Source organism: Lentibacillus kapialis (genome assembly GCF_014646635.1).
Taxonomy (GTDB): Bacteria; Bacillota; Bacilli; order Bacillales; family Amphibacillaceae; genus Lentibacillus; species Lentibacillus kapialis.
In genome coordinates, this window is the sequence record NZ_BMNQ01000001.1 from 1 (window position 1) to 57,318 (window position 57,318).

A 57,318-nucleotide genomic window follows, 5' to 3' on the forward strand; every position below is an offset into this window, starting at 1 on the left:
TACCAAAGGTTGGGCTCTTTTTCATTTATTTCAATTTCACTTTTTGGGTGATCAGTATCAATGCTCAAAAGTGCCGTCATAACGGAATCACTGAAGGATATGACGTGAAGCTATGAATAATTCAGGATTTAATATATCGATTTCTGCCGGATTATTGCGGCATATATGGGTGATTAGTAAATAAATATTTTATTCTATAGATAATAATGATACACTGTAATAAGTATATTGGTTCAGAAAAGATGGGCGGTTGGATTGCGTCCTTTTTGGCAGTTAAGAAAATATAAATTCTTTCTTACTGCATAAGTGCAACTAAGGCTTTCGCCATTAAAGCTTGGCGATAAGCCAAGTTTTCTATATGTGACGCCGGAATTAGAGCGCATCCTTTCTGCAAATCTTAACGGGAAAAGGATGAAAAAAATGAGTAATAAACAGATGACCTCAGATGTTATCCTGATTGGCGCGGGCATTATGAGTGCGACATTGGCTTCACTCTTAAAGGAAGTGGCACCAGATTGGAACATCACCGTTTTTGAGAAGCTACAAAGCGCCGGTGCGGAAAGTTCAAATGTATGGAACAACGCAGGGACGGGGCACTCTGCGTTATGCGAGCTTAACTACACGCCCGAAAAATCGGACGGATCGATAGATATCAGTAAAGCCTTGAATATTAATGAAAAGTTTCAGGAATCAAGACAATTCTGGTCTCACCTGATTAATAGCGGCCATATTGATAACCCGGGGGAATTTATTAGACCGCTTCCGCATATGAGTCTGGTACATGGGAAAGACAATGTGGATTTTTTAAAAAAGAGGTTTGAAGCGCTGACTGAAAACCCGCTGTTTGAGGGGATGGAGTTTTCCGATGACCCGGAAAAACTAGAAGAATGGATTCCGCTTGTTATGAAGGATCGGGATGTTGATCAGCCAATCGCAGCTACGAAGATTGACACAGGTACTGATATCAATTTCGGTGTACTGACCAGTAAATTGCTGAAGCATTTAGAAGAACAAAATGTTAATATCCGATATAATCACGATGTAGAAGATATAAAACGGATTGATGACGGTTCATGGGAAGTGAAAGTGCGCAATTATGAAGAAGATACTCTCGAATATCATACAGCGAAATTCGTTTTTATCGGAGGTGGTGGCGGTGCTTTGCCATTACTGCAGAAAACGAATATTCCCGAAAGTAAGCATGTTGGCGGCTTCCCTGTAAGTGGTCTGTTTATGGTGTGCAATAATCCGGATGTCGTGGCACAGCATGATGCCAAAGTATACGGCAAGGCCGAAGTCGGTGCGCCGCCGATGTCACTTCCACATCTGGATACGCGCTATATCAACGGTGAAAGAACACTGTTGTTTGGTCCGTACGCCGGCTTTTCACCAAAATTCCTGAAAACCGGGTCAAACATGGATTTATTAGGTTCGGTTAAGCCGAATAATGCTTTTACTATGCTGGCTGCCGGTGCGAAAAACATGCAGCTTACCAGGTTCTTGGTCCGCCAACTGATGTTATCGAAAGAACAGCGCATGGACGAAGTGCGCAAGTTCATACCTGACGCCAGAAGTGAGGATTGGGATCTCGTAACTGCAGGACAGCGCGTGCAGGTGATAAAAGATACTGAGAAAGGCGGCAAAGGCACACTTCAATTCGGTACGGAAGTCGTTAATTCCGAAGACGGTTCGATTGCTGCATTACTTGGTGCGTCACCGGGGGCATCAACAGCGGCCTCAATCATGCTTGAAGTGATCGAAAAATGCTTCCCGGACCGTTTAAATGAGTGGGAGCCAATAATCAAAGAGATTATCCCGTCTTATGGTGTATCACTTAGGAATCATCCGGATCTTATCCGCGACTTGCATGCGACAACCGCAAAAGCGCTGGAATTAACAGATGAGAGTGAAGCAAAACCTGTATAACTTACAAAAAGGAAGCACCGTTTTAAGCAAATGGGTGCTTCCTTTTTGTATTCAAAAAACTATTGACCCTGCCATAAATGGATCAAATTCATGTTTTGTCCTCTGGCAAAAACATCGGTACGATTTGGTCCCCAGGAAACCGCTGCCGGCCCGGAAGATAATTGGCCGCCAAGATTTTGCCACCTATTCCAGCTTGTTCCGTTCCATTTCCGCTGATAAAGCTCGTTGCCTGTGCCGCGCACAAAAACTTCCAAGTGGTTTGATCTTCTTGACGAAACAGCCGGGGCACTTGTCAACGTACCGCCCAAACTTTCCCAATTACTCCACGAGCTGCCGTTGTACCACTTATGAATCAAATTGTTATTTTGTCCTCTGGCAAAGATGTCAATGCGGCTCGAGTTCCACGAGACAGCTGCGGGTTCCGAGTTAAGGTTGCCGCCGAGATCTTCCCAATTCTCCCAGTTCGATCCATTCCAAGTCCGCTTGTAAAGTCGGTTACTGTTTCCGCGGACAAATACATCTAGCTGATTCGTTCTGCGGGATGAAACAGCTGGACCGCTTGTAAGTGTACCACCAAGGTTTTCCCAATGGCTCCAGTTCGCTCCGTTCCACCATTTATGATACAGTGCATTATCGGACCCGCGACCAAACACATCAATCCGGTTTTGACCCCAGGAAACAGCTGCCGGCTCTGATGTTAACTGACCGCCAAGGTTTTCCCAGTTACTCCAACTCGAGCCATTCCACCAAATGTGGTACAGGGCATTGTCTGTACCGCGGGCGAAAACATCCAAGCGATTATTTCCCCACGATGAAACCGCCGGCGCCGATGTTAAAGTGCCGTCAAGGGTTTCCCAGCCGGACCACCCCTGACCGGGCTGTTGATCACTGTTAGTGCCCAGTATTTCCAGTACAATGTCGATTACCTGTGTCAACACGCGGTCCATCAAATTCTGTGATACGCCAAATTGCCTGACAAAATAGGGAAACCATGGAACCTGCTGCTTAAATTGCTGATAAATTGTATCAGCTGATTTGCTCGTGTCTGCCTGGTTCAGTGTATAATTGACCACAAAGAAAAAAACATATTCGGTAATTTGTCTGTTCATTCCTGCCTGCTCAAACTGTGAATACAAATCACTGTGTTCAGAACGGAGACGCTGCATAACGTCCTCCACGCTTGCCTGCTGTCGGACATTTGAATAAGCTCCGTCATGATTGTCATCAGACTTAGGGATCGGTGCCCAGAGATAATAGGAAGGGTTTGTATACATGTATTGATTTCTGTACATAGGGATACCTCCACTTTTTCATTAGCCTATGCAAGTGAATGATAATTGGGACTGAATACTAAGAAAGCGGAGCGAAAAAATTGAAAACTCAACTTAGAATATCAGTTAAGTTCAGAATCTTCCTTGCTCAGAGTGTTATAATCGACGAATGGGATGTTGAGATCTGTCAATCTATGAATTCTACCCAATTATATTTAGACACTAATGCAGCATGCTGATTACTGTTAGAAAAACTCGGCATTCGCCTCGTCTTATAGCGAATGCCGAAGCTTTTCTTATAAGGTCATCCATCATTTATACTTTCTGACGTTAGTACAAATACGCGATGTCCACTACCATAGAAGGTGAAAGATTTAAACGTCACTTTAAGGCAAAGGAGATTTCACATGGCACGAGACAATAACCAGATTATTTTAGCTGAACGGCCAGAAGGTATGCCCGACAAGAATACATTTCAATTTGTGAAAAAAGATCTTGAAAATGTGAAAGATGGTCAGGTTCTAATTAAAACACTGTATGTTTCCGTTGATCCGTACATGAGAGGGAGAATGGAAAACGTGGAATCATACGTCGAGCCGTTTAAACTTCATCAGGTTATTGAGGGCGGTTCGATAGGTGAAGTGCTTGAATCAAAATCAGATCAATACAAAGCAGGCGATGTCGTAATGGGCATGTTCGGCTGGCAGACGTACTATGTTGCCGGTGAAAATGAAGTGCGGCAAATCGACCTATCCATTGCGCCCATCACTACAAACCTGCACATATTGGGCATGACCGGCTTAACCGCCTATTTTGGTCTCTTGGATATCGGCAAGCCAAAAGCAGGTGAAACAGTTGTCATTTCAGGTGCAGCCGGTTCAGTTGGTTCGACTGTTGGACAAATTGCCAAAATCAAAGGGGCACGCGTCGTCGGCATTGCCGGATCCGATGAAAAAATCAACTTTTTGAAAGAGGAACTGAACTTTGATGAAGGCATTAATTACCGTACAACAGATGATATCAAAGCTGATTTGCAGCGCGCTTGTCCTGATGGCGTTGATGTGTATTTCGATAATGTTGGCGGGGAGATATCAGATGCTGTCATGACAGAATTAAATCGTAATGCACGCGTTCCGGTATGTGGTGCTATTTCGTCCTACAATAAGGAAGAACAGGATATTGGTTTGCGTGTCCAGCAAATTCTGATTAAGAAAAGTGCTCTGATGCAAGGCTTCACGATCGGGAATTATTCCGACCGTTTCAAAGAAGGTGCCAAACAGCTTGGTAAGTGGCTCCAGGAAGGGGAACTTACCTACCGCGAAACCATTCGCGAAGGCTTTGAAAATATTCCGGAAGCCTTCCTGGATTTGTTTAGGGGAAAGAATATCGGGAAGTTGCTGGTGAAGATTGGAGAGCAAGAGTACAGGAAATAATTCTTGTATGTTATCAGATACAATGTTATGACGAATCTTACAAGTATCCTCACCCTTTCGCTTAAGGATCATCCCTATAATCGAAATGAAATCCGAAAAAGAGGGAAGTTAAAACGGTAATATTTTCTTAACCGTACCCTATTTTCAGAACTTATTTCGATAATAGTATAAAGAGCCTATTTCTGTGCTAAAAGGTTGGTAATTTTTCCAGGAATGTTATGTCCTTCCGTTCAGCCGCTTCACCTTCAGCCAGAATAGCTGCTCTTGAGACAATATTACCACCAGCTTTCTGGACCAGTTCTTCAAGTGCTTGCATTGATTCACCGGTGCTGATGACATCGTCAAGTAGAGCGACACGCTTGCCTTTGATTAGCTCTGCATCGGGTGAATCCAGGCATAACACCTGTGATGTTTGTGTGGTGATGGAATTGACTTCATGGGCCAACGGGTGATCCATGTAGGCTTTAATATTTTTCCTGGCCACAACATAACGTGCCATGCCAAGAACTTTGGATAGTTCGTGAACAAATGGAATGCCCTTAGCTTCAGCTGTCACTAATATGTCCACGTCAGGAAGCTCTCGTGCCAGAGAAGGCGCAGCAGCTGTAACCAATTCTGTATCACCGAGGATGACAAAACTGGCGATGCTTAAATTGTCATTGATTGGGATTATAGGGAGTTCGCGCGTTACGCCAGCGACTCTCAGTTCATAGGTTTTCATGTGTATACCTCCGATAGATTTTTAGAGTCCAAAAATGTCTAATAGAAACGCCATAATGATGCCAGCAAGCATGCCCGCAAAAGGATCTGAAATGGCAGTCACCACCATGGTCATGCCGCCGATCAGACTGGATCCGGCCTCTTCTGCAGTAAGAGCGGCCTGTGCGTTATCGGGCAGGGTCACAATCGCTCCCAGTACAAATAAAAAACCGGCGATGGAGGAACTTGGGACAAATTTGCCGATTTTAGGCAAGAGCTTCAGAAATAATATAGTTGCCATCAGCACCATCATGATGACACCTGCTAAGACAGCATGCGGCGCATCGGCAGTCGCGGAAATAACAACCTCGACCGGTCCGCCGCCAAATAAAGAAGACGCCATATCAGCAAGGCTGCTGATGATTGTGATTGTATCAATATTGACGTCGGTTTGAGCAATTTCACCGTTGATTTTTCCGAAAGCAATATTGGCACCGATATTTAAACAGACCATGGCCAGTGCACCGCGTATGATCATAGGTGATACCATCAGCTTTTGCAGCTTGAATTTTTCCTTGGTTGTCTCCTCGGGAATACCGGTTTTATCTTTTTCAGCAAAGTAGTTAATAACGCTGGACAGAATCACGGATATGGTAATGGTGTAGACAAGATCTTTGGTGGCAATATAAATGAGCAGTGCACTGACAAACGATGATATGCCGACAACCCGGTCGTTTTTCGCCATATCCCAGGAAACTTTGGCAAGCATAATCCCGACACCTGCCATCATGCCATTGGTAATCACCGGCCCGATCCAGTCAATAATAGTCCCCATTAAACCGAACAGACCAATGAACAGCATAATGAACGCCCCGAAAAAAATCATCGACAGACGTTCCTGAATGTTTTTCCCCATGGTGCCTGCCACGGTAATGGTTTCCGCCTGAAATGAAATGACGGCAACGTTACTTGTTAGGGTGTTACCAAAGGCTCCAACGATAAATGCCAGAGCTGTTGGTACGGAGGCGAAACCGAATGACATGGCAAGCAAACCCTGCGGCAGCCCGTTAAGCACACCGCTGATCGCTGCCATTATGTCTTTTAATATTTCCATCCTGATGCTCCTTCCCCTCCCCCTATGAATGGTGGCCGAAAAACAAAAAAGACCGCGAACGGCGGTCTTTTGTATAGAAGAAGCACCGTCCATAGTAGAGTAATTTACGGTTACTCTGTAGAAACTCCCAATCCATATTACCGAGAATATATGGGGATATGATTTTATGATTTACGAACAAATGGTATCATTTATGTTTAAAATGTTCAACTTTTTATGTCAATTATAATGATTGTTACTATTTTACAGGCGTTTTTTTAAAAAACACGAACGATTGGGGAAAAGAGGCTTCGCGAAACAAGGTAGATTCACGTAATACCCTACGCTTTTGCACGTAATCCTTGCGCTAAACATCCAACCCCGATCCGCTTTATCCTTATAACAGCACGTCACTCTCTAAACCTGAAACTGTTGATCAGCTCGGCCATCTGTTTCGGAGACTTATCCATTTCGTTGGCCAGCCAGTGCTTGATAACGTAGATACTTCCGCTGATGAGAAAGGTTCCTGCATATTCAGATAACTCCGTGTCCAAGTCATTATTCTTCGTCCAGCTTTTGGTCAGAAATGTTCTGGCAACGTCCATTACACGGCGCTCAAAGGAATGATCCCCATTCCCGCTAAGAAGTGTCTGGCAAATATCACGCTTAGAGACAACGTATTCCAAAAGCTTTTCGGTCATTTTCAGTGCTTCGGCTTCCTGCTCAAAATTGTATTGATTTAAGTAAGCGTTTAAATCTGCAATCAGCTCTTCCTCTATTTGCTCCAGCAAATCAAACTGATCATGGTAATGACTGTAAAAAGTCGAACGGTTGATATCAGCTTCTGTGCATATTGCTTTGACGGTAATTGCAGAAATTGGTTTCACTTTCAATAATGTAATCAAACTGTCTTTTAAGACCATACGGGTATATTTCTTCCGTCGGTCGAGTTTTTCGTTCATAAAATCGTCACGCTTTCTTTTTATTATTTAACAACACATTTTTTTGGTCTGTTGTATTTTGTACGTAAGTAAAAAAACTGTTTGTTGTAAATCCAACACCGTGTCGCGTATAATGTTATCGTGTTCGAATGAATGATGCAAGAGAGGATGAACACTGATTAATATAATAGCACGCATGATAACATATAAAAAATCGATTGTGATCACATTCTTATTGCTGACGATTATCAGTGCAGTGGTGCAATTTGGCGTACCGGTCAATCACGATATGGTTGACTATTTGCCGGATGATACACCATCCATAGAAGCGACCGATATCATGGATGAGGAATTTGACGGGGCGGTTGCCAATACCCGGGTCATGATGAAGGATGTCAGCATATCGGAGGCATTGTCCTTCAAGGAAGACTTGGAGGCGGTTGACGGCGTTTCTGAAGTGATGTGGCTTGATGACGCGATTGATATTAAAAAGCCGATTGAAATGGCAGGTACGGATACTGTTGAGTCATACTACGAGAATGGCAATGCGCTATATTCCTTCCATATTGAAGAAGGGAGAGAAGTGGAAACGACAAATGCCATTTATGATCTAATCGGAGAAAAGAATGCGATGTCAGGGGATGCGCTTGATACGGCAATCTCGCAGAAAATGACAGGTCAGGAGTCGATGAATGCCGCGTTAATTCTTGTTCCCGTTGTCATTTTGATTCTGCTATTATCAACACGGTCATGGGCCGAACCTGTATTTTTCCTGACGGCGATTGGGGTATCTGTCCTGATCAACTTAGGAACGAACATCTTTATCGGTGAGATTTCGTTTGTTACTCAAGCAGTGGCACCGATTTTACAGCTGGCGGTGTCGCTTGATTATGCGATATTTTTGCTTCATAGTTTTGATGATTATCGGAAAGAGACTGACAATCCGACAGAAGCGATGAAATTGGCGATAAAGCGGTCATTTCCGGCGATTGCAGCGAGTGCTTCAACGACATTTTTCGGATTTACAGCCTTGACGTTTATGGCGTTTGGGCTTGGCGCTGACTTGGGCCTGAACCTGGTAAAAGGAATCTTGCTCAGTTTCATCAGTGTCATCATATTTCTCCCGGCACTCACGCTTCTGTTTTACAAGTGGATTGATAAAACACAGCACCGACCATTTATGCCGAGTGTTTACCGTATCGGAAAACATGTCATGAAATTGCGCATCCCTGTGCTTCTCATGGTGTTGCTTATGATGGTGCCGGCTTTTCTGGCACAGAGCCAAACTAATTTCCTTTATGGAACGGGCGGACATCCGGACCATACAAGGGCTGGCGTTGATGCGGCGGAAATTGAAGAATCATTCGGCAAATTTACGCCGGTGGTGCTGCTCGTACCTAAAGGTGATCTTGGCAGGGAAGAAGAACTTGTTCAGGAACTTGATGATCTTAATGCGGTAAAAAGCACGGTCTCATATGTCGATACCGTTGGGGCGGGCATACCACCGGAGTATCTTGATAAATCCCAAACAGAACAGTTCTTTTCGGAAAATTATAGCCGGATTACGCTAAATACGGCTACCGATAACGAAGGTAGTAAAGCCTTTGACTTGGTGCAAGATGTGCGTGATACTGCAGCGGATTATTACGGTGATGATTATCATGCGCTCGGGGAAAGTGTTACCTTGTATGATATGAAGAACATTGTGGAGCAGGATAATACGGTCGTGAACGTCTTGACGGTCGTGGCGATTGCCATTGTACTGCTCGTTACATTCCGCTCACTCTCTATTCCGGTTGTGTTGCTGCTTACAATTCAGTCTGCTGTCTGGATTAATTTATCGGTTCCGTACTTTACCAGCTCATCACTCGTGTATATCGGATATCTGATCATCAGTACGGTCCAGCTTGCTGCTACAGTCGATTACGCGATTTTACTAACGGAAAGTTATACGCAAAACCGTAAGAAAATGAGTGCGATGGCAGCAATCAAAACAACCATCAATGAAAAGATTTTCTCAATTGGTGTATCGGCATCAATTTTGTCCAGTGTCGGCTTTATCCTGTGGGCGACATCAAGCGATCCAATTGTTTCATCGATCGGGCTGTTACTGGGGCGCGGCGCGTTACTGGCGTTTCTGCTGGTTGTGCTTTTCCTGCCGGCCTTGTTGCTCGTATTGGATCGGATTATAGAAAAAACAACATGGAAACCAAATTTTTTTAAGGGGAAGTGATGCTATGCGGGCAAAAAAATTAGCGATTCTATTAATGTGTACGCTGCTGGTATTTGGCTCAGCGCCTTTAGCCGCTTTAGCTGAAGATAATAATGGCGGAGACAAGTCGGGTGCACAAGCCGGCAAGTATTCCGCCAAAGACGAGGCAATATATGGCAGCCTTGATGCTGGCGGTGCACTGCAGGACATGTATGTAGTCAATACATTTCACGTCACAGAGCCTGGTCAAATTGTTGATCACGGCGATTATACAAACGTGCGTAACCTGAGCAACTTAAATGACATCGAACAGGTTGATGATAGTGATAAAGTTCGGTTTCAAGCAAAAGATGGGGAATTTTATTATCAGGGTGACGTGAAAAACCGTGCGCTCCCATGGAATATTGATATCACGTATTTGCTGGACGGAGAAGAAGTTGCCCCCGATGAACTGGCAGGTAAAAGCGGTGCTTTGGAACTGCGGATTGCCACGTCTGCAAATGAATCGATGGATCAAGTGTTTTTCGAAAACTATATGATGCAAATTTCATTGACGATGAGTCCGGCAATCTTTGACGATATTCAGGCACCGGATGGTACGAAGGCCACTTCCGGAAAAGATACGCAAGTTACGTTCACCGTGATGCCGGAAAAAGAGGAAGAATTTATCGTGTCAGCCAATGTCACGGATTTTGAGATGGATCCGATTGATATTTCTGCCACACCAGCTTCTATGCCGATTGAAGATCCGGATTTGGACGGGGTAAAAAGTGATATGAGGTCACTATCTGATGCGATCAGTGACATCAACCGAGGTGTAGGCGACTTAAACGGCGGGATAAATGATTTGAGTGCCGGCGCTTCGGATTTGAGCAGCGGATCGAGTGATTACCGGAGCGGTATCAATGAACTTGATCAGTCTTCAGATAAGCTGGTTAATGGCTCTGCCAGTATTCGCGAAGCCTTAAACAAGATAAATAACTCAGTGCAGGGCGGTGTGCCTGAAGCACCGGACATAAGTGAGCTTAAAGCATTGCCACGCGGACTGCGTGATCTCGCTGGTCGTTTGCGTGAATCTGCCGATGGATTGGATACGTTGAAGGAAAGTTATAACAAGGCATTTAACAATTTGGATCAAGCGATGAATAATATTCCGGATTATCAAATTAGTGACAAGAAAATTAAGGCGCTCAAAGAACAGATAAAAGCGCAAAGTGAAGATGATGCGAACTATGAAGAAGTTGTAAGTCAACTGATTGAGACATACCGGAAAGCCCGTGAAGCGAAGGGGACATATGAAAGTGTCAGGGAAGCATTCGGTTCTGTGAAGGGAACCTTGAATGATGTTTCTGGTGGTATCAGAAAAATGGCTGATAAAGCCGAAACAACGGCTTCCAAAATTGAAACGGGTTTGCAAAGTATGGATCAGATAGAAGCTATAAAGGACCTGCAGAATGGACTGTCATCACTTGCCTCCGAATACCAAGGATTCCATAACGGTCTCGTGGAATATACGAATGGCGTCGGCAATCTGGCGGCTTCTTATAAGGATCTTGATGCCGGTATTCAGGATCTTGCAGGGGGAGCTTCATCGCTGAACAGTGGTGCAAGCGAGTTGAAAAATGGAACAGAGAAATTGCAGGAGAGAACAAGTGACTTGCCAGGTGAAATGCAATCAGAGGTTGATAAGATGATGGATGAATACGATGCTTCTGATTTTGAACCACAATCATTTGTATCGGATAAAAATAAAAAGATTGATGTCGTGCAATTCGTACTGAAGACCGAAGCAATTGAGATGGAAGAACTTGACACAAACGAAGATACGGAAGCAGAAAATCAAAAAGGGTTTTGGGGAAGGCTGAAGGATCTGTTCCAGTAACATTTTTAAAAACAAATGAGCAAATGAGCGTCGGGATTTTAGAAATATAAAATAATTTTGCTAAATGACATCCTGCCTTATTAGGATTGAAGCTCTCCAGCAGCATTGCTTCAAATAATTACCGCTTAACCATTTTTGAAAAATATAAGCTCTGTTTGGGCAGGAAACATAATGATATGACGATTGCTTGGGCACGAATCCAAATTCAACCATTCTTGAATGATGGGAACGTACGTTTGCAATTGCGTGTAAGATAAGTTAGAATAAAGACAACCCCTGATGAAGGGGGGTGGTAAGATATGGAGCCGTGGCTGTTTTTTCCGGCAGCGATAATTAACTTGGCTGTAGCCATTATTAACTTAATGGCTGTTTTATTGAATTATCGCAAAAAGAAAAAGAGCAACTCCTTGGGCAAAAAGGAGAAGCTCTAAGTCACCCATGGGAGAGGTTGATCCCTCTCTCATACCATATCTTAATTCAAGTTTACAATAAGTATGCCAATAAAACAAGACAGAAACTGATGTCATATAGTGAGTTTTAGCTATTGAGGCTGTATACAAACTACTTCTTGTTGAACAAACTATTAGGATAATGTTCAACATTGAAGGGGATTAAAATGCATCAATCACAGCAAAAAGAAGTTATGGACGGTTTTTTTGACCGGTTTCAGCAGCTGCATGATGAGTTTATGCAATTTTGGCTGGATCACATTTTTTTGCATACGGAATGGTGGATAGGTGCTTCATTAACAATCGCTCCGTGGATATTCTGGTTCCTTTATCGCAAAAAAGATAGCACTCACCGGCTTTTATATGCGGGATTATTTTCGATTATTATTGGAATGTGCTTGGATTACGTAGGTATTTCGCTTGATTTGTGGCATTATAACAGCAAGGTTACGCCAACATTTCCGGCATGGGCGCCTTATCACTTCTCCTTGCTGCCTGTGACCATTATGTTTTTGATTCAGACGAAACCGCACATTGCATCGTGGAAAAAGGGAATTTTCTACGGATTACTGACAGCATTTGTCGGAGAGCCAATTTTTGTATGGCTTGGTTATTATGTAATGACAGGGTGGACGTATGTTTATTCCATCCCGATTTATGCCGTTATTTACGCGTTTTGTGACTGGGCAACGAGGAGGAACGCGTTTGAGCGGATTTCGGAGCGCTAGCCTGAAAAAAGTAGCCGTCACTACGACAGCTGGCGGCTACTTATATGTCTTCCGGCTACATTACGTTTCTTAAAATCACAAAAGTCATATAGGATACATAAGCAATGGTTAGTACAATCCCCTCGGTTTTTCCTATTTGATAGCTGGTTCTTGAAAACAGAAGCAGAACTGCGGTCAAGGAAATCATCAGCAGAGCATCTGTGAATACCTGATCATCAACTTGGAGTGGCGAAATGACCGATGATGTCCCGAGTACGAGCAGTATATTGAAAATATTGCTTCCGACTATATTTCCGACGGCAATTTCGCTTTCCTTCTTGACGGCTGCCGTGACGGATGTTATCAGTTCGGGAAGGGAGGTGCCGACCGCAACGATGGTCAGACCGACCATGGTTTCACTCATGCCGAATGACATGGCTATTTCCTTTGCATTGCTGACAACAAGCTCCCCGCCAAAAATGATGGCTGCGAGACCACCGACAGTCAGGATAATGTTTTTTCCCCATGAATTTGCTTTATCATCGGTGCTTTGTTCGCTTAACTCTTCTTCCTTGGACGTCCGTGCAACCTCAAATAAATAGTATAAAAAAATCGCAAAGAAAAGCAGCAGGATTATACCGTCACTTCTTGTGATAAGGTTTTCACTCATTGACTGGAGCCCCACATCACTGATCAGGACCAGAAAGGCCACACTTGCCACCAGTGTAAAAGGGATCTGCTTGCGAATGGTTTCGCGTTTAACAATCAGCGGATTAAGAACGGCAGTCAGACCCACAACGAGTGTAATATTAAAAATGTTGCTCCCAATCACATTCCCGATCGAAACACCCGCGCTTTCCTCGAGCGAGGCAACGATACTTACGGTTCCCTCTGGCGAGCTTGTCCCAAACGCCACGATGGTCAATCCGATTAACAGTGGTGATATGTGAAGTGCCCGGGCAATGCTGGATGCACCATCCACAAAGTAATCGGCGCCTTTTATTAGAAGTAAAAATCCGCCAATCAATAAAATATATATCAAATTTCTCAGCCTTTCCGGAACATGCCGTTACCAACTACATGCCGATAGAGATACATTTACATTACTATAAATGAATGATTTACGCCAACCGGGAATAGTATGTCAGGAGTGGAGCATTTTGGTTACCCAAAGACATCTGGTCTGCTATAGTATAATTAAGCAATGCTCGAGGTGATTGGATGGATTTAGAAAGTATCACAAACAAAATTAAAGATCATACACCAGCAGTATTAGGACATAAACAGTTTATGAAATCAGCTGTTCTGTTACCTCTCATACAAAAGACGGACGAGCTGCATGTGCTTTTTGAAGTTCGTTCGGAAACAATGAGACGCCAGCCAGGTGAAATTTGCTTTCCGGGTGGACGGATTGATCCTCAGGATAAAGACCCACAGTCTGCTGCTATCAGGGAAACAACTGAAGAGCTCGGTATTAGTGAAACGAAGATATCGGATGTCTCCCCCCTCGATTATCTGGTCACACCATTTGGGATGATTGTCTATACGCATGCCGGGCTAATCAACACTGATGAGCAGTTTAATCCTAACTTGTCAGAGGTGGAGGAAATATTTACAGTACCGCTTTCTTTTTTCCTGGAAAGGGATCCAGAAATATACCATGTGAATTTACAGGTTAAACCGGATAAGACATTTCCGTTTGACCTTGTTCCCGGAGGCGAAAATTATAACTGGCGCACCAGTCACATTGATGAGTATTTTTATATTTACGGCGGAAAGGTCATATGGGGGCTGACGGCACGTATCCTGGCTCATTTCGTTGAGCTGATGCGCTGAATCAATGATCTCAGAAAAATGCACAATTAAACTCTCCCAAATTTGACAATTTGGGAATTTTTTTATATACTTTATTCAACAAAGTTGAACGGAAAGAAACTAAATTGAATAACATATCAATAAGAGAACTGGATTAATAAGCACAAAATAATTTTAACCAGATTATGAAAGCGAATTCATTTGCCGTTTCTTTGATCCTACAATAACCCAAGGGAGGGTTTATAATGGGACGTTGGTCGGAATTTGTGCAAATAAAAGAAGTCGGGCCGCGCGACGGTCTCCAAAATGAAAAACAGTGGTTATCAACATCTGATAAGGTCCACTGGATTAATACACTGTCCGAATCGGGTTTAACAGAGATCGAATATTCATCGTTCGTTCATCCGAAGTGGGTACCGGCACTGGCTGATGCGCATGAAGTGGGAAGACGTATTAAGCGATATCCGAATGTCCGTTACTCGGCATTGATTCCAAATATGAAAGGACTCGAACTTGCACTTGATGCTGGTATAGACGGCGCTTCAGTGTTCATGTCATCAAGTGAGACGCACAACCAGAAAAATATCAACAAATCAATAGATGAAACGTATCCGGTACTCGAAGAAGTGATTCATGAGGCCAAAGAGGCGGGCAAACATGTGACGGGTTATGTTTCGACAGTGTTTGACTGCCCGTATGAAGGCAAAGTTAATCCGGAGCAGGTACTGCGGGTTTGTGACCGGCTGCTTGATGCGGGTGTGGACGATCTATCCCTTGGCGATACAATTGGCACGGCGGTTCCGGCACAAGTGGATCAGTTGCTAGGGAAGATGTTGAAAAACTTCCCCGGCGAAAAACTTATCATGCATTTTCATGACACACGCGGCATGGCAATTGCCAATATCATGCGCTCGATGGAGCATGGCATAGCCCGGTTTGACAGCTCAATCGGCGGACTTGGCGGCTGTCCGTTTGCTCCCGGTGCGGCAGGTAATGTAGCGACAAATGATGTGCTATATCTGTTGAACGGTCTGGGCATTAAGACGGGAATAGATGAAAACAAACTTCAAGAGGCAGCGCTATATATTCAAAGCAAACTCGGCAAGTCGCTGCCGAGCAAATCTCTGGCGTATGTAGCAAGTCAGAGCTAAAAACAGAATAATGAAGAAGATAAGCCTCACCCTTTGTGATATTCTAACGGGATGAGGTTCTCTTTTGGTTTTAATTCGTGTTATCTACCAAAAGGACTGATATCAGAAGAAGGGAAAAACGTCGTCAGAAAAAAGGACCTCCTGAGGTGTCAGAGCATCAGAATGAAGTAGATCTCTGTTGTCATATTGGAGGAATTCGTCTATCCTATGATAAAGATGATTCTATAGGACAAGGCGAAAGGAGCGATTTATCATAGATCTCCAAAATATTGGTCAAAAACTAAAACAGGCTCGACTAAAAAATAAACATACTCAGCAGCAAATAGCAGATCAATGCGGTATCTCCAAAAGCTTGCTATCAAAGATCGAAAATGGCCAGACCTCATCTGCTGTTGCAACACTCTCGAAACTCTCTGAAGCATTGGATGTGCCGCTCTCCTGGGTACTGGATGGACATCCGGAGACCGATCTTGTTATGCTTCCGAAAATGGAGCGAACAATCAGCGCGGATGATGAAAATATGGGTTATTCGTTTGAACTGCTTGCCAATCGATCACGTTTTTCACGGATCGAACCAACAATTGTCCATGTGACACCGAAGGACTTTAATCAGCGGCACGAGCCGTACACGCACTCACAAGATGAATTCATTTATATTGTCAAAGGATCGATCGAACTGTATTATGATGGGCAAAACCATTATATGGAGAAAGGGGATACCGGCTATTTCAAAGGAGTAAAACCACATTTGTTTATTCCAGTTGATAACGATGGCGCCAAAGTTTTGACGGTGTTTATTGATGAATAAAAAATTGCCTTCCATGCTGAAGGCAATTTTTTATAGGTGCTAACTCACCTGTTCTGTTTTTCGTGTCTTTTCCGTTTTATTAATGACACAAGTTCCGGCAAGGTCGCCGGTCACATTTAATGATGTACAGCCCATGCCGACCAGCACGTCAATGGCCGTCAGTAAACCAACAGCCTGCATTGGCAGGCCGAGCTGAGCGAATACGGTAGCAATCATGATGATGCCCGCACCGGGAACTCCTGCTGTTCCTACCGATGCCAGTGTACCAATCAAGACAACTTGTAATATCTCGGTAAAGCTCAATGGATCACCAATAACATTAGCGGCAAATACAGCTGATACGGCAATGCGAATGGCGGCACCATCCATATTAGCGGTTGCACCAAGCGGCAGACTGAATCCGTAAAGGCTTTTTTGCAGGTTTAGCCCGTGTGCTGCATTGAGCGTCAGTGGAAGCGTACCGGAACTGCTCTGTGTCACAAATGCCGTAATCATCGGGGTACGTCCGTGCCTGAAAAATTCTTTTACATTCACTTTGAAAATAGCCATGAACAAGATGTAAAACATAACTTGAACAATCAGCGCAATGTAAAGGACGCCAACCATACTGCCTAATTCCACGAGCGTATCGGCTCCTTGATTACCGACCACTTCCGCGATAATGGCAAAAATACCGATGGGTACATACTGAATGACCGCCTTCATAATAGTTAGCGTCGCTTCATTCAAGCCGTTCACGACGTTATAGACAGTCTCACCAAGTTCTTTGTTTGCTTCGGATGACCGGAGCACTGATATGGCAATCCCGAACGCAAGGGCTGTGAAAATAATGCCGAGCAGGTTCGGTTCGCTGAATGCTGCTATAATATTGTCCGGGACAATACTTAGCAAAACACTGATGGTTCCCGGGTCTTCAGGAACCTCAAATTCTTCACTTGTATTAAGTGTCATGCCTGTGCCCGGATTAAAAATACTGGCCACCGTTATACCAACAGCTATGGCAAATGCAGACGATACGATGTAATAAATGAATACCTTTCCGCCCATGCGACCTAGGTCTCCCAGTTTAGCCTGATTAACGCCGACAATAAGTGTGAATAATATCAGCGGAACGATCAGGAATTGCAAAAGCCGCAGCAGCAAATCCCCAAACGGTGCCAGAACAGCTATATCTTCACCGAAAATTAGTCCGGCAAGAACTCCAAGAGCCAGTGCAATCGTAATTTTAACCATTAAGGATGCTTCGATATAACCTCTCCAAAGCCTTTTCATCAAAAACCCCCTCCCTTATTATTTATTTGAGTCTTATTCCGATAAAATTAATTGGTTTTATGTTTAGACATTATCTTGTTTAAACCGTGCTGTCAAAATTATTGTTTAACGTCTGAAATGTAAAAAGCCATGCTCCCGTGGACATGGCTTTCAAGTGTTATTTTTCAATGAACATTTGAGTCCAGTATTCGCCATCGCTTGTATAGCCAACACCAATATGCGTGAATGATTCATCCAGAATGTTTTTCCGATGTTCCTTACTGTTCATCCAGGAATCAACCACCTGTTCAGGTGACTGCTGGCCTCGGGCGATGTTTTCGCCGGCTGTCTCAAACGTAACATTAAATTGACGCATCATGTTAAACGGTGACCCGTATGTCGGACTTGTATGTGAAAAGTAATTTTTTTCTTGCATGTCTTCTGATTTTTCCCGGGCAACACCACTCAAGGATTTGCTCACTTTTAAGGTGGGCAGACCCTCCTGGCTTCTTTTCCGGTTTGTAAGGGATATCACCTTTGAAGCAAACTCATTGATACCTTGCTTTGGCTGTGTTTGATTTCTTGGCTGCTGCTGGTCCTGTTCCTGAAGATGACGATGCTGCAGCTCTTTTTCCGGATTTCTGTCGGAGTCACGGGCGTCTTTGTCAAACAGTTCGTCGTTTGGCTCATTGCCTTTTAAATTGTCATTACGATTCCGGTTGCTTTTACCCAGATCAAGATTATGGTCGTTGTCATCCTCAAAACCGATGTGCTGTGTGCCTGGCCCCGACTCGTCACTGGACATATCGGTTCGTATCGATGAGATAGGAAGTTGTTTGTTATCGGTTTCTGTATGGGATCTGTTGGCATTTTCCTCATTATTACATCCTGCCAGAACGAGGATAAGCAGACCAAGAAACGAGACTGATATAACTTTTTTCATATGGATTCTCCTTTCTGATCGTTCTCATTCATATTTTTTGTTCGGACAGACGAAATATACGAAGCTTAAATATCCATTTTTTCCGATTGTATCAGGTAGTGATTTGGGGTAGAATTTACGTTAGACTATAAAATGAACGGTTTGTGCAGGGGGATACAGCTTGAGAGGGAAGTCAGGTTTTTTTCAGACATTTTATTATGGTTGGTTCATTGTCTTCATAGGCGGTTTGGGTGTTTTCTTTTCAGGTCCCGGCCAGACGTATTCGAATTCGATGTTTATCGATCAGTACATCCATGATTTCGGCTGGTCACGGACAGAGGTTTCCAGTTTATATTCTACGGCTACCCTGATTGCCGGATTGACCATGATGTTTGTCGGCCGGTTTATTGACAAGTACGGGCAACGCTTCATGATGGTTACGGTTGGAACGGTGTTTGCACTTGCTTGCTTTTTTAACAGTATGGTGACGAACATGTTTATGCTGGCTATCGGCTTTTTCCTGGTGCGACTATTGGGTCAAGGAACGATGTCACTTATCCCGAATACTCTTGTTGCCCAATGGTTTGTTGAAAAAAGGGGTCGTGCGTTCAGTTTTATGACCATGGGAAGTTTTATCAGTGCGATGTTGTTTCCGGTTATCAATGCTTGGCTCATTCAGACCTGGGACTGGCAAACTGCCTGGCGTTTCTGGGGTGTTATGCTCTTAATCATTTTTGTTCCGTTTGCGCTGTTTGGTGTTCGCAACCGACCTGAACAGATGGGCCTAGAGCCGGATGGAATGAAAACATGGGCGGATGGAGCGGCAGAGACGGCAGCGGACGCAGCACTTCCGGAGGCTGAAGAAGACTGGACATTGAAAGAAGCGATGCGAACCTGGGCTTTTTGGGGGATCCTGATCAGTGTTGGAATTCCGGCGATGATCAACACCGGAATCACGTTTCACATTATTTCGATCTTCGGTACAAACGACCTGTCACCCGGTATAGCGGCAATGGTATTAAGTTTAATGGCATTTGCCGGCATGCCGATGTCGTTGATTTCAGGTTTTATTACGGAAAGAATTCAAACGAACTATTTGCTGGCATCAGTGTTTGTAATTGAAATCATATTCCTGCTGATGCTTCTGGTCACGAACAGTTTTCTAATGGCGGTTTTATTTGGGATTGTATGGGGAATTGCTAATGGTTTGGAACGTATAGGTATGAATGTCATCTGGCCGGATTACTTCGGCAGGAAATATATCGGAAGTATAAATGGGGTCGGCATGACAATGGTCGTACTCGGGTCATCATTGGGGCCACTGCCGTTTGGTGCTGGTTTTGATATATTTCATAACTATACGCCGGTGTTATTGGTGTCGCTGGCACTCCCGGCTGCAGGGCTGATTTGTGCCATTTCTGCCAGACGCCCGCAAAAAGCCAGATTGAAGACAAAATAACGAGTCAAGCGGTGAATTCAGATGTTAAAAGATACAGGAGAGCGGGTCATTCCCGAATATTTGAAGGTAACGGATGAAATGTTAATTGAACATTTAGCAAGGTATTTTTTTGCAGTTGACTATGTTTATGGCCGAGTCCTTGACATTGCCAGCGGTGTGGGATATGGCACCCATCTTTTGGTGAAAAAGGGTAGAGACACTGTGGATGAGGCGGTCGCCGTCGATCGTGATCCGGACACAGTCAAATATGCCCGGGGAGCCTATCATCATCCTCGTTCGACGTTTATGGTAGGGGATGTCACCGATCCAATGTTGCCTCACGAACTCGGACAATTTGATTGCATTGTCAGCTTTGAAACGATTGAGCACATTGCCGATGAGGAGCAATTTTTGGCCAATATCCATAAGCTGTTGAAACCCGGCGGGACCCTTATCCTGTCGACACCATTCGGAAAAGGACGCGGAAAGCCATGCGGGTCGCCATTTCATGTTCATCAACTGACAGTTGCTGAGTTTATGGATTTATTTCCGGATTATTCATCGACTGTGTTCTATTTTCAAAAAGGCCCGTTAATTGAACCTGCTAATCTTGATGACACCCGCCATTTTCCACTCGGCATCGCCATCTGTCAAAAGTAGTATCGATTGCATTTGGTATCTTTATGCTGGCGGTCTATAAATGAATTATCACACATTAACCACGAACTAATACTCACTTTCCAGCTCGGAAAGCTGATTCATAATATCCTCGATTACGTCATCAGCAACATCTCCGGATATGATATCTTCCTTCACCAACCGTTCGACAGCCGCGTGCTGTGCATACAATGAGTGTTTTCTTAAGGTGTTCTGCTGTTTCGCTTTCAGTTCCGGATGCTCCTGAAAAAGCTGTTCGATTTGTTCTTGGATTTCTTCAAGATTCTGCTGATAATCAGCCAGAATGTCATGTGTGACCGTGTCTGTGATGTGCAAATCCTGTTTCACTCTGTTCACTTCCTGGATGGCATTTTCATGGCGATAAGCCTGTGCCAGGAGTGACTCATATTCTCTATAACCGTCTTCCTGTTTAATGACCCCAAGCCACTTGAGAAATGGCTTAATCGTAAGCCCCTGGCATACAAGGGAAAACAGCACGACACTAAATGTTAAAATCAGAATGTCTTCACGTCCCGCAAAGTTCCTTGGCAGGCTTAATACAAGGGCAATCGACAATGATCCCTTCAGGCCTCCCCAGTTTAGGATATGCTTCCACGCAACGGGTAAGTTTCCTGCAAATAGTGTACTCATATAAACAGCCGCACTTCTGGCGATAAGAATAATCAGAATGGCCATAACGATTAACCCCCATCTGCCGGCAACATCAATCCGGGTGATTTCCAGTCCGACCATTAGAAAGACGAGTGAATTTGCCAGTAATGTAGCCACATCCCAAAAGTTGCTAATATTTAGCTTAGTTGTCGGGCTCATCCCGATTTTTGATCCATAATTCCCCAGGATAAGTGCCGAGACAACAACCGCAATAACGCCCGATGCATCCAGTTGCTCTGCCAGCAAATAAGCACCGTAAAACAAAATAATACTGAAAATAATCTCCAGCGGGTAATCATCAAAGTATCGTGTGATCCGTGAAATGATATACCCGCAAGCGCCGCCTGTAATAAGTCCCAACGCCACAACTTTAATAAACTCCCATGCCCCCAGTCCTGCTCCCTCTATCCCAAGCCCGGCATAGGTCAGCAGGGAAAAAGCGGAAATGTTGAACAATACAACTGCCAATCCGTCATTAAATAAACTTTCCCCTTCAATAATGGTGGAAAGCCGTTTGTGAACGCCAATATTTTTAAATATGGATAGTACACTGACCGGATCTGTAGCACTCATGACAGCGGCAAATACAAATGCTGCCGGAACAGATAACTGTAAAAGCCACAGCGACGAAAAACCAATGATAATAAATGACAGAAATGTGCCGGCGAAAGCTAAGAGAAGAATTGGTTTTTTATTGTCAGACAGCTGCGAGAAGGGCAATTTCAGAGCGGCTTCACCTAATAACGCAGGCAAAAAAAGTGTAACGACGGCAAAGTTAAAGATCTCTCCTTCTGTTATGAAATCTTTCAGCGCTTCCAGTACAGGGATATTAACAAGTCCGATGGCTGCGCCGACAATGACAAGCGCTATCGGATAGGGCCGCCCAAACTTTTTCGCAATCGCTGTAATACCAGCAGCGATCATGAGCAATATTAGAATGAGTGAAAAAATATGATGCAAATCGAATTCTTCCATAGCTTAGGCCTCCCTTAATTCGTCCACGTGCTTATCTTTAACAAAAGTTACAGGAAAATGCAATTACGGAAATTTTTGATTGGACGATATTCAAGGCGGATCAGCCTATCCATTTCCTATTTTACTTTATAGTATAAAAACTCGTTCTGAAGTTAGAGTTCATGTTATATAAGTGCATGACATTTGTCATACTCATAACTTGACGTTTATGACTTCTGCTGCTTGATTTTTTTGTCTACTATGGGGATAAGGATGATTAACAATCCACATCTTTATCTGGGAGGAAGTTATGAGTAATCAAAAACAAACCAACTTAAAAAAACGTGTTGCAGCCTTCGCTAATCCGGATAAAAAAGCGAGTATCCTGCAGCTTATTAATACAATTTTGCCATTTCTACTGATCTGGTTTCTTGCATATCAAAGTTTGTCTGTTTCGATTTGGTTAACCCTTGCACTTGCAGTTGTGACGGCAGGATTTGTCGTTCGCATCTTTATTATTTTTCACGACTGTGCGCACGGATCCTTTTTCAAAAATCCCAAGGAGAATCGGGTTGTGGGTACGATTACGGGAGTCTTGACCCTGTTTGCTTTTGAAAAATGGAAGCGAAGTCACGCGATTCATCACGCAACCAGCAGTAATCTGGACAAACGCGGCACCGGAGATGTGTGGGTGATGACGGTTGAGGAATATGCTGATGCTTCCTTTTGGAGAAGACTAGTATACCGCCTTTATCGAAACCCGATTGTCATGTTCGGGTTAGGTCCATTCTATCTTTTTCTCCTGTCGAATCGATTTAACCGAAAAAGGGCTAAACGGAAAGAACGGATAAACACATACGTCATAAATGCCTCCGTTGCGGCTATCTATGGTTTGTTGATATGGGCAATAGGCTGGCAGGCTTTTCTCATTATTCAAATGCCCATTGTCTTTATAGCAGGTTCCCTGGGTATCTGGCTGTTTTATGTCCAGCATCAGTTCGAGGATTCTTACTTTGAAAATGAGGATGAATGGGATTTTGTAAAAGCCGCCGTGGATGGCAGTTCCTATTACAAACTGCCGAAAATTATGCAATGGATGACAGGCAGCATCGGTTATCATCATGTGCATCATTTGAGCCCAAGAGTTCCGAATTATCATTTGGAAAAAGCTCACGAATCCACACCACCTCTAAAAAAAGCAACAACCATAACGTTAGCTACCAGTCTAAAATCAATCCGCTTTCGGCTGTATGATGAAGCAAGCAAGTCATTTGTGAGTTTTAAGGATGTTAAAGGACTACTGCGCAAAAGAAAACGGCTAAACACACGTTTACAGGAAAATTAAATTGATTATCGAAAGACCCTCTATGATTGTATTGGAGGGTCCTGTTTTTTGTTATAATTAATAAAGGTGAAAGGAGGGAATAAGGTGCAGAACTGGTATCATATCATTCCGAAAAATACGGGACTTAGCATTTACGCGTGGATTATATTTTGTATTCTTCCTTTTTATTTTATATTTCGGACATCCGGAGCTTGGGAAATTGTTTTCGGTATTTTAATGATATTTCTGTTTTTTACTGCATATAGAGTATCTTTCCTTTCAGAAGGATGGACGGTATATTTATCGGTCAGTATTGAAATGGTCATTAGCATTGTAATGACAATATTTCTGGGCTATGTATACTTCGCCTTGTTTTTGGCGTTCTACATTGGGAATTTACATCACAAAGTACGATTTATAACGCTCTATGTTATTAACCTGGTGACAACCATAGCTGCCGTAACAATTGGTTTTTTTACTCAAAGTGACATATTCTTTACACAGCTTCCTTTTATAACATTCAGTGTTATTGGAGTGATTCTGCTCCCCGTGACCCTCTATCATCGTAATAAACGGGAAAAGCTGGAAAATGAGTTGAGGGATGCCAATCAGAAGCTTTCCCAAATGGCGGTCCTGGAAGAACGCCAGCGCATTGCTCGTGATTTGCACGATACACTGGGTCAAAAGTTATCCCTTATTGGATTAAAAAGCGATTTGGCAGGCAAATTAGTGGGTGTGAAAATGGATAAAGCCCAACGTGAAATCGATGATATTAACCAAACAGCACGGACAGCATTAAAAGAAGTCCGTGAGATGGTTTCCGATATGAAAGGTACCAGACTAACAGAAGAAATAAATCGTGTACAGGAAGTTCTTAAAGCCGCCCAGATTAAGTTTTATCTGAAAGGGAACCCAAAGCTCAAAAACCTGTCGCTGTTGGCGGAAAATGTTTTAAGCATGTGTTTAAAGGAGGCTGTTACAAATGTCGTCAAGCACAGTCAGGCTGATTCCTGCCATGTTACGATTGGACAAACAGCAGAAGGAGTACGTGTTCAAGTACAGGATAATGGGATTGGCATGATGAATAATAAAGCTTTTTATTCAGAGAATGGGATTCAGGGAATGAAAGAGCGGCTTGAATTCGTGAATGGCAGTTTAGCTGTTGTATCGGAGAACGGTACGACGCTTAGAATTCGGGTGCCAAGCACGCATCGAACTGAACAGGAGGGCTTTTCATGATAAGGATTGTCATTGCTGAGGATCAAAGTATGCTGCTTGGTGCATTAGGATCTTTGCTCGACCTGGAAGACGATATGGAGGTCGCAGGTAAAGCCAGGAATGGTGAAGAAGCCCTTGCGATGGTTGAACAACATGAGCCTGATATTTGCATCATGGATATTGAAATGCCCAGGGTAAGCGGTCTTGATGCTGCGGAAGCTTTAAGGGATCATCCATGTAAAGTGATTGTATTAACAACATTCGCGCGGACAGGCTATTTTGAACGGGCAAAAAAAGCCGGGGTAAGCGGTTATTTATTAAAAGACAGTCCGAGCGAAGAATTGGCAAACTCAATCCGGACGATTATGGGTGGAAGACGTATTTATGCACCTGAGCTGATTGATATGATATATGATAACGAAAATCCATTGACAGAAAGAGAAGAACAGGTGATTAAACTCATTGCTTATGGCAAAAACACAAAAGAAATTGCGAATGAACTCTATTTGACAAACGGTACTGTTCGTAATTATGTTTCGACGATCCTTGATAAATTGGAAGTGACAAATCGGATTGAGGCCATATCAAAGGTTAAAGAAAAAGGCTGGTTTAACTAGGAGCCTTGGACAGAATTAAGGTATTCTATACTAAAGACGAACGATGCTCCGTTTTAGCGGAGGAAATATACGCTGCGGGAAGATAGGCATAGGTGAGACCCCACAGTGCGTCAGCACGAGGAGGCTTACCAGCCGCCCTAAGGTGCACGAAGTATATTTCCGTAGCGGGTTATATACTCTAACTAGTTCGGATTTTTCCTTATCAAAACTACTTTTGTCCAAGGCTCTTAGGTCACACTGTATAAACAAAGCCTCTGATTCAAAAGCTAGTGTTTGAAAGGGGTGCACAGAACATGCCGAACAAGAATAATCAATTTAAGGAAAATAAAAACCATGGTGAGCGGCGAAACGGACGCAAGAGCCAATATAAAAACAGCAGTGTGCACGGCAGGCAATTGAATGAGTATGTCAGCAAAAAAGACGATTGATTTTCAGGCAAGAGCGGTGTGATGTGAAGTCACACTGCTTTTTTAATAAGAGGTGACGATATGAACAAAGGGATGTTTCTTGACCGTGATGGGGTGATTAACGAAGTGCTCAGTAACAGGGTGACATTCGTCAACAACCCTAGCGATTTATATTTGCTGGATGGTGTAGAGGAAGCGATAAAATTGTTCAATGACATGGGATTTGGGGTGTTTATCGTAACCAATCAGGGTGGCATCGGACTCGGTTACATGAAGGAGGATGTGCTGCGATCCATACATGAGAAAATGAAAGCAGATCTGGCCGAGTTTGGAGCAGTCATTGATGATATTGCTTACTGCCCACACAAGCCCCATGCAGATTGTCCCTGCCGCAAACCAAAACCTAAAATGATTATCGATCTTGCCAAAAAACATAAGATTAACTTAACCGCTAGTTATATGGCCGGTGACAGAAAGCCGGACATCGAAGCGGGAAAACAAGCAGGGACAAAAACGATTCTGCTCGGTGCCAGGGATGCATCAGCCACTGGAGCAGACAGGTATTTCCCCGATCTTTTGATATTCGCCAAATGGTTAAAAAGTCGTTGCTGATTTTTCATGGATTTTTGTCTTTGGGAGATACTAAATCCTGTCGCAAAAAATCAGTAATGAAAGGATGAATCTGTCATGAAAAGCTTGATTACCCTTATGGCCGCAGCGCTGATGCTTTTTGCGAGCGTGCCGACCGTATCTGCTTTTTACAAAGGGTTTGCCGAAAATTTGCATGAACAGCAGGCGGAGATGGAGGACAATACAGATACCTACCACAAAATATTTTTGATGCTTGAGGCAAAGGACTTTGGCATTGATACACACGGAAAAGATAATGAACAGCTAGCTAAAGAGATAGCTGAGGCAAAAATAAAACAAAGTGCTAAGGAAAAAGGCATTGAGACAGACGACGAGAACATTAAGGAAATTGCCAAAGAAGTCCACCATGCAGAAGTGAAGGAAAAAGCTGAAGAAATGGGCATTAAACAGAAAGGCAAAGACCCCCAGATGCTTGCTGAGGAAGTTTTTGAAGCAATTCTAAAGCAAAAGGCGGAAGAAATGGGCGTTGATAAAGAAGGAAAAAAATTGGAGGATTTGAAGTCCGCGGTAGTGAAAGCAGCCATCAAAAACGAAGCCGAGACATTGGGCATCGATACAAAGGGCAAGAACTTCAAGCAGCTGCAAAAAGCCATTCATGAACAGAAGACTTTTAAGACAGCCAAGGCTCTGGGTATCGATGGCAGTGATAAGGATGCTGAAAAATTATTTGATGAAATCATGACCCAGCATGCTGAAAAGGCAAAAGAACAGAAGTTGTACCCGTTTGAAAATAAGGAAGGGGAATTTTTTAAAGGGCACTACCATATGCAGACCGAATAGTTCATCTGACGATGTGCTTTGATCTGTGACCCCTCTTAATTGATATATTCATCAGAATATTCTATATTGAAATGGAGAGGAAGGGGGGGAGAATCATGGCAGCTTGGTTAACGAGTTTGCAGACGGATACACCTCAGGAAGGTTTTGAACTGGCGTTGAAGCTGGCCAGAAAAGGGGTTGGCTACACCCAACCTGATGCTGAGGTCCGGGACAGACTGCGACAGGAGTATGCAGAGGATGCGGACAGCCTGACAATGGCTTCACAGGTTGTTGCCATTCATTTTCAGACAGTTGCAGCGGCAAATAATTACTGGAAATAGAGAAGAAACAGGGAAAAAGTTAAGCTGTTTAAGGCCAGATCGCAAAGCCGGTTTGGTCTTTTTAATTTAAATGACTTCTATAAAAAGGGTTTTACGGTTCTTATGTGGAATATACTATGAAAGAAAGCTGTGAAAGGGGAAATAATTTATGAGTGAAAAGGCAAAAATTAAAGTGAACGACAATGGGCCGTATTTGGTGAAAGGCGAGATTGAACTGGTGGATGCAGAAGGAAATGTTTTCGAAACAAAAAGGTCTTTCTCCATTTGTCGCTGCGGCCATTCGAATAACAAACCGTTTTGTGACGGATCGCACCGGAAAGCCGGTTTCAAAAGCGAACCTCGTGCAGATTGATAAATGCTATATGCAAAGGGGCGCTTTATTTTTGACTTGGATGTCAGTCCTGTGAACTACTCGCCACTTAGCTACGCTTGAAGTGGGAGCTTCTTGGCTAAAAACGTTAAAACGGCATAGTTGCGATGATGCCGTGTTTTTGGAATAATAATAGTATATTCTAAGTGCAGGGAGTGGAATGCATGAAAGTTTTGGTAGTAGGCGCAAACGGCCAAATCGGTAAACAACTTGTGAAACAGCTGCAAAACAGTGATGAACATACAGTACGTGCATTGGTTCGGAAAGAAGAACAGGCAGAAGAACTGAAGAAAAAAGGTGTTGATGCTGTCATCGCAAACCTTGAAGGCAGCAAGAATTCAATCGTCAAAGCGGCAAAAGGCTGTGAAGCGGTTATTTTCACGGCCGGTTCAGGCGGTAGCACAGGTCCTGATAAAACATTGCTCGTTGATTTGGATGGCGCAATCAAAACGGCCGAAGCTGCTGAGGAAGCAGGTGCAGAACGCTTTGTGATCGTCAGTGCCCTGCAAGCCAATAACCGTGCAAACTGGAGTGAAAAAATCAGACATTATTACGCAGCGAAACACTATGCTGACAGAATGCTTGAGACAAGTAATCTGAATTACACGATTGTACGACCGGGCGGACTGTTGAACGAAGTCGGCACCGGTAAGGTAAAGATAGCCGAAAACCTTGAAGAACGTGGATCAGTGTCGCGGGAAGATGTTGCAAAAGTGGTAGTGGCTTCACTGACTGAAGAAAATACATTTAAACGCGGGTTTGATCTTGTTTCCGGTGACACAGCAGTAGAAGAAGCCCTAAAAACTCTGTCATAAATCCGTTCTTTGGAATTCATGCCATTGTATGCAGGGTGGGAAGACATCAAAGGCTAAGGTGCTTTTGGTGTTTTTCGTATTGTAACGTTAAGAAGTATAAATGATGGATGACTTTATAAGAAAAACTTCGGTGCCCGTCATAAGACAGGGGGTTAGAGCTGAGTTTTTCTAACGTCCCATGTCATGAACTGTTAATGAGATAAGAGGTGAATCAAATGGAAAAGAAAATCATCATTGATTGTGACCCCGGACATGATGATGCAATGGCCATTATACTGGCCGCATCCGGTGTAAGCCATTTGCAGATTGAGGCGATTACAACGGTCGCTGGCAATGTCGGCGTTGAAAAAAACACGAGGAATGCACTGAAAATTTGTGATCTGGTTGGACTGCGTGATGTGCCAGTGGCGATGGGAGCTGACCGGCCGCTGATTCGCGAACCGCTGGAAGCAGCTCATGTACACGGTAAAAGTGGTCTTGACGGAACCGGATTACCAGAAAAACCGGTCAAGAGAACGGTTGATACTCATGCAGTCGACATTCTGATTGACAAGCTGATGGCCTCTGATGGCGACATAACGCTTGTACCGATTGGACCGCTCACAAACATTGCAATGGCCATACGGAAGGAGCCGCTTATTGTTTCGAAAATAAACGAAATTACGCTGATGGGTGGCGGTACTTATGGCAACAGGACATCGGTAGCTGAATTTAATATTTATGCAGATGCCGAAGCAGCCCGCATCGTATTCGAAAGCGGGGCACCCATTACAATCTTCGGGCTTGACGTCACACATCAGGCTTTGGCTTCATCCGATAAGTTAGAGGAGCTGACAGTGATTGATAACCTGGCTGCCACAACTGTAGCTGACATGATCACGTTTTACTCCAATGCTTATAAAGGAAATTTTGCCGGTGCAGCATTGCATGATCCGTGTCCGATTGCCTATCTGATTGATCCCTCCATCTTTGAACTGAGACAAGTCAGAGCGGATATCGAAACAAAGGGTGAGTTCACCTATGGCATGACTGTTGTCGACTTTAAGGGCGCAACAGGCAAAACACTGAATGCCCGGTTTGCCACCTGGCTCGATCAGGACAGGTTTTGGCAGCTATTTCTGGATGCACTGAGGTCTTATTAAATTTTCCCGATAAGTTCATCCATAATTTGTACTTTCTGATGCTATAAAAAATTATTGATTCTTGCCCATCGCCAGGAATCTCCTTCTTTTAATTGTAATCAAATCCAAATACGAAAAAAGGGCAGGCATTCAAAAAAATTTATGAATAGCCTGCCCCTTTTAAAGTTAGATTCACTTATGGATTAATCCATATTTGCTATGCCCATCTTGGTGTCGAGCTCACCGTGAATGGGTTCAGCCGCGATGTCTTCACCCTTCAGCCATCCAGCAAAGTTAAACTCAATAGGCTCCTGATCGCCGCCGAGGGCAAACCATGCTTTCAGGTCTTTCGGAAAATAGGCTGATGTATGAATCGTCCCGGCCCAGCTTTTATAAAGACCGGAAAAGACACCTCTGTTTTTGTCATTCAACAGCCGGAATGCGTCTTGAGCACTGAGATGTTTATGTGATTCTCGATCGATGGTTTGCATGCGCCTTCTGGAATCATCTAAATGGTGGCGGTTTTCATGCTGCAGCAGCTCAAAATGATTCGTACAGACATGGGATTGCCGCACCAAAACCCCTCTTGGCGAGGCTTCAATCACATATGTTTTTTCATTCCGGTCAAGTACAACATAACTGAACGACCCGCGATGCGGAAGCTCCTTCAGCAGCTGAATAGCATCATCAACGCTGGCACACGTTTCCAAAATCATCCGGCCGATCATATAGCAGGTAAACCCGTCACTAGGCCTTTTAGCATACTATCTCTATTTTATGCCGGCTCTTGAAAAATTTAAAATGATCACGATTTAGAGGTTCCAATATTGGATGCTGAACATGTCATTTGTCTGAAGCATATGATACCCATGATGAATGACTATATTATAAAATGGGGAGAATCGATTTTATGTTTAGGCAAAGGCTAACGATGCAGCAGGCACAGGATATTGCTCTTCAAAGGGTTCCGGGCCAAGTTCTTCATGTGGATATGGATTTGGAACACGGCGTGCTTGTTTATGAAATCTTTATACTAACGTCACAAAATATGGTGTACGAGGTGGAGGTTAATGCTAATAACGGCAATATCATAAAAATTGAGCAAGAGGATTTTGATTAATTGTGATTAGAAGAGCAAGGACGGAATTTAAAATAAAGGCTGCGCTTATGCAGTAACCACACAGCCTAATCCTGCTCAAACACTTGTAGGATTAGGCTTTTTTAATAAATCGGTAAGTCGGGAAGGAGTTTTTTGAAATTAACGTTGACCTGTATCTTTTCGAATGAATGTTAACTGCCATGGCAGAAAAAAAGCATAGGCAACGAGGTGGACAGGAGTTGACCACCAAGTATTCCAATGATTATAGCTCATCAATCCAACTTTAACGGTTAACCACTCCAATATTAGTGATATGACGACGAATAAAAAAACAAATAACCATTTCTTATCTTGTTTTAAGTAGTTCAAATAAATGACTGCTAAACATGATGGTATAATACCGAATAATAAGATTTCAGGTAATCCTTCCTTTTGTGGGTCTCCCAAATCAAAAATGTCAAATGGAATCGCTAATATTATATCGATCATCCATACAATGTATCCAATAATGGCGAATATAATGTAAATTTCCTTCCAGCTTAATTTTTTTGGCATCAAGAAAACAATTAGAAGCAGACATGAGCTGAGAACAGCTGGATACCACCATCCTTGTGTTAAGACAAAATCCGGTTGTATCATCCATTTTCACCTCTCTTAATAGCTATTGTTTGTCGTAATCTCCTTTATATACATCACATGAATAATATGTATACGGTTGCGTTACTCAAGGTTATATTTTTTCAAACAGTTACATCCGTATGAAACAAGGAATTTTAAATGGGTTTGTCGAAATAGTTTCGTGTCATTTATTTTAATAGATATGGGAGATAAAATCATGGAATCAGTTAAAATCGGCATTGATGCAGGGGGAACACTCATTAAAATTGCATACGTTGAAAATGAAGCCATTCATTACAGGTCGTTCAGGTCCCAGGCAATTGATGATGCCATACAGTGGATAAACGGGTGCTTTGAAAATCCTGACATATGTGTAACCGGCGGTAAGAGCCAGGTGTTGGCCGAAAAACTGAATATGTCCGCTAAAACAGTTATCGAATTTGATGCGACAACTCAAGGGATCATCTATCTGGCAAATCGGCAGGGTCAGGTTCTCGCAAGTAACTTTCTGTTTGTTAACATCGGTACCGGTACATCCATGCATTATGTTCGGAACAGCAGGCAAGAACGGGTTGGAGGATCTGGTATCGGGGGTGGGACACTGCTTGGATTAGCTCATTTAACCACAGGTATTCAGGACTATGAAGAACTTGTCCGGACTGCAAATGAAGGTCATCGGGAAAATGTAGACCTGAAAGTAAAAGACATTTTCGAAGGGGCAGTGGCACCTATTTCCGGCGAATTGACTGCAAGCAATTTCGGAAAACTGGAAGCCATGGTCAAGCAACCGCCATCAAACCCGGATATATTGGCTGCTATTATCGGCTTTGTCGGCGAGGTAATTGTGACCATCAGCAGTCAAATGGCGGGGCAGTATGATGCAGAATCCATTGTCTATGTGGGCTCATCATTTCGGTCCAACCCACTTTTGCAGGAAATTATTGAGAAATATGCCGGTATGATCGGAAAAACACCGGTTTTCTTGGATTATGGCGAATACTGTGGTGCTGTCGGTGCATTGTTATCGCTTTCTGATTAAACGAGTAAGAGCTGCCTTATTTCAACTGTGAATCTGGTATAATAAGCATAAGTTGGAAATAATAAAAGTTTTTTAGGGTCAACAGCAAAATCTATGGTTGAAATGAATGAGTGAATAGAGTAGTGAAACTAGCTAGCGGAGGAAAAACACGGAGACTCCTGTGGGAATGCGCAGTGTGAAGACCCCGCAGAAAAAGCGACCTTCTTTTTCGAGGAGGCTGAGGACAAGCCCACGGAAAGCGTAGTGTTTTTCCGAAGCGATTGCTCACGTCAAAATGACATCTAATTTGTCAACCATAGATTTTGGTGAATAGCCGTTTTTTATATACAAAAATTAAAAGCAAAATGACAGGTGGGCATGTAGTATGACGTTAGAAGGCAGTATCCCGGCTATTATAATGTTTATTCTAGTTATTATCATTGCATTGGTCATCAGTTATCTGTATGGCTGGAAAATGATCGAAATAACCGGCTTATTTGGTTCACAGACATTTATTGCGAGTGTTATTAATCTTTTTTTGTGGACGCTTTCGATTTTTGGATGGTTTCTTTATACCGCAGAGATTGGAAAAGAACTGTTTTTCGGTGGATTAGTGCTCGGTACAGTACTATTAATGATCGGTGAAGCAGCACTCATCATCACATTATTTCTTCGGCGGCATAAATTTATGGATACTTATCACGAGCAGACTAACAGAAATGTGCGGGAAAGAAATAATGAAGAGAAAGATAACGCAGGCAATGATGAATAAAGGTGGATGGAGAATCCCGGTAATTGAACGGACTGCGCACTTGCATGTAAGGTCGCGATATAAGGATGAGCAGCTTGCCGGGAAGGGGATTCACAGGACTCAACTGGAATGAGTACGATAGCTGAAAGGGGTATCCGATGATGGAGCGAAATGTTGTGCATAATATCATGCTAACTATTTTGTCAGCCCTATTATTAACTGGCTGCGGGTCAGGAACAACGGAGGACGGCACGATGAGTGAAGAAGGCCCCATTACGAAGGAAAAATCAGAGCTTTCATTTAAGACGATTGATGTTGGTGAAGCACCGATAAAGATACAAGAATGGATTGAAAAAAACAGAAAGGAGGAAGCGAAAGAAGTCTTTCATATGGCCGGCAAAACATATGTAATTATCATGCTCGGACAGAAATCAACCGGCGGCTACGCGGTGAAAATTGATAAGATGCAGCTTGAGAAGATTATTTCGCCAGAGTCTAAGGCTGGCGAGGGAACGGTTAGTGTCACATACCATACCATCGAACCGGGAGAAGGCAGTATTAACACGCAGGCACTCACTTATCCGATAGCGATAGCCGAGTTGGAAGGGACGCGCTCTTATGACTATCAATTCTTGGTAAAAGGCAAAAAGAATAAGCTGAAGGAAAGTAACGACGGTAAACAGAGTGACCCGGTTCAACCCGAGAAGTTGCCGAATGAGTGAGGAATGGAGAGGACATGACGATGATCATCAGACCAATCGAAACATGGGATGCAGAAGAATATTTGGAATTGAAGAAGCGAATTGATGAGTCAGGTTTCATGCTGCATGAGCCCGGCGAACGGAAAACAACTGCCGATGAGCAAAAGGAAGCAATCGCAAAGATCACATCGGAGGAACGTTCAGCTTCTTTTGTGGCTGAATCCGACCGCGGGCTCGCCGGTTTCATCGCTGCATTTGGCGGCAAAGTGAATCGGAATAAGCACACAGCATACCTTGCACTCGGTGTACATGATGCGTTTTATGGACAAGGCATTGCAACAAAATTGATCACAAAAGTTATCGAGTGGGCTGGATATACTGGTATTTCAAGGCTGGAGCTTACGGTTATTAAAGATAATGTGAACGCGGTCAGACTCTATCAAAAAATGGGGTTTCAGATTGAAGGCGAGAAAGTCCATTCACTTATGATCGATGGAGAACCTGCCAATGAGTATTATATGTACAAGCTGAATATGGAAAATCGCTGTAGATAAGCCAGTAATTGCTATAGCTTTCCGTGAGGCTGATGCGCGTTGGGTGAGCGAAAGACGTATCGTGACGTGTACTATCCGGAGTCGAGTCCGGGTAAGGCATGGTATCAAAAGGGTTTTTTATCGTGAGTTATTTGAAGGGGTTCAAGCCAATCGCCGTCCTGAACCCGTTTAATTATTTGCAAAAAGGTCATTAACCCACTTATATCTTTATGCTTAGGTCATGATTTCAGTTACTGAGTCATATTATTTTACTAAGACAAAAGTAATAAGTAAGGGGGAGTGACTATTAATGGGGGCAAAGTGGATAAAGATAGCTGTGATTTATTTTATTTTAGGTATTGCGATAGGGATGTTCATGTCCTCAACGATCCAGCTTCAGTGGGCAGCTGCCCATGCGCATGTGAATTTAGCGGGATGGGCATCAATTGGCATCACAGGACTTGTTTATACCGCATATCCTAAAGCCGGTAGCAGCGTATTGGGGAAGTGGCATTTTTGGCTCTATAATATCGGTATGCCATTTTTACTTTTAAGCATGTTTATGGTGCAAATTCCAGGTATGCTGTCGTTTGCGCATATTTTCACTTTCGGCGGCGGTACAGCGGTAACTGCAGGAGTTGTTTTATTCATTGTAAACGTTTTTACTAATGTTCATGAGGCCAATGCTTATAATCATAACAAACAGGTTTATTAAGAGTGAGGATGACGGCCGGTGGCGCTAACTGTGAATGAATAGTGTATAATGGAATTGACTTCTAGGATCATTGGCCTCACTCTTCATGGATATGTTTCACTGAATGGTACACCCTACTTGTATAGAGTTTTATAAAAGGTAGGGACCAGGTAAATGAACATAGCAGACATAATGACAGTGGTTGGTTTTATCGTTGTTTTGATTATCGTGCTCATTCTGCTGGCAATAAGCATATACATATATTTTGTTGACCGTACACAGCGTCAGCATCCGGTGCTTCGCAATTATCCGGTTGTAGGGCGTGTGCGCTATTTTTTTGAAAAAATCGGTCCGGAGCTGCGTCAGTATTTTTTTAACAATGATCGGGAAAGCAAGCCGGTTTCGCGTGAAGAATACCAGCACATCGTAAAAAAAGCGAAATATAAACGTGATGTGGAAGGATTCGGCTCGCAGCGCGATTTTGAAAAAGAAGGCTATTATATCCGCAATAGCATGTTTCCGAGATTGACTGAGGAATTAAGGATGGACAGGGAATCCAAAGTCACGACTGATCGTTATTTGCTAACCAAGGATCCGTTGTTCACACAACGTGAAGAACACCTGGAGAAGGAAAATTCACCCGCATATCTTCTTGATGAGGAAGATACGATTGTTGTCGGCGAAAATTGTAGGGAACCATTCAAACTCCGAGGACAGATTGGTATGTCGGCGATGAGCTACGGATCGCTTGGCGAACGGGCCATTTCAGCTTTGTCGGAAGGTCTTGGGATAGCTGGGGGGACATGGATGAATACCGGTGAGGGCGGTCTCTCGGATTACCATTTAAAAGGCGGGGGCGATATCATCATGCAGATCGGCCCAGGCATGTTTGGTCTCAGGGACAAAGAAGGCAATTTTAACTGGGATGAACTGAAGGAAAAAAGCCGGATTCCACAGTTGAGAGCCTTTGAAGTGAAATTGGCTCAGGGTGCAAAAACACGTGGTGGTCATGTAGATGCTGAAAAGGTTAATGAAGAAATTGCTCGCATCCGGATGGTTGAACCGTTCACCTCCATTGACAGTCCAAATCGCTTTCCGGAATTCGGCGATTTGCCTTCGTTATTTGATTTCATTGAGAAGGTAAGGGAACATTCCGGAAAGCCGGTCGGTATGAAAATTGTGGTGGGAAGCCATTTTGAAGCGGAAGATCTGGCAAAAGGGATACGTGACACCGGAAAAGGTCCTGACTTTATTACTATTGATGGCGGTGAAGGCGGTACAGGTGCATCGTATCAGGAGCTTACGGACAGTGTCGGGCTGCCGATTAAATCTGCTTTACCATTGGTGGATAACGCGTTGAAAAAACATGGTGTGCGGGAGCGAGTGAAACTAATTGCATCCGGAAAATTATTCTCGCCTGACAAAGCCGCGATTGCCCTGGCTATGGGTGCAGACCTCGTCAACATCGCCCGGGCATTCATGATCACGGTCGGCTGTATTCAAACATTGAAGTGCCATTCCAATGTTTGTCCGGTCGGTGTTGCCACCACTGATCCGGATCTCCAGAAGGCACTGGTTGTTGACGAAAAAAAACACCGGACAGCCAACTATCTCATTTCCATGCGGAAAGGGTTGTTCCGAGTTTCCGCTGCGGCAGGACTTGATTCCCCGTTACACTTTAAGCGTGAGCATGTCGTCTACAAAGATGAAAAAGGTAAAACATGGTCGCTGGATGACATTTATCAGTCGATGATTCAGCCTGGCGGAGAAGGGTCAATCAACGCATGACATTAAATTTTGGAAAAACCCGGCATTCACCCGTCTTATAGTGAGTGCCGAAGTTTTCCTTATAATGTGTCATCCATATTTTTCTGACGATATGAAAAGAGGAGATTGCTTCCTGGGCAATCTCCTCTAATTTTCATGACGTTTCAGACGTTCTTTTCTTATGAGCTAAATAAATTTTCTTGGAAATCAGTGTCTGGCCAATAATGAATAATCCGCCGACAGCCCAGTACAATGGTAAAGCAGCCGGTGCATTCAGGGAAATGATTCCTATCATGACCGGTGAGATGAGGCCGATGAAGGCCATTTGTTTCTTTTGCTGCGGTTCAAGGCCGATTTGCGAAACTTTAAACTGAGCAAAGTAAATGACAACAGCCAGAATAGTTAACAAAATATCGGTCTCTCCAAGGTCAAACCACAAAAATTGATGGCCCGTTATTTCTTGCGTGCCACGGATAGCCCAATAAAAAGCAATCAAAATCGGCATTTGGATGAGCATGGGCAAACATCCTGCAAATGAGGCGATCGGATTGAAATTGTGCTTTTGATACAACTGCATCATTTCTTGCTGCATGTTCATGTGTGATTCCCGGTTTTTGTCGCTCTTGTATTTGTTCTGAATCGCGTCCATTTCTGGTTTGAGTTCTTTCATTTTATCCTGCATTTCCAGACTGTTTCTCGTCTACTTCAGCATAAACGGCATGACTGCAAGCCGGATAATGAGTGTGATTGTGATGATTGACAGCCCATAGCTTCCGTTGAAAAAGGATGCCAGACCTTTGATTAACAAAGAGAAATTGTAAACAAAGTAGTGGTTGAAAAACCCTTCTGTTTCAGCATCGACCGGTTCATTGCCCGATCCGCACCCTGCCAGAAAAATGATTAGAATCAGGCCGACAAAGCTATATTTCTTCGCGAATGTGAATACAGATGTTCGATCCATCTAATGCCTCCCTGTTTTTTCATCAGTTTGCTGAGAAAAAAGGAAGCACGGTGGTCATTGTCATCGTCCGGTGCATCTATTCGCTTGGCTTTTTGAGCGATCCAAACCAAGATGTCCGTCGCTGCTCCAATGGATTCCCGGATTGGGACTGAAAGGATTTGGATTGAATGTGAATTTTTCGTGTACATATAGGCATGCCCGACAAACTTGTGTAAACCGAATCGAGTGATTTTAATGGTGCCCATAAGAGTCAAAAAGATACCGAAATAGAAGTAAAAGGGCGATGTATCTGCGAGCAGTTCGTACAATAATTCAATGACCATCTGTATTCACCTCCTTTGCTATGTTTGTAAATATCACCTTTCTTCATTATACTATAGTGTGCTGAAAATAGTAAGTATGCATAAGCATTTTGAATTTTAGAAGAAAGAGGGTCGCTGACCGGGTCTTTCAAATCCACTGATAGCTGTAGTTAAAAGTTTGTTTGAGTGAACCGATTTTACGGAATGGTTCAAGTACAATAGAATTTCGTTCGTGTGACATGATGCATGTGGAATCTGACAAGATGAAGGAGGCATCATTTTTTAATGGGGATCTATCAATTTGAGAATTTGAAACGTTACAACCAAATCTTGCTGATAACCGGGATCATTATAATCGCCTTTAATTTACGTGCAGCCATCACATCGGTTGGTCCACTGGCAAACGTCATCGGAGACGATTTGGGACTTGCCAGCTGGAGTGTCGGAATTTTGACCAGCCTGCCGCTCATAGCGTTTGCTGTGATGTCACCGGTTGCACCGAAACTGGGGGATAAATACTCTAACGAAACTGTACTGATCAATGGTATGGTAGTGCTCCTCATTGGAATTTTAACGCGCTTGGTTCCGATACCGATTTTCCTTTTCGGCGGGACCTTGCTGATTGGATTGGGAATTGCGGTATCCAATGTTCTTTTGCCCGGTATCATTAAGGAAAGATTTCCAAATCGGGTCCCGCTCATGACGAGTGTTTATTCCATCGCTATGGGGCTTGTGGCAGCTCTGGCATCCGGTGTCAGTGTGCCTCTTGCGAATAAAGTGGGTCTTGGCTGGGAATGGTCGCTTGCCGTTTGGAGTTTTCCCGCTTTTGCCGGCATTGTTATTTGGGTTTATTTTGTTAAACGACGCCGTGCTGCTAATGAAGTAAGCGTTCAGTATGTAGCGGCAAGTGACGTGCGAATGTGGAAGTCGCGCCTTGCTTGGGAAGTTGCCGTGTTTCTTGGGTTGCAGGCTCTATTATATTACGTCATCATTGCGTGGCTGCCGGCTATTTTACAGGATTATGGTGTCAACAGCGGAACAGCGGGCTGGATGTTGTCTTATGCCCAATTCATCGGACTACCGGCCAGTTTGCTGCCAATGCTGGCGGGTAAGCTAAAGTCCCAGAGTGGTATGACAATCGGCGTTTGTTTGTCGGCAGCTGTCGGAACCGCCGGGCTGTTGTTCGGTCAATCCAACGTTATCATGATCGCAAGTGTTACACTGCTTGGCATTGCGACAGGTGGATTATTTCCATTAGCTCTTTCCTTTCTGGGAATGCGAACAGGTGACGCCCGGCAGGCAGCGGAGTTATCAGGAATGGCGCAAGCACTTGGCTACTTTCTTGCGGCATTAGGGCCGATAGCAATCGGCTCGTTAAATGATATCACCTCAGGATGGGAGGTACCGTTGACAATGCTGCTTATCGTGTCAATCCTTATGGCTATTGTCGGATATGGCGCCGGCCGGAATCGCACGGTTGAGGATGAATTCAAAGATATGTCTGAGCGTGAATAGGACCCCGGGATTGACGTAACGTCACAAGATATTTAGAGAGAATTTGGCCGAATGAACGCATTTCGCGCTCAAACCCACCCGCACACTAAAAGGCGACGGCTATTCCATTTTGTATTCACCTATTCAACAGGGTATTGCCATCCATTAATCCGTGCTAAAATGTAAGTGTTATACTGTCAGTGCCTGCAATGGCAAGCAGCTATTCTAAACCAGAAGGAGTCCTGAATATGTTTAAAAAAATCGCGTCTGATGCGCTTGGTCTATCGGACATCGGCAAAATTATCGGCCCGGAGGACTATGACAAAACCGATGCTGATGATTATGTCCGGCACGAGGATGATGAAAAAATTTATTTTCTTATTAAAACAAAAGCGGATGAATATTGCTTTACCAACACCGCCTTGATTCATGTTGACGGGGAAAATGCAGCCTCTTCCAAACGGACGCTGAACCGTTATCCGTATGCGCAGCATAACATTTCCAATGTATTTCTTGAGACTGCCGGCAAGATTGATATGGACATTGAAATTAAATTCACGCTTGGTAATCAGGTTTTTAGCATTGATGTCCATAAGGATGAGCTCGAAAAATTGAAGGATTTGTACAAGGCACTGTTGTATATTGCGGAAACCATGTATGAGAATGAAATTATCCTGGAAATGGGCAATCAGAGTCTGGATAGAGCGGTGAACGTGTTGCAGCATTCAAGAGCAGCGGAAATCGATTTGGCGAATCAGTATAAAGAGCTTACGGAATATGGATTTTCCTGGCTGAAGTCTGTAAGAGAAGAATACCACGCCAAAGACTTCGGTGCTATTTTTGAAAAGTATATTAATAACTAATAACGGAAGAGCTGGACATGCTACGGCATCGTGCAGCTCTTTTTATAGCGTCAGAAACGATAAATTATGGATGACCGGCTGTGTGGAGGAGAAAGGGATAAATGGCAAGCACATTGCCCCACTTGTTTATCAAATGGATTCCCAAAACCCAACCCGCACGCTGACAGACTTGCCAAGCAAGCTATTTCAGGAGTGGGTCAGTGAGGCTGTGCGTACTTTTTCAAATCTCTACCCGGCTGAAGGGAAGTAACAATTTAATACCCCGCTTATTTCCCGGCCAAAATCGCATATCTGTGAGTAAATGGCTTCCGTAAGCTAAAACAAGTGCCCAATATAAGCCTTGAATCATAAACTCCTGGTCGATATAATAAGCAATCATCGCAAAAAACAACCATCCAATGAATGAATGTGTATAACTTCTATGCGGCACCAGGGCGGCAGCCACGACATAAACACCGAGCATCCACACCCATATTTCTGAAATGAATATGCCACCTGCAACAATGGCGGCCCCGCTTAAGAATAACATTAGTTTTTGTGAAAATATCGGTGCTATAAATAACAGAAATGCTCCAAGCGCCAGTCCGATATACTTTTCCGTCCCGGTTAGGCCAAACCAGGTATAAGCACCGGCTAAAATCCCGATTATCCTTACCAGATTCTGAATCGTTTTATGTGACAGTGAAATTTTATTGGCTAGTTTTCCGGCTGTATCCAAGTCTGGTGCGAGCGCGGCCATTACTCCAGCACCCATCATGACAGTCGTGTTAACAGCATCCTGCCCTGTTGATTGCGCAACAGCAATGGCGGTTCCCGCGCCGACTAATGCATGTATTTTTCCGTCCATTGTCAGTCCCCTCGTATGTATGATGACAGAGTTATTATACAGGATATGAACTTGCTTGTGCAGGGGTCGGATGCGCAACATCAACCTATTATTTCATCAGCACAATCACAAATTTGCCAACAATATACCAGGAGCATTCATTTAACTTGTGTTACATGAATGGGCTTTCCGGCATAGGCTGGGATTGGAAATATTTTATCTGTAAAGAGGAGGACATTGCTGTTATGACGATGCAATCAACTGAAGCGAACTGGCTGGACCGTTTGGAGGAGTGGACGGAGAAATGCGAACAACTGGTGGGTTCTCTGGACTCACGATCAGATCAATTGCCTGATGAAAACATTGATACAAATGAGTGGAAGAACCGCTTTCAGGAACTGCGTGACAAGGTTGGGATTTACCGTGATCAACTCCACGAGGAGGGAATAGCAGATGCTGCTGCCAAGCTGGATTCACTGAATGCAGAAGCGCACCAGCTCAAAAGTGAATTCACTCAAGTGATGGAAAGAGATAGATTCAACGGACTGTCAGATGACAATGCCTATGATGCAAGTGATGAAGACCGAAAATCCACAACAGAAGTTCCAATCGGCGGACATACCCTGCCGCCGCTTCCGTATGACTACAATGCGCTGGAACCACATATTAACGAGGAGATTATGCGGCTTCATCATGACAGTCATCACCAGGGTTATGTGGATGGCTTGAATAAAGCCGAAAAGGAGATGCAGAAGGCCCGTAAGAATGGTGATTTTTCACTGATACGGCATTGGGAAGATGAAGCAGCATTCAATGGAGCCGGACACTACCTGCATACGATTTTCTGGGAAAATATGAGTCCTGACGGCGGCGGCAAACCGCACGGCGAGATTGCAAAAGAAATTAAACAAACATTCGGCGATTTTAATAAGTTTAAAGAGCACTTTTCCAAAGCGGCTGAAAATGTTCAGGCAGTCGGCTGGGCCATTCTGGTGTGGTCACCGCGATCACACCGGACTGAAATCCTGCAGGCCAAAAAGCACCAGAATCTGACACAGCAGGATGTCATTCCGCTGCTCGTGCTTGACGTATGGGAGCACGCATATTATTTGCAGTATTACAATAAACGTAAAGATTACATCGATGCGTGGTGGAATGTTGTTTGCTGGAACAGTGTGAACCAACGATTTAGCGAGGTACGGAAGGTCAAGTGGAAGCCGTATTAGGATTGTAGTTTAGGTAAAAATCCCGTACCATGATTATCGTGATACGGGATTTTTGTGCTCTAACTTGAGCGGGAACGGCTCCAACTCGTGCGAGAGCGGCTCCAACTCGTGCGAGAGCGGCTCCAACTCGTGCGAGAACGACTCGAACTCGTGCGAGAACGGCTCCAACTCGTGCGAGAACGACTCGAACTCGTGCGAGAGCGACTCGAACTCGTGCGGGAACGGCTCCAACTCGTGCGAGAACGACTCGAACTCGTGCGAGAACGGCTCCAACTCGTGCGAGAACGACTCGAACTCGTGCGAGAACGACTCCAACTCGTGCGAGAACGGCTCCAACTCGTGCGAGAGCGACTCCAACTCGAGCGAGAGCGGCTCCAACTCGTGCGAGAACGTCTTCAATCCGAGTGAATATCGCACCATCAATGCGGGTTTTTGGTCAAGGCGGAAAAGATTTCTTTGAGGCAAACAAACCTGTTGCGGCGGTCTGTCATGCGGCGCAGGTTCTTACAACAGTAAAAGAGCATCTTAATGGCAGAGAAATGACAGGCTATATTGCCTGCAAGCCAGAAATAGAAGCGGTAGGCTCGACTTATATTGAAGAACCGCTCCATACTGATGACAATCTGGTATCAGGACATGCCTGGCCTGATATGCCAGGATTAATGAAAGAATTTATCAAGCAGGTAAATGCATCGTAGAAACAGAGAGGAGCAGCTTTAGCATCATGAACCGTCGTTGTATAACCCATTGGCAGCTTATTCTTTTCTCATTGGGCAAGAATATCCCTAGTTTAAAAGATATTACCGCTGAGTGAAATTTCGCTTTATAATGTAAAACGTCGATACTCGCTTTAGGGCAGAGCGAATATCGACTTGGCATACCACACTTTTCCCTGAATACTTCACCAAATCTTTACACCGTATTAACGACCACTTTACACTCGAGTGGTATGGTTGATGTATAAAAGGGAGGGAGAAAAATATGCGAATACGCGCCATGTTCATCGATATGGATGGAACACTACTGAGGTCATCCAATGAGATTTCACAGCGCAATACGGAAGCAATAAACAGGCTTGTTAATCAAGGTGTGAAAGTTTTTCTGGCGACAGGCCGTCATTTTGAGATCGCGGATCCTTATCATCATCAGCTCGGACTTAAAACGCCAATGATTTGTCTGAATGGCGCTTCTATTCATGATGGGATTACAAAAAGAGTAGCTCAGATGAACCCGGTCGTACTGGATGAGGCTCATTTTCATCGCGTCACGAATGAAATTTCGTGCAAAGTAATTGTTCATACGATAGATGGTCCTTATTGCAACAAAATGTGCAAGGAAGCAAACATATGGGCGAAGGAAAGTCATGCTCCGCCAAAGTATATTGGGAATTTGCGAAACGCGGATTACCGAAATGTATTAAAATACACTGTTAAAACAGGTTGTTATGGTTCGCATATGTCATACTTGTTCCGTGATGAAGCAGGTGTTATTGACTGGAAAGACGGCTTTGAGCTAGTTGCTTTAGGTGTTTCCAAATGGTCAGGAATTAAAAAACTGATAAGAGCTTTTGGCATTAATCCTGAAGAAACCGTGGCAATTGGTGATGGACCTAATGATGTTCAAATGCTTCGTCATGCCGGAATCGGAGTTGCTATGGCTAATGGCGCTCCGGAAGTGATAGCGGCAGCTGATTATGTCACAGGTCATCACGAAAATGATGGTGTGGCCGAATTTATTGAACGTTATCTCATTTAGTCACTTGCCATCTGAGCCCCCTGGTTCATGACCGCCCAACTTTACCCCAACTATTTTGGTCATGTGCTATTTTCTTTTATCCCCGGATAATCACCCAACTGCATGGCTAATCTCAGTGTTCACGAGCTTTCTTTCATTTTTTTGATTAACTATTATTTCAAAAATAAAACGAATGTCGGCATTACCTACACTGATTGTTAAAAAGTTCTCGTTTAGCCTCAATTCATGGATTATATCCAAACTGTTGACAAACTAACAACAAATTTGTTGACATATCGTCAATACTCAGGTACAGTTCGAGTTGTATGTTTAAATCATTAATCTGCAAAAAGGGAAAAGGGTTGAAAAAATGGCGAAACAACACCAAAATAAGCTGGCTGAAGCCATTCAGCCTTATTTGAATGAACGGCATATGTCCATCAGAAAACTAGCTCAAGCTGCAGAAATTGATCCGGCAACACTTTCCAGAATCATGAACGGAAAACGTAAGCCTACAATGGATCACCTATATAAGATTGCATTGTGCCTTGATATTCCGCCCGCTGATTTGCTGAAATCAGCTGGTTATCCGCTGTATGGTGAGGACGAAGATGACGCGGTAGAACCTTCTGCTGAAAAAGTCCGGCAAATGCTGGCTGCCATCAATTTGCCGCCATCTGACTTTACCAGACAACAAGTGGATGATCATTTAATAAAGTTTAAACATTACAGTCGGACGGAGGAAGGTCATCAAACAATTTTGCAGCAGTTCAGTGCCAAAGTAACAAGTGCTGGCAGTGGCGGACCATACGTTGAGCAGTTAAAAGAATGGTATACCCGTTATAAAGCGCAAAAAAGTTCCACAAAGGAATTGGCGATCATGGGGAGCGCCCTTCTTTATTTTATTATCACACTTGATGTGATTCCGGATTACTTAATGCCGGTCGGATATTTGGATGATGCCTTTGTTGTGCAATTAATGGCAAAATCATTGCCTTAAATATATTCTTATACGACTCGGCATCATCTATGAAAAGATAACGAGGTTGTTTGTCTATGGATCAGGAAAATAAGTCACAAGTTGATTTTGTGCTATTAAGTTTAATTGTATGTCTTTTTATATTCAGCTTACTTACCATATATAGCGGATCGGGTCAGTATGTAGATGGTGATCTTTTTTATTTTGTAAAACGGCAAGCCATCTGGTATACAGCAGGTCTTCTCATTATGGCAGCTGTGGCACGCTTTGATTATGAATTATTGGAACGTGGTGCTTTTATACTGTATGCTGCAGGCATCGGTTTGCTTCTGCTTGTTCATTTTTTCGGATTATCTAAAAAGGGATCACAGCGATGGCTTGATTTAGGCGTGTTTGAGCTCCAGCCATCTGAATTTATGAAAATATTTCTCATTCTGGTGCTGGCAAGCCAACTAAGTAAAATTGGAAGTGAGCGAATATCATTTAAGGCAAGTATTCCGGCTGCTTTAAAAACGGTAGGTCTTGCCATACTGCCATTCGGACTAATTCTTGCGCAGCCTGATTTGGGTTCCGCGCTAATCATCGGTGTTATAGCCTGTGTGCTTGTTTTTACATCAAGTATTTCATGGAAAATGCTGACGACGATTCTAACAGGCGCTGTCAGTGTCATCGCAGGTTTTATTTATATGTATGCCAATCATCTAGAGATGCTTAGCAAAGTGTTCTCGCCGCACCAACTTGGACGGATTTATGGCTGGCTTAATCCAGTTGAATCGGGATCGGATTATGGATATCAGTTAAAACAAGCGGTGCTGGGCATTGGGTCCGGCCGGCTTACGGGTTCGGGTTTCACTAAGGGAACGCAGGTGCAGGATGGAAGCGTGCCAGAGGTACATACGGACTTTATTTTTGCTGTTGTTGGTGAGGAGTTTGGCTTCATCGGCTCGGCTATGTTGTTGTGTGTGTATTTTGTGCTGATTTACCGGATAATTATCATTTCACTAAAGGCGAATAACTTGTTTGGCACCTATATTTGTGCTGGGACGGTTGGACTCCTGACATTTCAGGTGTTTCAGAATATCGCAATGACAATTGGTTTGATGCCAATCACAGGTGTTGCGCTCCCATTTATAAGTTACGGCGGCAGCTCGCTTTTGACCAATATGCTGGCACTCGGGCTTGTGTTTAGCGTGCAAATGCGAACGCGGCAATATTTGTTCGGATAATGAGCGGCCTGCCTGCCGCATCATTTCCTCTTCTCCTTCAGGATTGTCGATCGCAGCGTTTATGCTAATTACCACAAACAAATTAACCGCCCTTTGAACTGTATTCTTGTTTGAAACGGAAAAAGTCGATAAACTATAACTAGAATACGGTTGAAAGGATTTACTTCATGGCTGTCGATGTTACATCTTTTGTTTTATTGTTTGCACTTATGCTTCTTGTTGGCGTGTTTACAACGAAATTCTCAACCCGGCTGGGCCTGCCATCACTTGTGTTATTCCTGTTTGTCGGCATGATTCTTAATGAATTCATCTATTTTGATAATGTGGAGTTAACCCAGTTAATCGGGATCATGGCATTGATTATCATTCTGTTTGAAGGTGGTACACAAACCAAGTGGCATAACATGCGCCCGGTCCTTGCGCCTGCAGGGGTGCTGGCAACTGTCGGCGTTTTGCTGACGTCTGTCATTATTGGACTTGCCGCTTTCTATATCTTTGATTTTACGATGCTTGAAGGGATGCTGTTCGGGGCGATTGTTGGCTCAACCGATGCGGCAGCGGTTTTCTCTGTTCTGGGCAGTAAGAACATTAATAAACGATTGACGGCTACATTGGAAGCTGAATCCGGGACAAATGACCCGATGGCAGTCTTTTTAACGATCGTTTTTATTGAAATGATTCAAGTTCCTGAGACTACGATTTGGTCGGCGATCGGCGACTTTTTTGTCCAAATGGGATTTGGTTTAATTTTTGGTCTGCTGTTTGGGCTGTTAAGTGTGCTTTTGATTAATAAAATTCAATTGGATGTCTCCGGTATGTATCCACTGTTGGCATTGGGGAGTGCCGCTCTTACATATGGATTTACCGATTATATCGGTGGGAGCGGTTTTTTGGCCGTCTATGTGATGGCTGTTGTTGTTGGCAACAGTGACTTGATGCATAAATTTTCAATTGTCCGTTTTAATGAAGGATTTGCTTGGATGATGCAGATCATCATGTTTATTTTCCTTGGTATGCTCGTATTCCCAAGTAACTTGATAACAGTTGGCTGGAAAGGCATTCTGTTGGCGATTATTCTCATGTTCGTGGCCAGACCTATCGCAACTGTTATATGTATGATTTTTTTCAAACACAATGCGAGGGAACAGTTATTCTTGGCCTGGACTGGGCTGAAAGGTGCGGTTCCGATTGTACTGGCTACTTATCCAATTGTAGCTGGAGTGGAAAATGGTCACATCATCTTCAATGCCGTTTTTTTCGTTGTCCTCATTTCCGCTCTGGTTCAGGGAAGTACTTTGTCCCCTTTGGCAACGAAATTGGGTTTAACGGAGGAAGGTAGTGACTTTGACCCGAGCGGTTTTGAAATGATTAACTTGGGTAACACGAATTCTGAAATTATCAAACTGCCGATCGGCAAAAGATCTCCTGTTGTTCATGCAACATTAATTGATATTACCCTGCCAAGTGATACATTGGTTATTGGCATTGTACGGGAAGAAAAATTAGTCACACCGACCGGAACAACATCAATTGAAATAGGCGATACACTGTTTGTTCTCAGTGAAAAGGAAAAGCGCCCTCAGGTAAGAGAGGTCTTTTTGGGTAAAAAAGAGCAAAAAGAAAAAGCATCGCCAAATAAATGGTGGCATAAATTTGTCGGAAAAAAAGACTAATCCACAGCTTTGCTTTCTGAATATTGCTTCCATAAATATTGCGTTGGAAGCAGTTTTTTTATACCTTGACAATATATTGAATTCATATTATATTATTCCTCGTGCTTACAAAAAGTAAGTTAGTATTTAAAAGTAGGAGGATTTATATATGATTCATATCGGTTTATTGATTATACGGTTGGTTCTTGGAATCAGTCTGGCCAGTCATGGCGCTCAAAAACTATTTGGCTGGTTCGGCGGCGGCGGAGTAAAAGGAACAGGCGGATTTTTTGAATCGATCGGCATCAAACCGGGTGTGCCGATGGCCGCTCTGGTTGGCTTATTTGAATTTGCCGGTGGTCTGTTATTGGCAGCAGGGCTCCTTACATGGCTGGCAGCTGCTCTTATTGTGATCGTTATGATCGGCGGCATCTTTAAGGTTCATTTGCCAAATGGTTATTTCGCAGATAAAGGCGGGATTGAATATCCGTTTGTCATTATTGCGATTGTTATCGGTATAGCATTAATCGGTCCCGGTGTTTATACTATTGTTTAATTTATGTAAAAGCGCAATTTCCGAATAAGGGATTGCGCTTTTTAGTGTGCTTTAATCACTCGCTTTTGGGTTATAAATCATTGGTTTTAAGCCAAAATAAGCATACTACGTTAAAGGAGTGATGAATATGGGGGAACAGTCCCGTTTCCGCGGGGGTCAAAAAGCGCCAAATAATGGTGTATATATTGAAAAAGGTGAGACAGGAAGCAATGTGGAAGACCCCGGTCAGATCGAGATGAAAGCTGGAGACAAATTTCCGGAGAACGCCAACCCGGAACGCGTATGGGTTAGTAAACGCGATCTGTCCAGTCCCGGTGTTCAAGGAAGAGCTAATGACTGATTAGAAAACGCGGTATTCGCCTTGCCTGATAGTGAGTGCCGAAGTTTTTCTTTTATAACAAAAACTGCCGGTTTTTAACCGGCAGTTTTTAATGTGTTTTATCATTGAGGATTCTATATTTAATTATTCCGGAATAAGCTGAAATAGTGGATTTTTTGGTATAAAAATGTTGAAACTTGATCTGGCTTGTCATCGTACTATAATATAGATCTATATACATAGGATCGGATTTATTATTTATAAGGGAGCGGATTTTTTTGTTTCAAGATGCACTTTTGTTAATCATTCTCGCGATTGTTGGAGCTGTGGTAATTATTGGGGGAATAATTGCATTCATTATTTTCAGGCTCCGCTATAAAACCGCAAGTTCCAATGAAGCGCTCGTCGTCACCGGGCCTAAACTGGGGGACCCGGAAAGTGAGCGGAACGTTTTTCAGGATGAAAATGGCCGTTCTGTCAAGATTATCCGCGGTGGCGGTTACCGTCTCCGCATGTTTCAGACAGCAACACCAATTGATTTGACTTCCTTCCAGTTGCAAGTTGATTCCGAGAAGGCGTTTACTCAAGAGGGTATTCCGGTACGCGTCGTCAGCACGGCTGTTATCAGTATCGGAAGCGAATTGGAAATTATGGCCAACTTTGCTGAAAAATTCCTTGGGAAAAAGCAAAACGAGCGTGAAGATGAATTAAGAGATGTGTTAAACGGTCATCTGCGTGCGATTATTGCATCGCTTTCCATCGAAAAGATTTATAGCGATTTTAAAGAAGTCAATACACAGGTTAAAAAGATTGCTGAGGCGGACTTGAAAGGCATGGGCTTTGAAATCACATCGTTTGCACTGAACGATGTGGAAGATGTCGATACCGAAAACGGCTACATCGATGCCCTGGGTCGTCCGCATATTGCTGAGGTTCAGAAGACGGCAAACCAGGCAGAATCGGATGCGGAAAAGGAAACCCGCATTTATCAGGCTCAAAATGATCAGGAAGCACAGGATGAAGAAAACCGCCGTCAAACTGCTATTGCGCAATCCAAAAAGGAAAAAGATATTAAAGAAGCTGAATTCCAGAAAGAAACAAACCGTGCCAGGGCAAACGCTGAACAGGCAGGAGAACTGGAGAAGCAACGTCTCGCCCAGCAGGTAAAAGATGAAGAAATGAAAGTTCAGTATATTGAGAAGCAACGTGCTGTTGAACTTGAAGAAGAAGAGAACAAGCGCCGCCGTTCAATCGCTGATGCCGAAGCCTATAAAACAACGAAGGCAGCTGAGGCCGATGCGGAGAAAGAGCGTATTAAAGGTGAGTCCGAAGCTGAAGTTATCCGCCAGCGCGGAATTGCCGAGGCGGAGTCCAAAGAACGTATGGCTCAAGCGATGGAACAATACGGGGAAGCAGCGATTATGGAGATGCTTATCAATGTTCTGCCTGAATATGCTGAAAAAGTGTCCGCACCGATCTCTCAGATTCAGGATATGCGTGTCATCGATATGGGCGGCAGCGATTCACAGGGTGGCCCTTCAAAGGTCGCTAATAATGTGACTTCAACCATGCTTGGCATTCAGGAATCCTTGAAGGAAACAACTGGCATGGATTTAAAGGCGATGCTGGAGAGCTATGTATCCCACGGCAAAGCTGGTGTTTTCGGTGAACAAAAGGAAACGTACCATCAAGAAGCATCAGCGGCCAAGGAGTCCAATGAGGGAAAAGGTGATAACGATCCGGAAAACAACGAGTATAATGAGCAATAAGGTTTTTTCGTAGTATGGGTGACCATACAGAAAAACGGGCTTTCACTTTAAGAATGATGTGAGCCCGTTTTTCTATAAAATGTCTTTTCTAAGAGGAATTGGTATGTTTTCTGTCGAAAATGGAGGGTGAGCTAAAAAAATTCATAAGGAATGAGTGCAGTGTCTCGAAAGTTATTATTCTGGTCAGGTTTGTTCGTATTTATGATAGGACATCTCTCCCTGGTAGATTTATTGAAAATTGGCCCTGTTGCCGACAATGAGTTAATGGTGTACGTACTTATTATTGCAGGGCTGTTTTTAATTGGTGTTTCCAATTTGCTGAAGCAGCAGCGTTAATCGGAAAGTCAGAAGAGAGAGTGGGAATTTGCCAAAGTTACCTTAGACATAATCCCGATCCTTAAAAAAACAACGAATCGGATTTTTTGTAAATAACACGTTCTGTTTCGGGAAATTTAATCACGATATGTTTTTCATTATGTCTCTGAATCCCGATATCCTAAAAAAACCCTTTTTCTGCCAATGTCTTTTTACATACCTTTCAAACAAACTCCTTTACATTATACCTGCGCGGGTATAATGTAAAGTTCGGTACCAAGTATGTGATGAATCTGGTCGGCAGATTCATTATGGAGGGTTCGTAGACTGATGCCAGTTTAATGGTAAGAGAATTCATTGTGACATTCAAATATGATTAAAATAAGAAAGAAGGTTTACTCATGACCAAAATCGGTATTATCGGAGCGATGGACGAAGAAGTCCAACAGCTCAAAGACCAACTGGATCCGTGTCAAGAAAAGGTGATTGCCGGGAGTCATTTTTATCAGGGCCTAATAGCCGGTCAAGACGTCATTTTGTTGAAGTCAGGGATTGGCAAAGTGAATGCGGCGCTTGCTACCACTATTCTTTTAAGCCATTTCCAGCCTGATGTTGTTATTAATACAGGGTCAGCGGGTGGTTTTAATCAGGACTTGGAAGTCGGGGATATTGTGGTTTCAACGGAAGTCCGTTATCATGATGTGGATGCCACAGTGTTTGGACATGCGTATGGTCAAGTTCCGCAGATGCCCGCTGCTTACAAAGCCGATGAACGCTTGATGAACCTAGCAGAATATGTTGCTAAGGAAGAGACAAATGCCCATCATACTGTCAAAGGACTCATCGCAACAGGTGATTCTTTTATGTCCGATCCATCACGTGTCGCATTCGTGTTGGCACAATTCCCTGATTTGCAAGCCGCTGAGATGGAAGCGGGGGCTATAGCTCAAGTGTGTTATAAGTTTGAAACACCATTTGTGATCATTCGGTCTTTATCGGACATTGCCGGAAAAGAAGCACCAGCAAGTTTTAATGAATTTTTACAAACAGCCGCAACGCATTCGGCGACACTCATATTAACTATGATCAAAGAGTTGAAAGGCTTTGAGCAAAGCAATGAAAATTAAGTCCTCTATAAGGTCAAACGAATACAGACGTTCAAGATGACATTTAAGCACGGGTTTAGCAATCCTCCATAAGAGAAACATATCATGTTAACGTCAGAAAGTATAAATTATGGATGACCTTATAAGAAAAGCTTCGGCATTCGCTATAAGGCAAGGCGAATGTCGAGTTTTTCTAATATAACATTTACGTTTTAATGAAACTATCGATAAGGAGATAATTCATAATGTCAAAGGAACACTGGGATAACAGTTTTTCGGATAAAGATTTTGTTTATGGTGAAAGAGAAAATGTATTTATACGCGACAAGAGTGCTATCATTCCAAATCATTCAAAGGTAGGTTGTTTTGCTGAAGGTGAAGGGCGAAACGCAGTATACTTGGCCAAACTGGGTCATGATGTAACGACCTATGATCAATCGACAATTGGTCTTGAGAAAACGAAAACATTAGCCGGCCAGAATAATGTTGATGTTGAATGCGTTGCGATTGATTTGACGGATGAAAAAGTTCAATCCAATCAATTTGATGCTGCTATTATGGTATTTGGGCATGTTCCCAAAGACGATCAGCCATTTTTGCTGGAAAGCATGATTGATTCTGTGAAATCTGGTGGGTATGTCATTTTTGAAGTTTACTCTATGAACCAACTTGAGTATCAAACGGGCGGTCCGCCATCGCTTGACATGCTATACGAACCGACAGACATTCTTCATTGGATCAAACATTACAAATGTATTCATTTTTATTACGGCGAAGCGATGCGGGATGAAGGGAAACGGCATGTGGGTTTAGGTCATGTTATTCAGGTCGTAATCAAGAAGTGATGGATAGAGAGCTCCCCTGATCGGGAAAAACGTTATTAAAAAAAGTCGGCATTCACTTTGTCTTATAGTGAGTGCCGAGGTTTTTCTTATAAGGCTTTCCAAAATTTATACTTTCTGACGTTATAAAAATAAACGGCGGTGTATATTAAATGCTCTCATATACACCGCTGTTTTTAAGTTGTATGGATTTGATTTTTTGCCGAATATGTTAAAATATATTCTATTCCGGATATATTTGAGTCGCGAATTCAAGGGATTGACATAACGTGTGATGAATAAACTCCCGGATCGAGTGAAAGGTTTCCGGAATATCAAATATGGGAATAATGAGTATAAAATGACTGAGGAGGGTTATACATTGCAATTATTACCGCGTGAAACGGACAAACTTATGATTGTAGTTGCGGCAGACCTTGCTAAAAGAAGGAAACAAAGGGGTCTGAAATTAAATCATCCTGAAGCCATGGCGTTCATTACATACGAGGTCATGGAAGGTGCGAGGGATGGAAAAACGGTTGCTGAATTAATGGAATACGGGACTAAGATATTAACACGGGACGATGTCATGGAAGGAATTCCGGAGATGATTGACGATATTCAAGTGGAAGCTACCTTTCCTGACGGGACTAAATTAGTGACGGTGCATAATCCGATCCGTTAGAACTCAAAGGAGCAAGTGCTCCGGTCAAAGGATGCCGGCGGAAAGATTTAACTTGAATCAAGGTATCCATTTTATTTTTTAATCATTTCCGGATGACAAGAAAGGGGTTAAATGACGATGATTCCAGGAGAATTTATTTTAAAAGACGACGAGATAGTCTGTAATGCAGGCATGTCCGCGTCAAAATTGAATGTTATTAATGTTGGCGACAGACCGATACAGGTTGGTTCGCATTACCATTTTTATGAAGCGAATGATTCATTGCAATTCAATCGGGATGAAGCTTATGGCAAACGTCTGAATGTCCCTGCAGGAGCGGCGGTACGCTTTGAACCGGGTGATGAAAAAGAAGTCGAATTAATTGATTATGCCACAAAAGAAGAAGTATATGGTTTTCATAATAAGGTAGACGGACCACTGAAAGGCAGGGATGAAGTATGAGTTTTAAAATGCCAAGAGACCAGTATGCTCAGATGTATGGCCCTACAACAGGTGATTCTGTTCGTTTGGCAGATACGGATCTATTTATTCAGGTTGAGAAAGATTATACGACTTATGGTGAAGAAGTTGTATTCGGCGGTGGCAAGGTCATTCGTGATGGAATGGGACAGCATCCATTAATCACACGTGAAGAAGATGAACGTGTCCCGGATACGGTTATTACAAATGCGCTTGTGCTTGATTATACGGGTGTCTATAAAGCAGATGTTGCTATTCGCGACGGTAATATTGCAAAAATCGGCAAAGCAGGAAATCCGTTAGTGCAAGGTGACGTTGATATTATTATCGGATCGGGAACAGAGGTCATTTCCGGAGAAGGTAAGATTCTTACTGCCGGCGCTGTTGATACCCATGTTCATTTTATAAATCCGGATCAAGCTGAAGTTGCACTTACCAATGGAACGACGACATTAATCGGGGGAGGTGCCGGTCCCGGTGCCGGTTCAAGAGCAACCACGGCAACACCCGGTCCGTGGCATATTGGTCGGATGCTGGGTGCCCTGGAAGACTTTCCGGTTAATGTAGGACTAACGGGAAAAGGTCATGCTGCATCTGACAGTCCTTTAGTGGAGCAAATCATGGCGGGTGCGATTGGATTGAAAATTCATGAAGACTGGGGAGCGACACCATCTGTTATCGATCACGCATTACGTGTTGCTGATAAGTATGACGTGCAAATTGCCCTTCACGCAGATACCTTGAACGAAGGCGGTTTTTTTGAAGATACCATGAAGGCCATCAATGATCGCGGTATCCATATGTATCATACAGAGGGTGCAGGCGGTGGACATGCTCCGGATTTAATTAAATCTGCCGGGATGAAAAACGTATTGCCGGCTTCAACAAACCCGACACTGCCGTATACAGTCAATACAATTGACGAGCATCTTGATATGGTCATGGTTGCACATAATTTAAATCCATCTGTTCCTGAAGATATTGCGTTTGCTGATTCGCGTATTCGTTCCGAAACAGTAGCTGCAGAAGATGTGTTGCAGGATATAGGTGTGTTCAGTATTGTAAGCTCAGATGCCCAAGCAATGGGACGTGTCGGGGAAGTTGTACTAAGGACATGGCAAACGGCGGATAAATTGAAAAAACAACTTGGGACGATGGAAGGTGACAGCAAACACTCGGATAATAACCGAGCTAAGCGCTATGTTGCTAAATATACGATAAACCCTGCTATTACACATGGTATATCTGATTACATCGGCTCAGTCGAAGAAGGCAAAATGGCTGATCTTGTTCTTTGGGATCCGAAGTTTTTTGGTGCGAAGCCGGATATGGTCATTAAAAACGGTATGGCCGTCAGTGCATTAATGGGGGACCCGAATGCAACCATTCCAACCCCGCAACCGATGATTTATCGTCAAATGTTTGGGGCCATCGGCAAGGGATTGACGAACAGTTCAATCACATTTGTATCACAAGCAGCCTATGATGATAATATTAAGGAAAAACTGGGGCTGGAGAAAATGGTCTTGCCTGTTCACGGTATCCGTCAACTGACCAAAAAAGATATGAAATTGAATTCCGAAACACCGGATATTGATGTTGATCCACAAACATATGAAGTGAAAATTAATGGTGAGCTCATCACCTGTGACCCTGTTGATACAGTACCAATGGGGCAGCGTTATTTCTTGTTTTGAGGTGAATGAAATGATTGTAGATGAAATTGTAACGAACATAAATGACATGAGTCCGGAAGAACGAAATAAGCGGCATATGGAAAAGGTGCATTTAGAAAGTGCAGATCTGGTGAAACGTATCCAGCGCGTGGAAACAGATCACGGCAGGGAATTGGGAATTCGCCTTAAAAACCCCCGCGATTTAGAAGCTGGCGATGTATTGTATATGGATGATCAGAATATCATTGCGGTTGAAGTTATGAGTGATGATTTATTAATTATCCAACCGCGAAATATGTATGAAATGGGAACGATTGCCCATCAACTGGGCAATCGTCACCTTCCGGCCCAGTTTGAGGATAGCGAAATGCTCGTGCAATATGATTACCTGGTGGAAGAATTATTGGAAGAACTGGATATTCCCTTTAAACGAGAAAACAGGCAGGTTAAACAAGCCTTCCGTCACATAGGACACAGTCATGAATAATCACCTGTTATCGTTGTTCCAACTGTGCGATTCCAATTTTCCAACCGGAGCTTTCAGCCATTCGTTTGGATTGGAGAGCTATATTCAGGCGGATAAAGTGCATAACCAGGCAACATTTGCCGAGTGGCTGGAAATTTATTTGATGGAGCAGCTGGTATATGCTGACGGACTGGCCGCAAAAATCGTTTATGAGGCATTGGACGATGAAAATCTCGATAATATCTGGAAAATGGATCGCTTATTGACGGTACAAAATATTGCGCGGGAAACACGGGAAGGTACTCAACAAATGGGAAAGTATATGGCCAAGATTGCGGAATCTATTTTTGATGCCCCGATGCTTTCATTGTATAAGGAACGCATCAGCCAAAAGGAAGCGTTCGGCCATTCGGCCATTGCGTTTACAATGGCCGGGCATTATTTGAATGTCCCAAAACAAACGACTATAATGTATTATTTATATTCAACCATTGCTAATCTTGTACAAAACGCTGTACGAGCTATTCCATTAGGTCAAACTGCCGGACAAAAAATTATCTATTCCTTTCAGCCAAAGCTGGAAGCCGCAGTCAACAAGATTGAACAATTAGAGGAAATCGATTTCGGGGCCATTTCACCCGGAATTGAGTTATCACAGATGCAGCATGAGCGGGTCAATGTAAGAATCTTTATGTCCTAGTAAAGTAAACTCTGAAAATAATTCTAAAAGGATGTGATTTACAGTGGAACCAATCAAAATAGGAATCGGCGGACCTGTAGGAGCAGGTAAAACTGAAT

General features: G+C 43.4%; 60 protein-coding genes, 2 pseudogenes and 1 riboswitch (1 of these 63 only partly in view). Of the genes and pseudogenes, 48 read left to right on the forward strand and 14 right to left on the reverse strand.

Going from position 1 to position 57,318, the window contains the following annotated elements; all coding sequences use genetic code 11:
- Nucleotides 1-420 precede the first annotated feature (420 nt).
- Complete coding sequence (locus tag IEW67_RS00005) at nt 421-1,926, forward strand: malate:quinone oxidoreductase (RefSeq protein ID WP_188631003.1); 1,506 nt, start codon at nt 421-423, stop codon at nt 1,924-1,926.
- 59 nt (nt 1,927-1,985) lie between these two features.
- Here the strand turns inward: IEW67_RS00005 and IEW67_RS00010 are convergent, their stop codons facing one another.
- On the reverse strand, nt 1,986-3,218 hold the full coding sequence (locus tag IEW67_RS00010) for a PLL family lectin (protein ID WP_229671623.1): 1,233 nt from the start codon (nt 3,216-3,218) through the stop codon (nt 1,986-1,988).
- 386 nt (nt 3,219-3,604) lie between these two features.
- On the opposite strand from IEW67_RS00010, the gene IEW67_RS00015 reads away from it, so the two are divergent.
- Entirely contained in the window at nt 3,605-4,630 is a 1,026-nt protein-coding gene (locus tag IEW67_RS00015) for an NADP-dependent oxidoreductase (protein ID WP_188631004.1), read from the forward strand.
- A gap of 187 nt (nt 4,631-4,817) precedes the next feature.
- Here IEW67_RS00015 and IEW67_RS00020 read toward each other — a convergent pair whose 3' ends face one another.
- From IEW67_RS00020 to IEW67_RS00030, 3 genes are all read right to left on the reverse strand, one after another.
- Nucleotides 4,818-5,351: a phosphoribosyltransferase family protein gene (locus IEW67_RS00020; protein WP_188631005.1), complete on the reverse strand. Its 534-nt coding sequence runs from the start codon at nt 5,349-5,351 to the stop codon at nt 4,818-4,820.
- Nucleotides 5,352-5,372: 21 nt separating this feature from the next.
- Nucleotides 5,373-6,443, reverse strand: coding sequence for an NCS2 family permease (locus tag IEW67_RS00025; RefSeq protein ID WP_188631006.1), 1,071 nt, complete (start codon nt 6,441-6,443; stop codon nt 5,373-5,375).
- 72 nt (nt 6,444-6,515) lie between these two features.
- A riboswitch (purine riboswitch) is annotated at nt 6,516-6,617 on the reverse strand.
- A gap of 215 nt (nt 6,618-6,832) precedes the next feature.
- Nucleotides 6,833-7,384, reverse strand: coding sequence for a TetR/AcrR family transcriptional regulator (locus IEW67_RS00030; protein ID WP_188631007.1), 552 nt, complete (start codon nt 7,382-7,384; stop codon nt 6,833-6,835).
- Between the two features lie 175 nt (nt 7,385-7,559).
- On the opposite strand from IEW67_RS00030, the gene IEW67_RS00035 reads away from it, so the two are divergent.
- From IEW67_RS00035 to IEW67_RS00045, 4 genes are all read left to right on the forward strand, one after another.
- Nucleotides 7,560-9,596, forward strand: coding sequence for an efflux RND transporter permease subunit (locus tag IEW67_RS00035; protein WP_188631008.1), 2,037 nt, complete (start codon nt 7,560-7,562; stop codon nt 9,594-9,596).
- Nucleotides 9,597-9,600: 4 nt separating this feature from the next.
- The gene (locus IEW67_RS00040; RefSeq protein ID WP_188631009.1) at nt 9,601-11,457 is read left to right on the forward strand and encodes a YhgE/Pip domain-containing protein; all 1,857 of its coding nucleotides are present in this window, start codon (nt 9,601-9,603) and stop codon (nt 11,455-11,457) included.
- A gap of 299 nt (nt 11,458-11,756) precedes the next feature.
- On the forward strand, nt 11,757-11,888 hold the full coding sequence (locus IEW67_RS18295; protein WP_268238632.1) for a hypothetical protein: 132 nt from the start codon (nt 11,757-11,759) through the stop codon (nt 11,886-11,888).
- A 185-nt stretch (nt 11,889-12,073) separates the two neighbouring features.
- Nucleotides 12,074-12,634, forward strand: coding sequence for a CBO0543 family protein (locus IEW67_RS00045; RefSeq protein WP_188631010.1), 561 nt, complete (start codon nt 12,074-12,076; stop codon nt 12,632-12,634).
- A gap of 55 nt (nt 12,635-12,689) precedes the next feature.
- Here IEW67_RS00045 and IEW67_RS00050 read toward each other — a convergent pair whose 3' ends face one another.
- On the reverse strand, nt 12,690-13,655 hold the full coding sequence (locus IEW67_RS00050) for a calcium/sodium antiporter (protein WP_188631011.1): 966 nt from the start codon (nt 13,653-13,655) through the stop codon (nt 12,690-12,692).
- A gap of 179 nt (nt 13,656-13,834) precedes the next feature.
- Between IEW67_RS00050 and IEW67_RS00055 the strand changes: the two genes are divergently transcribed.
- From IEW67_RS00055 to IEW67_RS00065, 3 genes are all read left to right on the forward strand, one after another.
- Nucleotides 13,835-14,449 (forward strand): NUDIX hydrolase, encoded by a 615-nt coding sequence (locus IEW67_RS00055; protein WP_188631012.1) that lies wholly within the window; start codon nt 13,835-13,837, stop codon nt 14,447-14,449.
- Nucleotides 14,450-14,673: 224 nt separating this feature from the next.
- Nucleotides 14,674-15,579, forward strand: coding sequence for a hydroxymethylglutaryl-CoA lyase (locus IEW67_RS00060; protein WP_188631013.1), 906 nt, complete (start codon nt 14,674-14,676; stop codon nt 15,577-15,579).
- 268 nt (nt 15,580-15,847) lie between these two features.
- On the forward strand, nt 15,848-16,387 hold the full coding sequence (locus IEW67_RS00065; protein WP_268238635.1) for a helix-turn-helix domain-containing protein: 540 nt from the start codon (nt 15,848-15,850) through the stop codon (nt 16,385-16,387).
- A 39-nt stretch (nt 16,388-16,426) separates the two neighbouring features.
- Here the strand turns inward: IEW67_RS00065 and IEW67_RS00070 are convergent, their stop codons facing one another.
- Nucleotides 16,427-17,659 carry a dicarboxylate/amino acid:cation symporter gene (locus IEW67_RS00070; RefSeq protein WP_188631014.1) on the reverse strand — a complete coding sequence of 411 codons (1,233 nt, stop codon included), beginning with the start codon at nt 17,657-17,659 and terminating at the stop codon, nt 16,427-16,429.
- Between the two features lie 157 nt (nt 17,660-17,816).
- Complete coding sequence (locus IEW67_RS00075) at nt 17,817-18,581, reverse strand: CAP domain-containing protein (protein ID WP_229671624.1); 765 nt, start codon at nt 18,579-18,581, stop codon at nt 17,817-17,819.
- 160 nt (nt 18,582-18,741) lie between these two features.
- On the opposite strand from IEW67_RS00075, the gene IEW67_RS00080 reads away from it, so the two are divergent.
- Nucleotides 18,742-20,019, forward strand: a complete 1,278-nt coding sequence (locus IEW67_RS00080) for an MFS transporter (protein WP_188631015.1) — start codon at nt 18,742-18,744, stop codon at nt 20,017-20,019.
- 21 nt (nt 20,020-20,040) lie between these two features.
- Nucleotides 20,041-20,658 (forward strand): class I SAM-dependent methyltransferase, encoded by a 618-nt coding sequence (locus tag IEW67_RS00085; RefSeq protein WP_188631016.1) that lies wholly within the window; start codon nt 20,041-20,043, stop codon nt 20,656-20,658.
- Between the two features lie 66 nt (nt 20,659-20,724).
- Here the strand turns inward: IEW67_RS00085 and IEW67_RS00090 are convergent, their stop codons facing one another.
- Entirely contained in the window at nt 20,725-22,302 is a 1,578-nt protein-coding gene (locus IEW67_RS00090) for a cation:proton antiporter (protein WP_188631017.1), read from the reverse strand.
- A gap of 289 nt (nt 22,303-22,591) precedes the next feature.
- Between IEW67_RS00090 and desA the strand changes: the two genes are divergently transcribed.
- The 10 genes from desA to IEW67_RS00135 all read left to right on the forward strand — a co-directional run bounded on the left by desA (nt 22,592) and on the right by IEW67_RS00135 (nt 29,925).
- The gene (gene desA / locus IEW67_RS00095; protein ID WP_188631018.1) at nt 22,592-23,626 is read left to right on the forward strand and encodes a Delta(5) desaturase DesA; all 1,035 of its coding nucleotides are present in this window, start codon (nt 22,592-22,594) and stop codon (nt 23,624-23,626) included.
- 84 nt (nt 23,627-23,710) lie between these two features.
- Nucleotides 23,711-24,844 (forward strand): sensor histidine kinase, encoded by a 1,134-nt coding sequence (locus IEW67_RS00100; RefSeq protein ID WP_188631019.1) that lies wholly within the window; start codon nt 23,711-23,713, stop codon nt 24,842-24,844.
- Nucleotides 24,841-25,440 (forward strand): response regulator transcription factor, encoded by a 600-nt coding sequence (locus tag IEW67_RS00105; protein WP_188631020.1) that lies wholly within the window; start codon nt 24,841-24,843, stop codon nt 25,438-25,440. Before IEW67_RS00100 ends, IEW67_RS00105 begins: the two co-directional genes overlap by 4 nt.
- A gap of 293 nt (nt 25,441-25,733) precedes the next feature.
- The gene (locus IEW67_RS18300) at nt 25,734-25,868 is read left to right on the forward strand and encodes a hypothetical protein (RefSeq protein WP_268238633.1); all 135 of its coding nucleotides are present in this window, start codon (nt 25,734-25,736) and stop codon (nt 25,866-25,868) included.
- Nucleotides 25,869-25,928: 60 nt separating this feature from the next.
- A complete protein-coding gene (locus IEW67_RS00110; protein ID WP_188631021.1) occupies nt 25,929-26,459 on the forward strand; it encodes a D-glycero-alpha-D-manno-heptose-1,7-bisphosphate 7-phosphatase in 531 nt (176 codons plus the stop codon).
- 75 nt (nt 26,460-26,534) lie between these two features.
- The gene (locus IEW67_RS00115) at nt 26,535-27,278 is read left to right on the forward strand and encodes a hypothetical protein (RefSeq protein WP_188631022.1); all 744 of its coding nucleotides are present in this window, start codon (nt 26,535-26,537) and stop codon (nt 27,276-27,278) included.
- 95 nt (nt 27,279-27,373) lie between these two features.
- Nucleotides 27,374-27,598 carry a hexameric tyrosine-coordinated heme protein gene (locus IEW67_RS00120; RefSeq protein WP_188631023.1) on the forward strand — a complete coding sequence of 75 codons (225 nt, stop codon included), beginning with the start codon at nt 27,374-27,376 and terminating at the stop codon, nt 27,596-27,598.
- A 148-nt stretch (nt 27,599-27,746) separates the two neighbouring features.
- Complete coding sequence (locus IEW67_RS00125; protein WP_188631024.1) at nt 27,747-27,950, forward strand: CDGSH iron-sulfur domain-containing protein; 204 nt, start codon at nt 27,747-27,749, stop codon at nt 27,948-27,950.
- A 182-nt stretch (nt 27,951-28,132) separates the two neighbouring features.
- A complete protein-coding gene (locus IEW67_RS00130) occupies nt 28,133-28,783 on the forward strand; it encodes an SDR family oxidoreductase (RefSeq protein WP_188631025.1) in 651 nt (216 codons plus the stop codon).
- Between the two features lie 215 nt (nt 28,784-28,998).
- Nucleotides 28,999-29,925: a nucleoside hydrolase gene (locus tag IEW67_RS00135; protein WP_188631026.1), complete on the forward strand. Its 927-nt coding sequence runs from the start codon at nt 28,999-29,001 to the stop codon at nt 29,923-29,925.
- A gap of 182 nt (nt 29,926-30,107) precedes the next feature.
- Here IEW67_RS00135 and IEW67_RS00140 read toward each other — a convergent pair.
- Nucleotides 30,108-30,650, reverse strand: a pseudogene (locus IEW67_RS00140) (C45 family autoproteolytic acyltransferase/hydrolase); the annotation flags it as partial.
- Nucleotides 30,651-30,814: 164 nt separating this feature from the next.
- On the opposite strand from IEW67_RS00140, the gene IEW67_RS00145 reads away from it, so the two are divergent.
- Nucleotides 30,815-31,024, forward strand: coding sequence for a PepSY domain-containing protein (locus IEW67_RS00145; protein WP_229671625.1), 210 nt, complete (start codon nt 30,815-30,817; stop codon nt 31,022-31,024).
- Between the two features lie 138 nt (nt 31,025-31,162).
- On the opposite strand, the gene IEW67_RS00150 is transcribed toward IEW67_RS00145, so the two are convergent.
- Nucleotides 31,163-31,642 (reverse strand): hypothetical protein, encoded by a 480-nt coding sequence (locus IEW67_RS00150; RefSeq protein ID WP_188631028.1) that lies wholly within the window; start codon nt 31,640-31,642, stop codon nt 31,163-31,165.
- A 196-nt stretch (nt 31,643-31,838) separates the two neighbouring features.
- Here IEW67_RS00150 and coaW point away from each other — a divergent pair, with 196 nt between their 5' ends.
- From coaW to IEW67_RS00180, 6 genes are all read left to right on the forward strand, one after another.
- Nucleotides 31,839-32,660, forward strand: a complete 822-nt coding sequence (gene coaW / locus IEW67_RS00155; protein WP_188631029.1) for a type II pantothenate kinase — start codon at nt 31,839-31,841, stop codon at nt 32,658-32,660.
- A 364-nt stretch (nt 32,661-33,024) separates the two neighbouring features.
- Nucleotides 33,025-33,411: a hypothetical protein gene (locus IEW67_RS00160; RefSeq protein WP_188631030.1), complete on the forward strand. Its 387-nt coding sequence runs from the start codon at nt 33,025-33,027 to the stop codon at nt 33,409-33,411.
- A 137-nt stretch (nt 33,412-33,548) separates the two neighbouring features.
- A complete protein-coding gene (locus IEW67_RS00165) occupies nt 33,549-34,112 on the forward strand; it encodes a protease complex subunit PrcB family protein (RefSeq protein WP_188631031.1) in 564 nt (187 codons plus the stop codon).
- Nucleotides 34,113-34,132: 20 nt separating this feature from the next.
- Nucleotides 34,133-34,645 carry a GNAT family N-acetyltransferase gene (locus IEW67_RS00170; protein ID WP_188631032.1) on the forward strand — a complete coding sequence of 171 codons (513 nt, stop codon included), beginning with the start codon at nt 34,133-34,135 and terminating at the stop codon, nt 34,643-34,645.
- Nucleotides 34,646-34,934: 289 nt separating this feature from the next.
- Nucleotides 34,935-35,339 (forward strand): hypothetical protein, encoded by a 405-nt coding sequence (locus IEW67_RS00175; protein WP_188631033.1) that lies wholly within the window; start codon nt 34,935-34,937, stop codon nt 35,337-35,339.
- Nucleotides 35,340-35,492: 153 nt separating this feature from the next.
- Nucleotides 35,493-37,106, forward strand: coding sequence for an FMN-binding glutamate synthase family protein (locus tag IEW67_RS00180; RefSeq protein WP_188631034.1), 1,614 nt, complete (start codon nt 35,493-35,495; stop codon nt 37,104-37,106).
- Between the two features lie 133 nt (nt 37,107-37,239).
- On the opposite strand, the gene yidC is transcribed toward IEW67_RS00180, so the two are convergent.
- Both yidC and IEW67_RS18380 read right to left on the reverse strand, forming a co-directional pair.
- Entirely contained in the window at nt 37,240-37,767 is a 528-nt protein-coding gene (gene yidC / locus IEW67_RS00185) for a membrane protein insertase YidC (protein WP_308430694.1), read from the reverse strand.
- A gap of 18 nt (nt 37,768-37,785) precedes the next feature.
- Nucleotides 37,786-38,046 carry a membrane protein insertase YidC gene (locus IEW67_RS18380; protein ID WP_308430695.1) on the reverse strand — a complete coding sequence of 87 codons (261 nt, stop codon included), beginning with the start codon at nt 38,044-38,046 and terminating at the stop codon, nt 37,786-37,788.
- A 587-nt stretch (nt 38,047-38,633) separates the two neighbouring features.
- Between IEW67_RS18380 and IEW67_RS00195 the strand changes: the two genes are divergently transcribed.
- Both IEW67_RS00195 and IEW67_RS00200 read left to right on the forward strand, forming a co-directional pair.
- Nucleotides 38,634-39,863, forward strand: coding sequence for a CynX/NimT family MFS transporter (locus IEW67_RS00195; protein WP_188631036.1), 1,230 nt, complete (start codon nt 38,634-38,636; stop codon nt 39,861-39,863).
- 227 nt (nt 39,864-40,090) lie between these two features.
- A complete protein-coding gene (locus IEW67_RS00200) occupies nt 40,091-40,705 on the forward strand; it encodes a PH domain-containing protein (protein WP_188631037.1) in 615 nt (204 codons plus the stop codon).
- A 220-nt stretch (nt 40,706-40,925) separates the two neighbouring features.
- On the opposite strand, the gene IEW67_RS00205 is transcribed toward IEW67_RS00200, so the two are convergent.
- Nucleotides 40,926-41,552, reverse strand: a complete 627-nt coding sequence (locus tag IEW67_RS00205) for a metal-dependent hydrolase (RefSeq protein WP_188631038.1) — start codon at nt 41,550-41,552, stop codon at nt 40,926-40,928.
- Nucleotides 41,553-41,776: 224 nt separating this feature from the next.
- On the opposite strand from IEW67_RS00205, the gene IEW67_RS00210 reads away from it, so the two are divergent.
- Entirely contained in the window at nt 41,777-42,757 is a 981-nt protein-coding gene (locus IEW67_RS00210; RefSeq protein WP_188631039.1) for a superoxide dismutase, read from the forward strand.
- Between the two features lie 33 nt (nt 42,758-42,790).
- Here IEW67_RS00210 and IEW67_RS18560 read toward each other — a convergent pair whose 3' ends face one another.
- Nucleotides 42,791-43,177: a hypothetical protein gene (locus tag IEW67_RS18560; protein ID WP_229671626.1), complete on the reverse strand. Its 387-nt coding sequence runs from the start codon at nt 43,175-43,177 to the stop codon at nt 42,791-42,793.
- A 32-nt stretch (nt 43,178-43,209) separates the two neighbouring features.
- On the opposite strand from IEW67_RS18560, the pseudogene IEW67_RS00220 reads away from it, so the two are divergent.
- The 17 genes and pseudogenes from IEW67_RS00220 to ureG all read left to right on the forward strand — a co-directional run.
- Nucleotides 43,210-43,455: pseudogene (locus tag IEW67_RS00220) on the forward strand (DJ-1/PfpI family protein); the annotation flags it as partial.
- Nucleotides 43,456-43,738: 283 nt separating this feature from the next.
- Nucleotides 43,739-44,512, forward strand: a complete 774-nt coding sequence (locus IEW67_RS00225; protein ID WP_188631040.1) for an HAD family hydrolase — start codon at nt 43,739-43,741, stop codon at nt 44,510-44,512.
- Between the two features lie 349 nt (nt 44,513-44,861).
- A complete protein-coding gene (locus tag IEW67_RS00230; RefSeq protein WP_188631041.1) occupies nt 44,862-45,491 on the forward strand; it encodes a helix-turn-helix domain-containing protein in 630 nt (209 codons plus the stop codon).
- Nucleotides 45,492-45,547: 56 nt separating this feature from the next.
- Entirely contained in the window at nt 45,548-46,696 is a 1,149-nt protein-coding gene (gene rodA / locus IEW67_RS00235) for a rod shape-determining protein RodA (RefSeq protein WP_188631042.1), read from the forward strand.
- Nucleotides 46,697-46,863: 167 nt separating this feature from the next.
- Nucleotides 46,864-48,369 carry a potassium/proton antiporter gene (locus IEW67_RS00240; RefSeq protein WP_188631043.1) on the forward strand — a complete coding sequence of 502 codons (1,506 nt, stop codon included), beginning with the start codon at nt 46,864-46,866 and terminating at the stop codon, nt 48,367-48,369.
- A 148-nt stretch (nt 48,370-48,517) separates the two neighbouring features.
- Nucleotides 48,518-48,904 (forward strand): DoxX family protein, encoded by a 387-nt coding sequence (locus IEW67_RS00245; protein ID WP_188631044.1) that lies wholly within the window; start codon nt 48,518-48,520, stop codon nt 48,902-48,904.
- 127 nt (nt 48,905-49,031) lie between these two features.
- Nucleotides 49,032-49,244, forward strand: coding sequence for a YjzC family protein (locus tag IEW67_RS00250; protein ID WP_188631045.1), 213 nt, complete (start codon nt 49,032-49,034; stop codon nt 49,242-49,244).
- A gap of 257 nt (nt 49,245-49,501) precedes the next feature.
- Nucleotides 49,502-50,992, forward strand: a complete 1,491-nt coding sequence (locus IEW67_RS00255) for a flotillin family protein (protein WP_188631046.1) — start codon at nt 49,502-49,504, stop codon at nt 50,990-50,992.
- 159 nt (nt 50,993-51,151) lie between these two features.
- Entirely contained in the window at nt 51,152-51,328 is a 177-nt protein-coding gene (locus IEW67_RS00260) for a hypothetical protein (RefSeq protein ID WP_188631047.1), read from the forward strand.
- 380 nt (nt 51,329-51,708) lie between these two features.
- A complete protein-coding gene (mtnN, locus tag IEW67_RS00265) occupies nt 51,709-52,434 on the forward strand; it encodes a 5'-methylthioadenosine/S-adenosylhomocysteine nucleosidase (protein WP_188631048.1) in 726 nt (241 codons plus the stop codon).
- A 224-nt stretch (nt 52,435-52,658) separates the two neighbouring features.
- Nucleotides 52,659-53,258 carry a class I SAM-dependent methyltransferase gene (locus IEW67_RS00270; protein ID WP_188631049.1) on the forward strand — a complete coding sequence of 200 codons (600 nt, stop codon included), beginning with the start codon at nt 52,659-52,661 and terminating at the stop codon, nt 53,256-53,258.
- Nucleotides 53,259-53,616: 358 nt separating this feature from the next.
- A complete protein-coding gene (locus tag IEW67_RS00275) occupies nt 53,617-53,919 on the forward strand; it encodes an urease subunit gamma (RefSeq protein WP_188631050.1) in 303 nt (100 codons plus the stop codon).
- A 117-nt stretch (nt 53,920-54,036) separates the two neighbouring features.
- Nucleotides 54,037-54,360 (forward strand): urease subunit beta, encoded by a 324-nt coding sequence (locus IEW67_RS00280; protein WP_188631051.1) that lies wholly within the window; start codon nt 54,037-54,039, stop codon nt 54,358-54,360.
- Nucleotides 54,357-56,075, forward strand: coding sequence for an urease subunit alpha (ureC, locus tag IEW67_RS00285; RefSeq protein WP_188631052.1), 1,719 nt, complete (start codon nt 54,357-54,359; stop codon nt 56,073-56,075). Before IEW67_RS00280 ends, ureC begins: the two co-directional genes overlap by 4 nt.
- A gap of 10 nt (nt 56,076-56,085) precedes the next feature.
- Nucleotides 56,086-56,541, forward strand: a complete 456-nt coding sequence (ureE, locus tag IEW67_RS00290; RefSeq protein WP_188631053.1) for an urease accessory protein UreE — start codon at nt 56,086-56,088, stop codon at nt 56,539-56,541.
- Nucleotides 56,534-57,220: an urease accessory protein UreF gene (locus IEW67_RS00295; RefSeq protein WP_188631054.1), complete on the forward strand. Its 687-nt coding sequence runs from the start codon at nt 56,534-56,536 to the stop codon at nt 57,218-57,220. Before ureE ends, IEW67_RS00295 begins: the two co-directional genes overlap by 8 nt.
- 43 nt (nt 57,221-57,263) lie before the next feature.
- On the forward strand, nt 57,264-57,318 hold the start of the coding sequence (gene ureG / locus IEW67_RS00300; RefSeq protein ID WP_188631055.1) for an urease accessory protein UreG. 566 nt of this gene lie beyond the right edge of the window; the window shows 55 of its 621 coding nt (coding positions 1-55); the start codon lies at nt 57,264-57,266; the stop codon falls past the right edge of the window.

What these genes read in the sequence shown, in the direction of transcription:
- IEW67_RS00035 (WP_188631008.1), top strand. Translation starts at nt 7,560, where the DNA reads ATGATAACATATAAAAAATCGATTGTGATCACATTCTTATTGCTGACG.
- IEW67_RS00105 (WP_188631020.1), top strand. Translation starts at nt 24,841, where the DNA reads ATGATAAGGATTGTCATTGCTGAGGATCAAAGTATGCTGCTTGGTGCA.
- IEW67_RS00015 (WP_188631004.1), top strand. Translation starts at nt 3,605, where the DNA reads ATGGCACGAGACAATAACCAGATTATTTTAGCTGAACGGCCAGAAGGT.
- IEW67_RS00270 (WP_188631049.1), top strand. Translation starts at nt 52,659, where the DNA reads ATGTCAAAGGAACACTGGGATAACAGTTTTTCGGATAAAGATTTTGTT.
- IEW67_RS00150 (WP_188631028.1), bottom strand. Translation starts at nt 31,642, where the DNA reads ATGATACAACCGGATTTTGTCTTAACACAAGGATGGTGGTATCCAGCT.
- IEW67_RS00170 (WP_188631032.1), top strand. Translation starts at nt 34,133, where the DNA reads ATGATCATCAGACCAATCGAAACATGGGATGCAGAAGAATATTTGGAA.
- IEW67_RS00040 (WP_188631009.1), top strand. Translation starts at nt 9,601, where the DNA reads ATGCGGGCAAAAAAATTAGCGATTCTATTAATGTGTACGCTGCTGGTA.
- IEW67_RS00110 (WP_188631021.1), top strand. Translation starts at nt 25,929, where the DNA reads ATGAACAAAGGGATGTTTCTTGACCGTGATGGGGTGATTAACGAAGTG.
- IEW67_RS00210 (WP_188631039.1), top strand. Translation starts at nt 41,777, where the DNA reads ATGACGATGCAATCAACTGAAGCGAACTGGCTGGACCGTTTGGAGGAG.
- IEW67_RS00130 (WP_188631025.1), top strand. Translation starts at nt 28,133, where the DNA reads ATGAAAGTTTTGGTAGTAGGCGCAAACGGCCAAATCGGTAAACAACTT.
- IEW67_RS00060 (WP_188631013.1), top strand. Translation starts at nt 14,674, where the DNA reads ATGGGACGTTGGTCGGAATTTGTGCAAATAAAAGAAGTCGGGCCGCGC.
- IEW67_RS00180 (WP_188631034.1), top strand. Translation starts at nt 35,493, where the DNA reads ATGAACATAGCAGACATAATGACAGTGGTTGGTTTTATCGTTGTTTTG.
- IEW67_RS00245 (WP_188631044.1), top strand. Translation starts at nt 48,518, where the DNA reads ATGATTCATATCGGTTTATTGATTATACGGTTGGTTCTTGGAATCAGT.
- IEW67_RS00120 (WP_188631023.1), top strand. Translation starts at nt 27,374, where the DNA reads ATGGCAGCTTGGTTAACGAGTTTGCAGACGGATACACCTCAGGAAGGT.
- IEW67_RS00205 (WP_188631038.1), bottom strand. Translation starts at nt 41,552, where the DNA reads ATGGACGGAAAAATACATGCATTAGTCGGCGCGGGAACCGCCATTGCT.
- IEW67_RS00165 (WP_188631031.1), top strand. Translation starts at nt 33,549, where the DNA reads ATGATGGAGCGAAATGTTGTGCATAATATCATGCTAACTATTTTGTCA.
- IEW67_RS00160 (WP_188631030.1), top strand. Translation starts at nt 33,025, where the DNA reads ATGACGTTAGAAGGCAGTATCCCGGCTATTATAATGTTTATTCTAGTT.
- IEW67_RS00020 (WP_188631005.1), bottom strand. Translation starts at nt 5,351, where the DNA reads ATGAAAACCTATGAACTGAGAGTCGCTGGCGTAACGCGCGAACTCCCT.
- IEW67_RS00135 (WP_188631026.1), top strand. Translation starts at nt 28,999, where the DNA reads ATGGAAAAGAAAATCATCATTGATTGTGACCCCGGACATGATGATGCA.
- coaW (WP_188631029.1), top strand. Translation starts at nt 31,839, where the DNA reads ATGGAATCAGTTAAAATCGGCATTGATGCAGGGGGAACACTCATTAAA.
- IEW67_RS00025 (WP_188631006.1), bottom strand. Translation starts at nt 6,443, where the DNA reads ATGGAAATATTAAAAGACATAATGGCAGCGATCAGCGGTGTGCTTAAC.
- IEW67_RS00070 (WP_188631014.1), bottom strand. Translation starts at nt 17,659, where the DNA reads ATGAAAAGGCTTTGGAGAGGTTATATCGAAGCATCCTTAATGGTTAAA.
- desA (WP_188631018.1), top strand. Translation starts at nt 22,592, where the DNA reads ATGAGTAATCAAAAACAAACCAACTTAAAAAAACGTGTTGCAGCCTTC.
- IEW67_RS00010 (WP_229671623.1), bottom strand. Translation starts at nt 3,218, where the DNA reads ATGTACAGAAATCAATACATGTATACAAACCCTTCCTATTATCTCTGG.
- IEW67_RS18560 (WP_229671626.1), bottom strand. Translation starts at nt 43,177, where the DNA reads ATGGTGCGATATTCACTCGGATTGAAGACGTTCTCGCACGAGTTGGAG.
- IEW67_RS18380 (WP_308430695.1), bottom strand. Translation starts at nt 38,046, where the DNA reads ATGGATCGAACATCTGTATTCACATTCGCGAAGAAATATAGCTTTGTC.
- IEW67_RS00200 (WP_188631037.1), top strand. Translation starts at nt 40,091, where the DNA reads ATGTTTAAAAAAATCGCGTCTGATGCGCTTGGTCTATCGGACATCGGC.
- IEW67_RS00125 (WP_188631024.1), top strand. Translation starts at nt 27,747, where the DNA reads ATGAGTGAAAAGGCAAAAATTAAAGTGAACGACAATGGGCCGTATTTG.
- IEW67_RS00240 (WP_188631043.1), top strand. Translation starts at nt 46,864, where the DNA reads ATGGCTGTCGATGTTACATCTTTTGTTTTATTGTTTGCACTTATGCTT.
- IEW67_RS00195 (WP_188631036.1), top strand. Translation starts at nt 38,634, where the DNA reads ATGGGGATCTATCAATTTGAGAATTTGAAACGTTACAACCAAATCTTG.
- IEW67_RS00295 (WP_188631054.1), top strand. Translation starts at nt 56,534, where the DNA reads ATGAATAATCACCTGTTATCGTTGTTCCAACTGTGCGATTCCAATTTT.
- ureC (WP_188631052.1), top strand. Translation starts at nt 54,357, where the DNA reads ATGAGTTTTAAAATGCCAAGAGACCAGTATGCTCAGATGTATGGCCCT.
- IEW67_RS00005 (WP_188631003.1), top strand. Translation starts at nt 421, where the DNA reads ATGAGTAATAAACAGATGACCTCAGATGTTATCCTGATTGGCGCGGGC.
- IEW67_RS00030 (WP_188631007.1), bottom strand. Translation starts at nt 7,384, where the DNA reads ATGAACGAAAAACTCGACCGACGGAAGAAATATACCCGTATGGTCTTA.
- IEW67_RS00045 (WP_188631010.1), top strand. Translation starts at nt 12,074, where the DNA reads ATGCATCAATCACAGCAAAAAGAAGTTATGGACGGTTTTTTTGACCGG.
- IEW67_RS00085 (WP_188631016.1), top strand. Translation starts at nt 20,041, where the DNA reads ATGTTAAAAGATACAGGAGAGCGGGTCATTCCCGAATATTTGAAGGTA.
- IEW67_RS00055 (WP_188631012.1), top strand. Translation starts at nt 13,835, where the DNA reads ATGGATTTAGAAAGTATCACAAACAAAATTAAAGATCATACACCAGCA.
- IEW67_RS00280 (WP_188631051.1), top strand. Translation starts at nt 54,037, where the DNA reads ATGATTCCAGGAGAATTTATTTTAAAAGACGACGAGATAGTCTGTAAT.
- rodA (WP_188631042.1), top strand. Translation starts at nt 45,548, where the DNA reads ATGGATCAGGAAAATAAGTCACAAGTTGATTTTGTGCTATTAAGTTTA.
- IEW67_RS00225 (WP_188631040.1), top strand. Translation starts at nt 43,739, where the DNA reads ATGCGAATACGCGCCATGTTCATCGATATGGATGGAACACTACTGAGG.
- yidC (WP_308430694.1), bottom strand. Translation starts at nt 37,767, where the DNA reads ATGCAGGATAAAATGAAAGAACTCAAACCAGAAATGGACGCGATTCAG.
- IEW67_RS00090 (WP_188631017.1), bottom strand. Translation starts at nt 22,302, where the DNA reads ATGGAAGAATTCGATTTGCATCATATTTTTTCACTCATTCTAATATTG.
- ureE (WP_188631053.1), top strand. Translation starts at nt 56,086, where the DNA reads ATGATTGTAGATGAAATTGTAACGAACATAAATGACATGAGTCCGGAA.
- IEW67_RS00250 (WP_188631045.1), top strand. Translation starts at nt 49,032, where the DNA reads ATGGGGGAACAGTCCCGTTTCCGCGGGGGTCAAAAAGCGCCAAATAAT.
- IEW67_RS18300 (WP_268238633.1), top strand. Translation starts at nt 25,734, where the DNA reads ATGCCGAACAAGAATAATCAATTTAAGGAAAATAAAAACCATGGTGAG.
- IEW67_RS00230 (WP_188631041.1), top strand. Translation starts at nt 44,862, where the DNA reads ATGGCGAAACAACACCAAAATAAGCTGGCTGAAGCCATTCAGCCTTAT.
- IEW67_RS18295 (WP_268238632.1), top strand. Translation starts at nt 11,757, where the DNA reads ATGGAGCCGTGGCTGTTTTTTCCGGCAGCGATAATTAACTTGGCTGTA.
- IEW67_RS00115 (WP_188631022.1), top strand. Translation starts at nt 26,535, where the DNA reads ATGAAAAGCTTGATTACCCTTATGGCCGCAGCGCTGATGCTTTTTGCG.
- IEW67_RS00175 (WP_188631033.1), top strand. Translation starts at nt 34,935, where the DNA reads ATGGGGGCAAAGTGGATAAAGATAGCTGTGATTTATTTTATTTTAGGT.
- IEW67_RS00145 (WP_229671625.1), top strand. Translation starts at nt 30,815, where the DNA reads ATGTTTAGGCAAAGGCTAACGATGCAGCAGGCACAGGATATTGCTCTT.
- IEW67_RS00075 (WP_229671624.1), bottom strand. Translation starts at nt 18,581, where the DNA reads ATGAAAAAAGTTATATCAGTCTCGTTTCTTGGTCTGCTTATCCTCGTT.
- mtnN (WP_188631048.1), top strand. Translation starts at nt 51,709, where the DNA reads ATGACCAAAATCGGTATTATCGGAGCGATGGACGAAGAAGTCCAACAG.